Consider the following 57,671-nt stretch of genomic DNA (forward strand, 5'->3'; position numbering starts at 1 on the left):
GTGCAATGTTAGGCAAAAAAATTAAAAATAAAATTTGGTTTAATCGTTTAAATAAAACCATGGCAATGATGCTAATCATCTCTGGCATATTTATGCTTTACGATTTCTTGAAAGGCATGAATCTAGTTTGAGACAAAGTCTATGTCAGTCTAAACAGGCTGACTTTTACATAACCTGTTTAGGAAGATAACTTATTGATCATCCGCCATCTGGCTGGAGTCAAGCCAAATGCTTTTAGAAAATGACGTGTCATGTGGCTTTGATCAAAAAATCCAGCAATTAATGAAGCTTGAGTTAATGATTCGCCATACATCAGGCACGACTTTACAACTTCCAGCCTACGCATGGTCATATACCGATGGGGACTTGTACCAAATAGCAGTCGAAAGTCGCGTGAAAGGCTCCAACGGTCTCGTCCAACATTTTTTTCAATATCATCTAAAGAGATATTTTCATACAAAGAGGCATGTATAAATTCTCTAGCGCGCTCCGCTGCAACATAGTCATACGAATGAGACGTTCTCTGTTTTTTATCAGAAATTTCATAAAGTGCAGTTGCTAAATCATATAAAGCATCTTGGTTTTCTAAAGCATCGATATGTTGGTCTATTCCTTGCAATAAAACATCTGTTGCCTTAAATAAGCGAGGGTCCTGACTCAAGCCATTTTCAAAAAATGGTAAAGGTTTGCCATTCATAATTTCTTGTAGTGTGGCAGGTTCTACGTACACCATCCGATATCTAAAACCATCTTGTGAACCTGCTTCTCCATCATGTTTCTCATCAGGATGTAAAACCATGGTCATTCCCGGCAAGCTATGTTTCATCTCTCCCCGATAATGAAAACTTTGAACACCGGTTAATGTTCGACCAATTGCAAATGTATCATGGCGATGCGATTCGTAAGCATGATCTGTAAAAAATGCTTCGATTCGTTCCAGACTATTAGAATCAGTGTTCCTGACAATCCAATCATTTGTATTGGGCAGTTCAATCACATATTCACCAAAATTTTATACTTTTTAAGCAAAATTGAGTATACAAGTTATATTGCCAAATTGGCTCATCTGCAACACATTCGGTTAATCACAAGACATATAGGTCAATAATATTTTTCTTATTTTTAATATCAGGTCCTGATTTATCGACATAATATTAACTAACCGCTCTATTATTATCTTTTACCCTTATCTCATTTTCATAATACTTAATAAGATTAATTAATAATATCTAATAAAAATAAATATGGCTTATTGATTAAAAAATTATATATAAATAGATAATCCTTATTTTTGCTTATATTTAAAACGGCGTAAATTGAACAATAACAATCTGAATCAAAGATAAGGATATTTTCAATGAATGCTAAATTAAATACAGAAGCCCCTCAAAGCTTTATCTCAGATGGTTCAAATACATCCTTTTCAACTAAAGATATTCTTTCTAAAGCACAGCAATATGCACAAGCGCATGAACTTAATTTTAGTGGAAGTTTATCACCCAACGACGCATGGCAGCTCGTTCAAAATGGTCAAGCTGTTTTAGTTGATGTACGCACCAATGAAGAACGCAAATTTGTAGGATATATTCCTGAAAGTATTCATGTTGCATGGGCAACAGGCACCTCTTTCAATCGTAATCCACGCTTTTTAAAAGAACTCGAATCGAAAGTTGGAAAAGATAAAACCATTCTTTTGTTATGTCGTAGTGGTAACCGTTCAGCACTCGCAGCCGAAGCCGCATTTAATGCCGGTTTTGAGCACATTTATAACGTTCTTGAAGGCTTTGAAGGTGACCTAGACGATCAGCAGCAGCGTAATCAAAAGAATGGCTGGCGTATTCATCAACTCCCTTGGCAACAAGACTAAAACTTCAACACATTTTCAGTGAATCAAGGAAAGCTTGTGACTCAATGGAACATTAATGCTGTTGTACAGGGTTTACAACAAGCAAGGCATGACTGGCGTCAGCAACAGCACAGAATCAAAGAATTCGGTGGCCGTGAACTTCCATCTAAAGAAGCTTTAAAAGCCATTTTAGATGATCTCTGCGGCATTTTATTTCCAATGCGTTTAGGTCCTGCTGACTTACGCCAAGAAACTGAAGACTCTTATATTGCCTATACCTTAAATCGGGTACTGACTGCATTACATGCTCAAGTACAACTGGCTTTAAATTATGAGGCAAAGCGTCATTTGGGTCATTTAAGTGCAACCCAACAGCCACAAGAGCTTGCTCAAAATATTGTTCAAGATTTTGCTAATACTTTGCCTTCCATACGACGACTTTTAGATGGAGATGTACGTGCGGCCTACGAAGGTGATCCAGCGGCACATAGCGTAGACGAAGTATTACTCTGCTATCCGGGCATATTTGCGATTATTCATCACCGAATTGCACATCAGCTCTATGCCCAAGTGCCACTATTGTCTCGCATTATTTCTGAGTTAGCACACTCTGCAACGGGAATTGATATCCACCCAGGTGCGCAAATTGGAAAGGGCTTTTTTATAGACCATGGTACTGGTGTAGTAATTGGGGAAACTAGTGTGATTGGGGAGCGTGTCCGTATTTATCAAGCTGTAACACTTGGGGCAAAACGCTTTGAAACTACTGATGATGGTGCTTTGAAAAAAGATTATACGCGCCATCCAATTGTTGAAGATGAAGTCGTGATCTATGCAGGTGCCACTATTTTAGGCCGTATTACGATTGGTCGAGGGTCCATTATTGGGGGAAATGTCTGGCTGACACATAGTATTGCCGCAGGTAGCCAGATTTTACAGTCACCAAATGAGTCTTATCAAAAAAATCATATTGCCGGTTAAAAACTATAGATGTGAAATAAATAGATAAGGAGACAAATAAATATTAAGAGCTAACTTAAATTAATTTAATGCTTATTTCTCATTTAAATATATTTTTATTTTAAATATAGATTTTTAATTAATAAGCCACTATTCAAAGTTTATAAAACCTTTTTATTTTTAAAACCAGAACTAATTCTAGTTTATAGCAACACTAGAGTTTTTAATTTTTTGATTTAACCAAGCCACTGTAATAAGGAAAAATGATTCATGGCGAAAAATACTGATAAAGCACAACTTGCGCTGGGGGACCATGCAGCTCGCCAACTGGCCAATGCAACCAAGACAGCTCCTCAACTTTCTACAATTACTCCCAGATGGCTAACTCACTTACTTCAATGGCTTCCTGTTGAAGCAGGTATTTATCGTCTAAACCGTGTGAATAATACCGATGACATTCAAGTGGCTTGCACACAACGTGATGAAGCGACTTTACCTCAAACTTTTGTTGATTATGACCCACAGCCACGCGAATACTTTTTAAATGGTGTATCGACTGTTCTGGATGTACATACACGTGTTGCTGACCTTTACAGCAGCCCACACGATCAAATTAAAGAACAGCTTCGTTTAACGATTGAAACCATTAAAGAACGTCAAGAAAGTGAGCTTATCAATAACCCTGAATACGGTTTACTGGCAAGTGTGACAGATGACCAACGTATTTCGACTTTAAATGGCCCACCGACCCCAGATGATTTAGATGATTTATTACGTAAAGTCTGGAAAGAACCCGGCTTTTTTCTTGCCCATCCAGATGCGATTTCAGCTTTTGGCCGCGAATGTACACGCCGTGGCGTACCGCCTCCAACAGTGAGTTTATTCGGTTCACAATTTATTACATGGCGCGGGATTCCCCTTATTCCATCTAATAAAATTCCGGTAGAAGATGGCAAAACTAAAATCTTACTGCTTCGTGTCGGTGAAAAACGTCAAGGTATTGTCGGCTTATTCCAACCGGGGCTTGCAGGTGAACAGTCACCGGGGCTTTCAGTGCGTTTTATGGGCATTAACCGTAACGCGATTGCATCTTATCTCATCTCTTTATATTGCTCGCTTGCAGTATTGACTGATGATGCTTTGGCAGTATTAGATGATGTGGAGGTGGACAAATATCATGACTACCCAGTTAACTACAAGTAATCTGCAAGGTAGTCCAACAGGGTCGGAATTGGCTGGTGCTCACCCACCATCCAACTTCCCCGATGAATCTACCATTGCCCGTCTTGCCAATGAGTTTTTTTCAGCATTGCCAAGTTCAGGCAGTTCGGCTTCTTCATCGGGACTCAATCTGGACTTACCTGTGGGTACACCACCACATCCACCACAACCGGGTGAACCATTTTCGGCACTCAGTGGTCGCGCACCTAATATCGCCTTTCAGAAAAGTCTTAATCCGGAATATCCTGAGCATATTCCAAATTTGCCAGACTATCCTGAACGTCGGATTGTCGCTTCTGCACCTGTGGTTGGTGGTGCAAATTTACCTCGTCCTCCATTTGAGCCACATTTGCCACAAGCTGTTCATAGTGAGCCGAATGTGCCACGTATTGAACCAAACTTACCGACGGGTGCTGGTGAATCACCTTATTATTTTTTAAATGATTTTTCTGTTCCAAATGCAGCAGAACCTTCTGTTACTGGTGTTGAAGATAACTATTCAATTGCGCAGTCTTTTCAGTTGCCGCATGGCAACCAGCTAAAGTCTTTACTCATTGAAGATCGTTTTGCAGCTGACACACCAGCAAAAACCCCACCAAGCTCTGGATTTTACTTTTTAGACTTACCACAAAGCGGGCAAAGTTATAGTCACTATCAACCATCTCAACCTACCTTTGTAGCAAGTAGTGCTCAGCCCTTAGATGTGCATGCCATTCGTCGTGATTTCCCAATTTTGCAGGAACGCGTCAATGGTCGCCCACTGGTCTGGTTTGACAATGCTGCAACTACACAAAAACCGCAGCGTGTGATTGATCGAATTGCTTATTTTTATCAGCATGAAAACTCGAACATTCACCGTGCTGCACATGAGTTGGCTGCTCGTGCAACCGACGCCTATGAACATGCACGAAATGTAGTTGCCCGTTTTATTGGTGCACCCTCTTCCAAAGAAATTATCTTTGTTCGAGGAACCACTGAAGGCATTAACCTGATTGCAAAAACATGGGGTGAACAAAATATTGGTGAAGGTGATGAAATTATTGTTTCTCACTTAGAACACCATGCCAATATTGTGCCTTGGTATCAACTCACTAAAAAAACTGGAGCAAAATTACGAGTCATTCCTGTTGATGACACGGGTCAAATTATTTTAGAAGAGCTGCCAAAACTGATTAATGAACGCACTAAACTGCTGTCTATTACTCAAGTGTCTAATGCTTTGGGAACAGTTACCCCTGTTGCTGAAGTCATTAAAATTGCCCATGCCAAAGGTGTACGGGTTTTAGTGGACGGCGCTCAATCTGTTTCGCATATACCCACTGATGTTCAGGCCCTTGATGCAGACTTTTTTGTGTTCTCTGGGCATAAAGTGTTTGGTCCAACAGGTATTGGTGCAGTCTATGCGAAACCAGAACTGTTAGAAACCATGCCAGTTTGGGAAGGTGGCGGCAACATGATTCAGGACGTCACCTTTGAACAGGTGGTTTACCAACCTGCACCAAACAAGTTTGAAGCTGGAACTGGAAACATTGCTGATGCAGTCGGTTTAGGGGCAGCACTTGAATATGTAGAAAGTTTAGGTATTCATAACATTGCAAGCTATGAACATGATTTGCTTGAATATGGTCAAAATGCGCTTAGCAGTGTGTCTGGTTTACGCCTCATCGGAACTGCTCACAATAAAGCCAGTGTCATGTCGTTTACGTTACAAGGTTATTCAACTGAACAGGTTGGTAAGGCTTTAAACCAACATGGTATTGCTGTACGTTCAGGTCATCACTGTGCACAGCCAATTTTACGTCGTTTTGGTGTGGAACAAACCGTGCGCCCGTCTTTAGCTTTTTATAATACAACTGAAGAAATTGATTTATTGGTGTCTGTTTTACACCAGTTAACACGTAATAAGCGTACTGTTTAAATCTATTTTTGAAAAAAGACTGCTTTTGAGCAGTCTTTTTTATGGGTTATTTACTAAAATTTCTCGAGCAAAAGGTCATCAGCAATAAGAATGAATCAAAGTGATTGTCGTAGCGGAGTCTTATTATTTTAAATTCGATTTCTGATTAGCCTTCGGCTCGTGCTAAGAGTCATCTACAGCCTACCCATAATTTATAAAAATAATGTTTTCGCAACATTTCCTGATAGATGAAAACAGTTAACAGGTTCTGTAAATGACAAAGTTTTTTGGTTACTTTTTCCAAAAAAAGTAACAGAATTAGCTACTTTCTATTGGTGTATAAACGATAAGACTCCGCCTTGAACACTATAAGCAATCTAAAATCGTACTTCTGCAACCCCACTAAATACTCTCGGCAATTAAACAAACAATCCCCAAATCAATCTCAATGCAATCCCAATTAACAACAGCCCCATCACCCTCTCAAAATAAACACCAAACTCCAAAAATCGTTTACGTACTATTGGATGAGCAAACATTACACTCACCACCATAAACCAGATCGCATTAACCAGACACATCCATACACCATAAAAGATCTGAACTTTCATGGGGGTTGTTACACTCACAATCGTAGTGAAAATCGCCAGAAAAAAGATCGTGGCTTTTGGATTCAATGCATTGGTGAGAAAACCCATCGTAAAGGCTTTAAATAAACTCGGAGTATCTGTATCTGCTTGATCATTAATCTCAATATTGCTATTCGGCTGACTACGCAAACATTGCCATCCTAAATACAGCAAATAAGCCGCTCCCGCTGTTCTGATAAGAGACATGAGCCATTCGCTTTGTTGAATCAAAAAACCAATGCCAACAAGCGTATAAAACACATGAACCGAAATTCCAACACCAATACCAATCGCAGTCAGACATCCAATTAAGTAGCCATAACGTACACTTTGTCTTACCGTAACCACAAAATCTGGTCCCGGTAAAATCACTGCCAAAAAGTGAATGAGTGCCAGTGTTAAAAACTCATGCCCATACAACTGCCACATTTATTCAGTCTCCTTGGCAACGCCATAGCTAACACTGAGCTTTCCTTTCTTAATCTGATAGGACTGAATTTCTATAAAACCAATATCCCCCAATGCTGCAACATGAGTCCCGCCACATGGAAATGCAGAAAACTCACCAAAACCGATTTCACGAAAACCATCTGCATGTTGCTGAAGATTGGCTGGTAAATTAGCCTGAATATATTGTAAACAATGCTGTTCAAGCATTTGAGCATCTAACTGCTGAGCTGTATCCAAAGCAATGAACTGAACTCGTGCATCATGTGGCCAGTGTTGTGCTTTTACAGCTTGCCAGCCAAATAGATGCATTACATGTCCAAGCAAATGCCCTGCTGAATGTAAGCGGCTATGATAATGACGTACTGCTTCATCCACTTGTGCAAAAGCCACTCCCAACTCAACAGGTTGTGTGCAGTAATGAATAATTTCCCCTTGTTCAATCGCTACATGCACTACATCAACTTCTGCGATTTTGCCCGTATCACTCGGTTGACCGCCACCTTGAGGATGAAATGGGGTTGCCGATAAATGCACGGCAAAACGCCCATCTTCACAAGAATTACACGCTAGAACTTCAACCTCAGCGGCAAGAGCACCTGTTAAATACAATGCTTGCGTCATACTTTTCTACATACACGTTAAGATGAAAAAGATTGTATTGCGATTTCTTAAACGCGATAATCCACTCTAAATCCAAATAACTTTTGCCTCATGAGCACAAATCAAAGTTTAGTTCTTTTAAATGAAATGGCGACTTTCGTTAAAGTGGTCGAGTCAGGGAGTTTTTCTGAAACGGCTCGACAACTCGGTACTACACCATCTGCGATAAGCCGTGCGATTGCTCGCTTAGAACGTGCTTTAGGAACCCGCTTACTTTATCGAACCACACGAAAGCTTCGTTTGAGTGAAAGTGGTCAACAGGTCTATCAACGTTGTTTAGATATGGTCAATGCGGCACAGGCAGTGATGGAAAGTTCGGGCCAATTTCATGTTGAACCGCAAGGAATCATTCGTCTGAGTGTTCCAAAAGCCGTTGGACATTTTATGATTCATCCACATTTACCTGAGTTTTTAGAACGTTATCCAAAAATTGATATTCAAATGCTTTTAGAAGACCGTTACGTTGACTTAATTGATGATGAAGTTGATTTAGCGCTTCGAATTACAGAGCAACCCTCTGGCGGCCTAATGGGACGAAAACTCATTGATATCTATCACTTGATTTGTGCTACTCCTGAATATTTAGAAAAACATGGCATACCAACCCATCCTCATGACTTAAAACAGCATGAATGTATCTATTTGGGTGAACAAATCAGTGATTCAAAATGGAAATTTCAACAAGGGAATAAGTCGATTAGTGTTGCCGTGCGGGGCCGCTATGCTGCAAATCATACTGGTGTTCGTTTAAGCGCAGCCCTACAGCATTTAGGAGTAGCCAGCTTACCCTACTTTGTTGCGCGCCATGCTTTACAACAACAGACTTTGGTTCAAGTTTTACCCGACTGGGATTTTAAGACCTATTACAGCGGTGGGCTGTGGTTACTCTATCCGCCAACACGCCACGTACCGCCTAAATTAAGTGTATTTATTCAATATTTGGCAGATAAATTGGCAGCAGAGCCGACTTTATTTAAGTTCAAATAATATAGAATCGAGGAATTAACAACGATAGAATCCTACCTTTCTATCTCTAAAGCAATCAGCTAATTCTGTTACTTTTTTGGAAAAAGTAACCAAAAAACTTCTTCATCTACAGAACCTGACCACTGTTTCCATCTATAAAAAATATTGCAAACACATTATCTTTATAAATTATGGGCAGGCTGTAGATGAATACTAGCTCGAGCAAATCCTATCTAGAGTCCTCTTTATTAGAATTATTCAACCAATAAATCTTTTGGATTAATCGTATCGCCATAGACTGGTTTTAAAGTTTTTTGATAGGCCTGATGAATCACGCCTTCTTTTGCCAGTTTCTCTAAATCTTGATTCAACCAGTCCAATAACTCTTTGTCACCTTTTTTCACTGCCGGTGCGATTAAGTCCTGCTCACCTAAATTGGTAATACCGACGGTGTAATTTGGATTTTCTTTAGCCCAAGCTAAAACCAGCAAGTTGTCATGTGCTAAAGCAGCACCACGGCCATCTTTTAAAGCATCAAAGGTTTCAGTGTTTTGCTCATACTTTTGCAGTTTAATTTCAGGATGAGTCTTGGTGAAGAATGAATCAGCCGTAGTACCTTTATTCACCAACAAAGTTTTATCTTTGAGTTGAGCAATATCTGTAATTGGATGAGTTTTAGGAGACACCACACCCAAAGCAACTTTTAAATAAGGTTTAGCAAAATCGACTACTTCTTTACGTTCTGGTGTAACCGTAAAGTTTGCAAAAATAATATCCACTTTATTGGCTTTTAAATATTCGACACGATTTGCAGCTTCAGTTAAAACAAACTCTACCTTGTTTTCATCACCCAATAAGTCTTTAGCAACATGCTTGGCAATCTCTACATCGAAGCCCTGATTTTTACCTTGAGCATCTAAATATCCAAACGGCGGTTTATCGCTAAATACACCAATACGCACGACACCATTCTTTTTAATCTGCTCAATACTCGACACAGTTTGAGTGCTGTCAGCTGTTTTTTCATTAGATTGCGTGCCTTTATCACATGCAACCAAACCTAAACTCAGCAAAGATGCAGCGAGGACATGCTTTATATTTTGTAAAGTTAGTGTTGTCATTATTTCACCCTATCGTTCTTGTAAAAGTCTTATTTAAAATCACAGTGCCTACTTTTAGACACTGCTCCAGCGATATCGAAAATTATTGGCCTACATCTAAAAACACATTAGGATTAACCGATTCACCATAAATTGGTTTTAAGGTTTCATCATAAATTTTCTTAATTTCACCGCTTGTTCTTAGCTGCTTAATTTCAGTATTGAGCCAATTCAATAATTGGGTATTACCCTTTTTAACTGCTGGGGCAATAAACTCTTGATCACCAATAGACTGGATACCCGCCACATAACTTGGGTTCTTCGCAGCCCATGCCAAAGCGTATGTACTATCTTGTGAAATTGCGTCACCACGACCATCAGTCAAGGCTTTGAACGCATCCGAGTTTCTTTCAAACTTCAGTAAATTCACTTTCGGATAGTGCTTCGTAAAATAGGTATCTGAACTGGTGCCTTTATTTACAATTAACGTTTTACCTTCCAATTGAGCAATGTTAGTAATTGGTTTGGCTTTAGGCGAGACAATCCCGAAAGCACCTTTTAAATAAGGCTCGGCAAAATCTACAACCTCCTTACGTTCAGGCGTTACTGTAAATGTCGCAAACACAACATCGGCACGATTGGATTTTAAAAACTCCACCCGATTTGAAGCTTCCGTCACAATAAACTCAACTTTCTTTTCATCACCGAGCAGATCTTTAGTGACTCGTTTTGCTAAGGCCACATCAAAGCCCTGATTATTGCCAGCACTATCTACATAACCAAACGGCGGATCATCAGCAAAAACGGCAACTCGCAACACCCCATTTTTTTTGACTTGCTCTAAAGACTGGTCTTCTTGAGTATTACTTGCTTGCTCAGTTGATGGCGTTTTACTACATGCCGTTAATAACACCCCAGCAACAGCAATACTGCTTAATATTTTTATTGAATTACGTTTAAACATTCACTTCCTCATGATTCAAATAATAAAAAACTTAATACGACAAGATATTTAAAAAGGTTTTAGCTCGTTCTGTTTTCGGCTGTTCAAAAAACTCTTCAGGTGGTGCTTGTTCAATAATTTTGCCCTTATCCATAAAAATAATGCGGTCGGCAACCTTACGGGCAAAGGACATTTCATGAGTCACAATCAACATGGTCATCCCCTCATTGGCTAGTTTCAAAACTACATCGAGCACTTCTCTGACCATTTCTGGGTCAAGTGCGGCTGTAATTTCATCAAGCAAAATGACTTTAGGTTGCATGACCAGTGAACGGACAATGGCGATACGCTGCTTTTGTCCACCAGAAAGTTGTCGCGGATAATCGAGTTTTCGTTCAAAGAGTCCTACTCGCTTTAACAACTCATCTGCAACTTGTTCAGCTTCATCACGGCGGCGTTTTTGCACTTTGAGTGGTCCAAGCAAAATGTTGTCAATGACATTCATATGTCCAAATAACTCATAGTTCTGAAAAACCATGCCAATTTTTTGACGAGCATTAGTCCAGTCCACATCTTTACCGAGCACACCTGAACCAGTTAAACGGATTTCACCACCTTGAATCGGTTCTAGTCCATTAATGCAGCGCAGTAAGGTGCTTTTACCACAGCCCGATGGCCCTAAAATAACAACCACCTCTCCTTGTTCTACATCTAGATCAATGCCCTGTAAAATATGACTTTGTGCAAATGATTTCTGTAATTGTTGTATCGATAACAAAGGCATAATTACTCCCAGACCTTTTCTAAATGTGCCGCCAAACGAGATAAGGGATAGCAAATCAGAAAATACAAAATAAAAATAAAGCCATAAATCCAAAGCGAGGCGCTCGGCACAGTCAGTAGCGAATTTTCAATAATTTGCTGGCCCACCTTAATGACCTCAACCACCCCAATCAGAACTGCCAAAGAGCTGGTTTTCACCATTCGGGTAAATAAATTAATTGCGCCTGGTGTTACACGTTTTAGACTTTGCGGAAAAATAACGTAGACCAATGCTTGAACATGAGTCAGTCCGAGCGCATAGGCCGAATCGCGTTGATGCTGATCAATTGAGGTAATTGCCGCACGAACCAAATCACCCATTTCAGCCGTCCCCCACAAAACAAATACAACAACGCATACCCACATCGCAGAAAACTGCCAGTTAAACCATGTCGCAAAGCCGAAATAAAAGACAAACAGCAAAACTAAAATTGGAATGATTCGAATGGCTTCTAAATACAGGCGGCACAGCGATTTAACCGCTATATTTTTAGAGGTCATAATGACGCCGAAAACTGTGCCAAAAATTGCAGAGAAAAACACTGAAATAAATGCAATTTTTGCGGTTGCCCAGAGTCCCCACATTAAACGTTCGAGGTGACTCGCCTGAAATAAATAATCAAGTTCCATGGCTCACCTTCCGACTTCTGTGCTCCAGATAGCTGGTTAAAATAGACACAGGCAATAAAATAATCAGATAAGCCATGATGAGTAAAAACAAAGCTTCCGTAGTTTTATAATCCATGCCAATTAAGTCTTTGGTGACAAAAAGCAGCTCAACGACAGCAATCGCACTCACCACAGAACTTTCTTTAATTAAAAATAGACAATTTGCTCCAATTGCTGGAATTGAAATAGCAAGGGCTTGAGGAAAAATCACATATCTAAAAATTTGACTTGGCTGCAAACCGATACTTTTAGCGGAGTCAATCTGCCCAATGGCAATAGATTGCAAACCTGCCCGAAAAGCTTCCGCCATATAGCTTCCGCCTAAAAATGTAAGGCCGATTACACCACAAGCGAAACCATCAATTTTGATGCCAAGTTTTGGCAAACCGTAATACAAAAAGAACAGTTGAATTAATAAAGGGGTATTTCGAGATAACTCAATATAGAACTGGGCAATTCTATTTAGCACCCGCACGCGATATGTGATTAAAATGCTGCAAATCAGCCCTACAATAATGGCCAAAATAATACTGATAATTGAAATTTTCAGCGTGGTCAAAGTTGCAGAGAAAAATTGCGGCAACACACTATGGATATACTGCCAGTTCAAGGAAAATTCCAAATAATATTAAAACGTTATAAATATCTAACTTTAGTCAGCAATCGAATATTTGTGTACCGAGTTTATTTTTTTCCCAACTGGTCTAAAACTATTTTTATTAGATAAGCTTTTCTATAATTTTAATAAATTCGATCTGCCAATAGAAAACATTGAAACCAGCTGTATGCAACCGCTTAAAACATATTCACTACGGCGATAATATTCAAAAAAACCAATAAAAAAATCGGACACAAATGCCCGACTTTCATTCAATAATCTTCAGTCTACGAGTTATTTTCTAAGAACATCGCTAATGCTTGGGTCTTTATCAAATACTGATTTTGCATATGGGCAAAGTGGAATCACCTTCACCTCTTTTTCACGAACAAAAGCCACTAAAGCATCAAGTAATTGTCTACCTACACCTTGCCCCCGATAATTTTCATTCACATCTGTGGCATCAATAATCAACATATTTTCGCCCGCCCATGTATAAGTCATTTCGCCTGCAACGGTCTCGCCATCAAGTAAGCTAAAGCTGCCATGTTTTGCATCATCTTTTTGTTGAACATTCACAATGAATTCCTCGTATTACGACTCATATTTATTTAAAAATGACTTTATATATCTTTCACTATAAGAACAAATTTACGTGTAAAAAAATAGTCTGTTTTTAGCAGTGAGTCTGTATGCTTTTTAAATACAACTCATGCATAAAACTCATAATTCTATTCGTAATTCTGTGCCTAATCCTCTCAAACCATTGCTGCTAAGCTCTCTGACCAGATTTATTCATTTTATTTATGAACATTCAATGGCTTTGAAATTGGAACTTTTATGTCTTCTTTTGGTCAAATTGAGCAAGATACACATGAAAATATAACACCTTCTTGGGGTGCCGTATTTGTAATGTCGCTCTGCTGTGCGGTATTAATTGCATCTGAGTTCATGCCCGTAAGTTTACTCACGCCCATTTCTTCAGACTTAAATATGAGTGAAGGCCAAGTCGGTCAAGCAATCGCAATTTCAGGTATTTTTGCTGTTATTAGCAGTCTGTCGATTAGTCGTATATTTAAGACATGGGACCGACGTCATATCATTTTGCTACTGACTCTACTCATGATTGCCTCTGGCATTGTTGTTACATTTGCGCATTCTGCTATTTTGTTTATGATCGGTCGTGCGATTTTAGGCGTAGTCATTGGTGGTTTTTGGGCGATGTCGACCTCAATTGTCATGCGGCTTGTCCCACCTCTGTCAGTGCCAAAAGCACTTGGCCTGCTAAATGGTGGAAATGCGCTAGCCACTACAATTGCAGCGCCTTTAGGGAGTTTTTTAGGTTCAATTATTGGCTGGCGTGGCGCTTTTTTCTGTATCGTTCCTATCGCGATCATTGCATTTATTTGGCAATTTAAAAGTATGCCTGCCCTTCCAGCAATCGTGTCAGCCAAGAAATCTAAAAACCCATTTGGTCTACTAAAACGCCCAATTGTATTTTACGGTATGACAGGAATTTTATTGCTCTTTATGGGGCAATTTGCGCTATTTACCTATTTGCGCCCATTTCTAGAAACTATTACTCATGTCGATGCAGCAATGCTATCCATTTTACTATTGATACTGGGTTTAGCAGGTTTAATCGGTACATTTGTGATTAGTTTAATCCTTCATCGGCATGTTTATCGTTATCTCATTCTCATTCCATTCATCATGGCAATAATTGCGGGAGGTTTTGTGCTGGGTGGTGAGCATTTGTGGTTTGTTGCCATATTAATGGGCTTATGGGGTTTCATTGGTACTTCGGCACCAGTCGCATGGAACACATGGCTTGCACAAACCCTACATCAAGATACTGAGGTTGGTGGTGGTTTGATGGTTGCGATTATCCAGTTTGCAATTACTTTAGGAGCAACTGTCGGTGGCTTGTTATATGACTCACATGGCTATAGTGCTACGTTTTATATGAGCGCCATTGTGTTGATATTCGGTGCTATTACTGCTTTTATTACTTGGCGAAGTGCTACTCACGCAACACATCAATAACCAACCTTAATGCAGGCGAAAGCTGTCTGCGATGTGGATAGTACAGGTGGTATCCGGGAAACTGGATACTGTACTCCTCCAATACTTGCACAAGTTTGCCTTGATCGAGATCTTGTTGGATCAGCTCTTGCGGAATGTAAGCCAATCCAAATCCAGCTCTAACTGCCTCGACAATATCGTAGCTTTCATTAAATATCCATTGTCCTTGGATTTTGATTTTTGTTTCTTGACCATCCTTCACAAATTCCCATGCATACACACTGCCTTGGGTCGTCAAACGAAAGCCAATACATTGATGATTGACCAGTTCTTTAGGGGTTGTGGGAATTCCATATTGTTCAAAATATGCGGGCGTTGCTATCACTGCCATTTTGACATCTGCGCTAATACGTACCGCAATCATGCCATCAGCCACGCGGCTCCCGAAACGAACGCCTGCATCAAATCGCTCTGCAACAATATCCACCATACCGCTATTGGCAGCTAGCTCAACTTGCACATCAGGATAGTGGCCTGCAATCTTTTCAAGTTTTGGAATAAGCACTTCCCGTATTGCATGGCTACTGGCATTAATCCGAACTGTGCCGGCAGGCTGATCCCGAAATGATGTTAAAAGCGATAATTCATTATCAATCTGATCGAAGCTGGCACTAATGGTTTGTTTTAATCTTTCGCCTGCTGCCGTTGGTGAAACACTACGTGTGGTTCGAGTCAAAAGCAACATCCCCAAACGCTCTTCTAAACCACGAATGGTATGGCTTAGCGCAGACTGTGATATTCCCATTTTTCCTGCAGCCTTCGTAAAACTACCCTCTCGCGCCACCATTAAAAAAGCATAGAGATCATTATAGTTTTCTTTGTTTATCATCTGCTTTTATCTCTTTTCAAAGTTCAATCTCATTATAGATGATAAAACTATTCATGAATATTACTCATAAGTCCATGTTTATTTTTTAGACTAATTATTAAAAAGAAGATTAGCTACAATCTCTATCAAGCAGTGATTATTAAGATATAGACCAGCTTAAGCATAAAAGATGCATGATTTTATTATGACAAGAGATTAATAAATTCTACTCATAACTTTAGGCTAACTATTCATAACTTTTCTGTATTTTTTTGCTTTCTCTTAAAGAAGTGAGGCTATTCAATAATGGTTAATCACAAATTTTTTCGAGGTTTGCTTAGTATATTTTTATTGTTATCAGTCACATCGATTTGTTATGCGACAAAACCGAGTGGCAAAAATCAACAAAGGTTATCGATGATGAAAATCCGTATTGATATTGAGGGATCAAAGCAACCGCTATTTGCAACATTAGCCATGACACCCACCGTTCAAGATTTTGCCAAGCAGCTTCCGTTGACATTAATCCTTAAAGATTATGACTCTACTGAAAAAATAGCCGATCTACCCCACAAGCTATCTACCCAGAATGCGCCTCAGGGCTATGCGGGCAAAGCTGGTGACCTTACCTACTATGCGCCATGGGGTAATCTGGCTTTTTTCTATAAAGACTCCACTGTTGGCTACGCTAATGGTCTCATTTTTCTTGGGAAACTTGATGCTATTCCCCAAGCATTCAAGCAAAAGCAACCCGTCAAAATTTCAATTTCCCAAATCAAATAAGCATCTATCTATGCATCCATTTACATTGTTTAAATTGAGGTATTTATGACTACATCTCCCCTGTTTAAAAAGCTCAAAAACCACACGGCAGCAGCAATTTGTGCTGCAACGATTGGTTTATTTTCTTCAACCTCAGGTATGGCGGCAGATATGTCTAACGGCGCAAATAATTTCTATCAAAGTCAGCAAGTCACTATTCAAAAAGTGACTTTTAAAAATCAGTACAATATGGACATTGTTGGGAACTTGGTCATCCCTAAAAATTTAAATAAAAAAGTTAAAGCCCCTGCAATTGTTATTGGCCATCCCATGGGTGCAGTGAAAGAACAAAGTTCTATGCTTTATGCACAGAAATTAGCTGAACAAGGTTTTGTAACGTTGGCGATTGATCAATCATTTTGGGGTGAAAGCGCAGGCCAACCTAGAGATGTAGTTGCTCCAGATATTTATGCAGAAGCCTTTAGTGCAGCTGTAGATTATTTAGGAACGCAATCTTTTATTAACCGTGATCGTATTGGTGTACTTGGTATTTGCGGAAGTGGAAGCTTTGTCATTAGTGCCGCAAAAATTGACCCGCGAATGCAAGCAATTGCAACAGTTAGTATGTATGACATGGGAGCTGCTAACCGTAATGGCCTGCGCCATGGCCAAACATTAGAGCAAAGAAAGCAAATGATTGCTGAGGCTGCTGCGCAACGTTATGTCGAGTTCAAAGGCGGTGAAACAAAATATACTAGCGGGACTACGCATGAGTTAACCGCAGATACCCACCCTATTCAACGTGAGTTTTACGACTTCTATCGTACACCTCGCGGTGAATATACACCAAAAAGTTCATCACCTCTGTTAACAACACACCCGACGTTAACCAGTAATGTAAAATTTATGAACTTCTACCCATTTAATGACATCGAGACGATCTCACCACGTCCAATGCTTTTTATTACGGGTGATCAGGCTCATTCAAAAGAGTTTAGTGAAGAAGCTTATAAACTCGCAGGCCAACCGAAAGAGCTTTACTATGTTAAAGGTGCTGGGCATGTAGATCTATATGACCGAGTTGATTTAATTCCTTTTGATAAATTAACTTCATTCTTTACTCAAAATTTAAAATAATTGAGTAACTATAGGGGTTTTACGGAACCCCTATAGGTTTAATGGAATTCTTGCACCAGACTATTAATATGCGCCACGGCTGCAGTTCGGTTTTCTACACTAAGCTTTTCAAAAACATGTTCTAAATGCTTGTTTATCGTCCGTGGACTCAATTCTAATATTTCCGCAATATCTTTATTGGTTTTCCCTAACAATAACCAGTGCATGACTTCTGCTTCACGTTGAGTCAACTGTGGGCAATATTTTAAAATGTCAGTGACGTCTAATGCAGGCGTAGAAGTCTTGATCTGTATAAGATAATTTTTCGCCACACTTGTGCCAGATTGCCACGGCGTTAATAGTAAAAGCTGTAATTGCTGTGAAGGAGTTGAATAAAAACAGCTTTTTAACTTTTTGGGATCTTTTTCTTGCTGCAAGTCTGCAAACCATGTTTTTAGGCCTAATTCAAAACCCGTTATTTCCGTTAAATGATCATTTAGCAAATCATTGGCTTTTTGTGTCTTCCAGACAATTTCCCCATGAACGTCAACCGCAATAATGGCTGTTTCAGTTGCGTCAATGACCTGTTTTTGTTGTTGTAACAGTTTGGCATGTGCCAGATGCGTTTTGACTCTTGCAAGTACTTCCTCAATATTTAGAGGCTTGGTCACATAGTCCACTCCTCCCACCTGAAAGCCACGTACAATATGTTCTGTTTCAGATAAACCGGTCATAAAAATGACGGGAATAAACTGAGTAATTGGACTTGCTTTAAGCTGTATACAACTTTCAAAACCATCCATGTGTGGCATATTGCCATCGAGTAAAATCATGTCTGGTAAGCATCGGTGTGCTATTTCAATTGCACTTAACCCATCTGTGGTTACGAGTACACGATAGCCCGCCTGATCTAAACTTTCATGCAATAAGCCTAAATTTTCTGGAACATCATCAACAATTAGAATTACGGCCTGTTCAGCCGATGAAGAATAAGGAAAAGAAACTGGTTGCGTACTCATCGTTTATCCTGAATCAATCGTTGTGCTTGTTTTAAATCAAATTTACGAATTAATTGAGAAATCTGCTCCCACAATTCAGCCTGTTCTGGAAAATCATATAAATATTGCTTTAATGCCTGTTGAATTCCACGAATATAACCTTGTCCAATCAACTCATCTAAATGCTGTAAAGCTTGTGGCAGGTTCTGAGCATGATTTATTGTTTTATTATTTAGCTCACGCATCTCGGACTCTGGCTGTGCTGCCAATATTGGTGAAATAGTGGTTAAAACAAATGAGTCGGTCGGTTGTTGTGCTAATGGGGGTAACTCTTTTGCATCATCAATCCAGCTCAATCCAAGCTTATCGCCAATTTTGCTTAGCAATAAATTCAAATCAATTGGCTTTAACATAAAGTCTTCACTTAACACCGCCTCTTGCGGATTGACCTCGCGCTCACCCGCATTGGCCGAAATAATTAAAATCGGCACATTGGTAATATTGTTCTGCCGTAATAGTTGAGCGGTTTCTCGTCCTCCCATGAACGGCATATTTAGGTCCATTAAAATCAGATTGGGCTGAAATAGAGGAACCTGTCTTAAACAATCAATACCAGATTCGGCTTCTTCTGTAATAAATCCTAAAGGCTTTAAAAAGTTGACCACCAGCCCTCGATCTACGGCCTCATTATCAACCACTAAAATTCTTTTGGGTTCGCCTTGATAACCAATAATCTGATTAGAATGTACATTTGATATTGGATGAACCAGTTCTTTCGAGGGCAAATAAAACTTAATTTTAAATTGTGACCCGTGATTAAGTTGGCTACTCACAGATAACTGCCCACCGAGCAAATCAACCAATAATTTTACAATAGGCAAACCTAGACCTGTTCCGGTGAAGCCACCTTGAACCACATTACTGCCTCGTTCAAACGGATTAAAAATCCGCTCCAGATCAGCCTCGGCAATGCCACAGCCTGTATCTACAATTTCAAAATAAGCTGTTTGAAAACGATAATCGACTTTTAAGGTAATGGTGCCTGTATTGGTAAATTTTAAGGCATTGCCCAATAAGTTAATGAGTATCTGTTCAAGACGTTTTTTATCGGTACGTACATAGTGCGGAAGCTTATCACTAATCTGGTGTATGAAATGTAAGTGCTTCTGCTCAAACTGCGGTTGAAACATCTGAATTAATTGTTCTATAAAATTTGGAAAATGGATATCCACCATATTTAAAGAAATTTTACCCGTTTCAATTCGTGCCAAATCGAGTAAACCATCAATGAGCGATGTCAAATGCTGTCCACTTCTGCTAATGACCCCTAATGCCATTTTGCCCTGTTCAGATAGCTGTTCTTGCTTTTGAATTAATTGGCTATAACCCAAAATACTATTTAATGGTGTTCGAAGTTCATGACTAATTCCAATCACATAGCGGCTTTTTGCCTCGTTCGCCCGTTCAGCGACAATTCTTGCATCTTGCAAATTTTGAGATGTAACTTCATGAGCAGCAATTTCATCAATCAATAATGCTGTTTGTTGATGGGTCTCGATTTCAGCTTTACGGCGGCTTTCATCGTTTAACACTAACCACCATGCAGCCACACTGAGCAATAGAAATAAAATGGTGTAAATTTTTACAAACAGTGTAAATAGTTGAGGAACTGCCGCTGCATTAATGGTTTCCAGATATGCTTTTTCTTGAATATAAACCAGACTCAAGCTCACAGCCAAAACAATAGAAAGCCCTAAAGTCAGTAATAAATATAAACTGACCCGACTATTTAATCGGCTAGCCCATCGTGCTGGTAAATAACGCCAAATCGCATTTTTTAGTTGTACCGACCAACGGGCTTCGGGTTTACACAAATCGTGACAACGTGCTTCTAGCGAACAACATAAAGAGCAAATTGTACCGTTATAGGCTGGACAACCTGCCATATCAGCCAGTTCATAGTCCCGTTCACACACCACACAGTTAGCAACTGAAGTCGCTTGAATTTTTTCAGGCTGGCGTGCAATGTAATATTTGCCTTTGGTTAAGTAGGCAATAATAGGAACACATAACACAGCGCTTCCTAAGGCAATAAAACTTGCTAATCCTTTCGCCATTAATCCCAAAAAGCCCAAATAGCTAAGCATCGATAAAACTGAAGCAATCAGTAAGGCACCCACACCTACGGGGTTAATGTCATATAAATAAGCACGGCGAAATTCAATTCCCTTCGGACTTAAACCCAAAGGTTTACAAATAATTAAATCGGCAACAACAGCGCCAATCCATGCCAAAGCGACATTGCTATATAGCCCCAAAATGCGCTCGACCGCATGGCTAATCCCCATTTCCATCAAAACAATGGCAATAAAAACGTTAAAAAGAAGCCAAACAATTCGCCCCGGATGGCTATGAGTCAAACGGGCAAAAAAGTTTGACCATGCCAATGAGCCAGCATAGGCATTGGTCATATTAATTTTAATCTGTGCCAAGCAAACTAGTGCCAACGTGAGAATTAAAGCAAGCTGAGGATTTGGAATAAATTGTTGGTAGGCAACCCAATACAGATAAGTCGGATTGTCTAGTTCAGAAACAGGAATCAACAGCTGAAAGGCTAAAACCATCAGCAGCATGCCCATCAAAACTTTGAGAAAACCAAAAATAATCCAAGATGGACCACCTAAAAAAACAGCAAAACGCCACGCAGTTCTATTTTTTTCTTGTTGCGGTAAAAAGCGTAAATAGTCAGCTTGCTCACCAATTTGGATCACAAATGAAAAAATAAGGGTGCACGCCGCACCAAAGTAATACAAATTAAAATCGGTCGAGTTTGAAACCGCACCAACAAAATGCAGGCTACTATTTAAAATTTGTGGCTGTTTCCAAAGTACAAAAAACCATGGTAACAACAGCAATAACAACCAGATTGGCTGCGTAATTGCCTGAACTTTATTAATAAAACCAATACCTTTAACCACTAAAGGCAAAATCACTAATGCAGAAATTAAGTAACCAACAACTTGTGGAATGCCAAGGGCAAGCTCAAGTGCCATCGCCATAATTGCGGCTTCAAACGCAAGCAAAATAAAGGTAAAGCTGGCATAAATCAGAGAGGTAATGGTCGAGCCAATGTAGCCAAAACCTGCACCACGGGTAAGCAAATCGACATCTACATTATATTTTGCTGCGTAGTAACTAATCGGCCAACTGGTTAAGAATATGATGGTACATACGACAATTGCTGCCCACAGCGCGTTGCTAAAGCCATACTGCCAAAGCATGGTCGCCCCGATGGCTTCCATAGCCAAGAAGCTAACTGTCGAAATTGCGGTATTAGTAACGGTCCAAGGCGACCATTTACGTACTGATGTGGGCGCATAACGGAGCGCATAATCTTCGATACTTTCATCTGCCACCCAAATATTATATTCACGGCGCGTTTTGATCACACGTTGTGGCGCTTGTTGGGGTCGTGAAGAATCTGGCATAACACTCATGTTTGGCATGTGGCTGCATTAAACCCAGCAATCCTTATGCCAAAAGTCATTTATCATGGCGATTTTCTCGAATACGCACATATACGCAAAATAACGTATTTCCAATTTTCATCAAAAATCACACACTCAAATTCATCAAAAAACAATGATCAATATTTGTGTTGATTGACCGAAAACGATTGGGAGATTGATGTTATGAGTGTATCTGAACATCCAAATCTGGACACTGTGCAAGGTACAGATTCACAAAAAGCAGTGAATGAAACCTTAGAAGATTATACTTTACGTTATGCTCCACATAGCTTTCGGCGCTGGAGCCCCAAAGTTGTTGCTATTACTGCACTTGGTGGTATTGCCTATCTTGCTGACTTTTCTATTGGCGCCAGTATTGGTATGTCTTATGGAACAACCAATGCGGTTTTCTCCATTTTATTTGCAGCAATTATTATCTTCTTAACTGGTATTCCTCTTGCCTACTACGCGGCACGTTATAACATCGACCTCGACTTGATTACCCGTGGCGCAGGTTTCGGTTATATCGGATCAGTCCTCACCAGTATCATTTTCGCCAGTTTCACATTTATTTTCTTTGCCCTTGAAGGTTCAATCATGGCGCAAGGGTTATTACTCGGTTTAGGTATTCCGCTTTGGGCAGGCTACCTCATCTCGACCGTCATGGTGATTCCGTTGGTGATTTACGGCATGAAAGCCTTGAGTAAATTACAAGTATGGACAACTCCCCTTTGGCTCATTCTCATGATTGGTCCTGTGGCCTATCTGATTTACCAAGAACCCACCTTAGTCAGCCAGTTTGCTACTTTTACAGGTAAAGAGGGTTTTGCGACTGTAGATATGGCCGCGATCATGTTAGGTGCTGGCATATGTTTATCTTTGATTATGCAAATCGGTGAGCAAATTGATTACTTACGTTTCATGCCTGCTAAAACAAAAGAAAATAGCAAAGCATGGTGGGCTGCTGTGATTTCAGCAGGTCCAGGTTGGGTAATTTTAGGGGCAATCAAACAAATTATTGGGGCATTTTTAGGTTTCTACTTATTAACAAAATTACCGGGTGTAAACAGTACTGAACCTGTTCAACAATTTAATGCAGCCTTTCATGACATGCTTCCGGGCTGGGCTGCTCTAACACTTGCGGTTATTTTGGTGGTCATTTCTCAAATTAAAATTAACGTGACCAATGCTTACTCTGGTTCTCTTGCTTGGACAAGTGCCTACACTCGTATTAGCAAACATTATCCGGGTCGTATTGTCTTTGTGATGGTGAACTTGGCAATTGCCCTTGCCTTAATGGAAGGCAACATGTTTGCAGTACTCGGTAAAATCTTAGGGTTCTATTCAAACTTTGCGATTGCGTGGGTTGTGGTTGTTGCAACAGACATTTCAATCAACAAATATGTTTTAAAGCTTTCACCAAAAGAACCGGAATACCGCCGCGACATGCTCTACAACGTAAACCCTGTGGGTATGGTGGCGTTCCTTGTGTCAGCAGGACTATCAATCGCAGCATTCTTCGGATTACTTGGTAGTTTCTTGGCTCCATACTCACCGCTTATCGCACTTGTACTTGCCTTTGTATTAACACCAATCATGGGCTTATTAACCAAAGGAAAATACTACATCAAGTCACATGATGACGGCATTAAAGAACCACGTTTTGATGCTGAAGGTACACCTGTTGCAACTGTTTACCACTGCCGTGTATGTGAAGAAGGTTACGAGCGTCCAGATATTATGTTCTCTCATAAACATAACGGCACCATCTGCTCTTTGTGTAAAACACTAGATACCTAAATATCCTTAAGACTAAAAAAGAAGCTTTTTAAAGCTTCTTTTTTTTACCCCTAAAGATTTTAGCCAATCGGAAATAAACGTTCAGGCACAACATCTTTCATCACAATGGTTGAGATGAGTCGTTGCACACTTGGAATAGCCGATAACTTTTCATCATATAGCCGTTGGAAAGCGGGTAAATCTTTAGCCACCACATGCAGCAAATAGTCTGGCTCACCAAATAAGCGCTGGGCCTGAATGATTTGCGGAATATCAATCACGGCATTTTCAAACTTCTCAACTGCCTGCTTATCACCTTCTTTAAGCGTAATAAAAACAATCGCTGAAAACTCAAATCCCACTAAGTTTGGGTCGAGTTCCGCCCTGTAGCCTTTGATGGCTCCTGACTCCTCTAAAGCCTTCACTCGTCGATGACATGGTGAAATGCTTAAGCCTACTTTTTCTGCCAATTCAGTAATAGATAATCGGCCATTTAACTGCAATTCAGCAAGAATCTTTTTATCTGTGCGATCCATTTAGAAAAATTTACCCCAAATGAGTGTGATATGAGCAAACATTTAAAAGCACATTCTAAATACATGAGCATATTATTTTCAACAAGTTCGAATGAATAGGAATTTTTTCTAAACCACGAGCGAAACCTTTGGAAAATAGTTTGCCGAGATAAGCATATGGCTTTTAACATTTTTATTGCATTTTGGAGTGTCTCCATTCTTTTTATTATTACTCCAGGGGCAGACTGGGCCTATGCCATTTCGGCAGGAATTAAAGGTAAAGTCGTAGTGCCAGCTGTTGCGGGTATGTTATTTGGGCACTTTATTACGATTTTATTGGTAGCCGCAGGTGTCGGCCTGATTGTAGCCAATAGCCCGACTACTCTCATGGCTCTTACCATTGCAGGTTCCGCCTATTTATTGTGGATGGGAATAAATTTATTAATTAGCCCTCCTACTCCAAATCAATCGGATTCTGAAAAAGCGCAATCATGGTTGAGCTGGGCAACAAAAGGCGTTTATGTGAGTGGCTTAAACCCGAAAGTTTTTCTACTCTTTTTAGCCTTGCTTCCTCAATTTATTGACACTACTGCTTCATGGTCGGTGACTACACAAATTGTTGCGTTCGGCGTCGTACATATGATTAGCTGCGCGATTATTTACTTAATGGTAGGTTATGGTTCACAAGCAATTCTTAAAACCAGACCACAAGCAGCACATTTAGTAGGACGGTTTTCAGGAGGCCTAATGGTCGTCATTGCAACTTGCTTATTGATTGGCCAAATTTAAAAAATATCTCAACTCAACGTTACTGACCTCCAATTCAGGTCAGTAACTCAAGTCATAGAATATAAAAATAAATTTATCTCATTCGTTTCAGGTTATAAGTTACCACTCCCCAAATAACCAGTTCTTGCCCTTCTTCAATATAAATATTTTGATAATCGGAATTTTCAGCTTTCAGCCAAATTTTAGACGGCTGATAATTGTTATCAATCATTAAGCGCTTAACGGTAAAGTCATTGTCAATAAGCGCAATTACAATATCACCAGACTTTGCGGGAAGACTACGATCAACAATAAGCGGATCATCAATATCAATTCCAGCATCTAACATCGACAAAGAATTAGCTTTTACAATAAAGGTGGCATTTTCATTTCTAATGAGATATTCGTTTAAATCAAGTGCTTGTTCAATATCGTCTTGGGCTGGCGAAGGAAAACCCGCAGCAACACGTTCAGTGGCTAAAGGAATATGATAAATTTTATCGTTGTTGGCATGGACCTGTTGAACTTTTAATTTTGAGCTAAAATCTGTCTGATTATCGGTTTTGACATTATTTAGTAACCAATTTTTGATAAAGTTCACTTGAGATTCTGGCACACGAATCACTTTGGTGGGTTCATTGAACTGTGCTTTACGGCCGGCATTTTCTCGGGCACCGCCATGTTCAAACTCTTTTTTCTTTGACATATCGCCTCCATTTCACCGTTCAAATCCTACACAGACAATGTAACTTGAAAAAGTTACATTTTCAAGTTGACGAAATATTTTTTTTGCATAACAATAAATTCATGATCAGATTTTAATCCATTTTACTTTTAACAGGGATGTTAAAATTAAGGTGGTGGTTTGAAGAAAATCAAAACCTATTTCGAAATAGTCTTTATCGCTGACTGTTTCTTGATTTTTATCAAATGAGCTTCTGAACACTTAACATTTTGGTTAAATTCAGTTTTTGGTATGGAGACATGCGAAATGAAAAATCAACGCGATGCGGTTTTAGGCTATGCAAATGAACAACATGCTTACTATATTCGTCTCATTGAAAACGACGCGGTATTAGGTGAAAGCTATGGAATATTTTGTGAAAACCCAGATAGCGAAGCAGCAGAAAGCATTATGACAACGCTATTCTTAAAAAAATCTTTTTGGATAAATGGTTCTGAATATATCGATATCGTAAAAGGGCTACAGCCTCTCCCCCAGTAAATAATTTAAAGATAAAAATAAAGGAGGCAATGAGCCTCCTTTATTTTTTAAAACCTGATGCTTAAGACGTAAAACGTCCATATGCATCGCGTTTTTGGTTGCGGGAGTTTTGTCCGCGACCATCGTAATCGTCGTCGTCATCACGGCTGCGACCTCGGCCTCGACCACCTGAGCGGCCACGATCGTCATCATCGTCGTCACGGCTACGACCACGTCCTCGACCACCTGAGCGGCCACGATCGTCATCATCATCGTCATCACGGCTACGACCTCGGCCTCGACCACCTGAACGGCCGCGATCGTCATCATCATCGTCATCACGGCTGCGGCCACGTCCTCGACCACCTGAACGGCCACGATCGTCATCATCATCGTCATCACGGCTGCGACCACGTCCTCGACCACCTGAACGGCCACGATCGTCATCATCATCGTCATCATAACGGCTGCGGCCTCGGCCTCGACCACCTGAACGGCCACGATCGTCATCATCATCGTCATCACGGCTGCGACCTCGGCCTTGACCACTTGAACGGCCACGATCGTCATCATCATCGTCATCACGGCTGCGACCACGTCCTCGACCACCTGAACGGCCACGATCGTCATCATCATCGTCATCATAACGGCTGCGGCCTCGGCCTCGACCACCTGAACGGCCACGATCATCATCGTCGTCATCATCACGGCTGCGGCCACGGCCTCGACCACCTGAGCGGCCACGATCGTTATCATCATCGTCATCACGGCTGCGACCACGTCCTCGACCACTTGAACGGCCACGATCGTCATCATCATCGTCATCACGGCTGCGACCTCGGCCTCGACCACCTGAACGGCCACGATCATCATCATCGTCGTCACGGCTGCGACCACGACCTCGACCACCTGAACGGCCGCGATCGTCATCATCATCGTCGTCATCACGACTGCGACCACGTCCTCGGCTACCTGAACGGCCGCGATCGTCATCATCATCGTCATCATAACGGCTACGACCTCGACCACCTGAGCGGCCACGATCATCATCGTCATCATCACGGCCACGACCGTTACGACTATCGTTCTTATGGCTTAATGCACCAGCTTCACGAGCTTCTTCAGACGTAAATTCGTGAGCATTACCACTCGCGTGTGCTGCTCGACCAGCTTCACGAGCTTCTTCAGATGTAAATTCATGCGCGTTACCACTTGCATGTGCAGCTCGCCCACCTTTACTGGCTATTTCTCTAACTCTTTCAGGATCCATACTCGCAAATCCACGATTTGAAGTACCCGAACTATTATTATCTTGATCTTCATATCTAGTATTAGCCATAGTTATATCTTCCTATATTTAAATTATAGTCACTACCGCTTTTCGTTAACGGATAAAATAAAGATAAAAGATATAAAATATTTTCCTACCCAAGCTATGTATCAACCTTTTTAAATGTATATTAATAAATCTATAAGTTGTTTAAATAAGTTTTTTATTTATAAAAGAATTATACCCGCACCAATATATTATAAATTTTTATTTTTTTACTTTATAAATATTCAAACCAATTATTATTACTTAATTCAACAATATAATAATGTTTTACAATTTTATTAAAAACAGCTCTCTTAATAACAAAAAGTTTCAAAACATACAAATCGATTAAAAACAGGAACAGCAAAAAAACCAAAAAAGACAAACCAAAAACAAATAAATTAATTTCAAAACAACAACATATAGCATTACATTTAAAAAAATAATTTACTTGAATAGTACTAAATAATATTCAAAAATTTTAATTAATATTTTAAGAGTAGATCTGTCATGCAATTAAAAGTTAACAAACCACCTGTGCAATACATTCACATTGCTATACCTGAAATTTTATTAGGTCATATTAATATCAAGAATAAATGGCAAAATTACGACAAAGAGTGGAGTTACAGACTTGACCCTCCTCATGCAACTCATCCATTCCAAAGAGACTTATATATTATTCAATCCAACAATATTACTTCAGAAGATATAAAAACTCTTCTCGATAATATTATTATAAAAAGCAACCAGATTAATAGTGATGAAATTAACACTAATATTGAAGAAGCAAAAAAAGTTATAAAAAAAGTACTAGACTTGTCAAATAAAATACCTATTGAAAATTGGTTAAATGATACGGGTAATAGATCAATTATTGAAAGTATGATTGATAAAAATAAAATTAAGTTATTAACAGTTATTTAATAATTTAATTTAGATATATTTTTTTACATTCGTATAAATAAGATAACAAAGGCAACTTTTCGAAGCAGACATTTTACTCATATTCACGCTGAGTTCAGCAAAAATAGATTAACCCAATATTTAATAGAGGAGTTTCAACATGGAAAACTCAACAAAGCAATATCCTTCTTCAGTGCCAGCTCAAGTTCAATCTCACCAACCCGGTGATCAAGAAAAAATGCATCCGGAACCAGAAATTATTAAAGCTTCACACAAAGGTAGCGAAAAACTACAAGGTAAAATTGCCGTAATTAGCGGTGGTGATAGTGGTATTGGTCGATCTGTGGCTGTACTTTTTGCCCGTGAAGGTGCTGATGTTGCTATCCTCTATCTTGAAGAGCAGCAAGATGCTGAAATTACCAAGCAATTGGTTGAAAATGAAGGACGAAAATGTCTTCTATTTAAAGGTGATATTTCTGATCCTGAAGTTGCCAAACAGGCAATTGATGAAATTTTGGCTCACTATGGCAAAGTCAATATATTAGTGAATAATGCTGGTGTTCAATATCAGCAAAAAGATATCGTTAATATTAGTAATGAGCAATTAGAAAAAACATTTAAAACAAATATTTTCGCTATGTTCTATCTTACTAAACAAGTAATTTCTCACATGCAAGAGGGAGATAGCATCATCAATACAACCAGTATTACCAGCTATCAAGGCCATGATGAGTTAATAGACTACGCAAGTACCAAAGGTGCAATCACTTCTTTTACACGTAGTCTTTCAAATAATTTAATGAAACAGAAAAAAGGAATTCGGGTAAATGGTGTTGCACCCGGCCCAATCTGGACACCTTTAATTCCAAGTAGTTTTGATGCAGAGACTGTTGAAAAATTTGGTAAAGATACGCCAATGGGAAGAATGGGCCAACCGAGTGAAGTTGCACCTGCCTATTTATTCCTTGCCTCAGATGACGCGAGTTACATTACAGGTCAGGTTATTCATGTAAATGGCGGTCAAATTGTAAATGGTTAAAATATAGATTTTTTTATATAAAAAAGCCCTGAAAGTTAAAAAGCTTTCAGGGCTTTTTCTTTAAGCTGGAACGTGTTGAGCTATTTGCTCGCGCGACCACACTCGGTGTGCTTTAAGTAAGTTTTTAAGCTTCTCTGAAACATGTTTGAAGTCATCTTCAATTAAGGTGCCTTCATCTGCTACCAAGCCTAATGGCTCAAGTAAATCAGATTTATTTCCTAAAAAGACAATTGGTTTTAAATGTTTATAGGCTTCTAGTACATAGTGACGTGTTACGCCATCTTGCATCACCGCATTTAAATTATCGCCATCCGGAAGTATTACCGCATCATATGCAATTGAAGGTTCTGACATTTGCATGCCATCTGCCATAATTACATTATCTTTGTGGTCTTTAACTGGTGCTAGGCTGGGTGCTAATAAATGAATAATAGCCCCTTCCTTAATTGCCCAGTTTTTAATGGTTTCTAGTGCCTCAGACTCAACCAAATTATGAATAAGTACGGCAATTTTACGGCCTTGAATGTCTGCTGGTGGAAAAGCCAACATGGATAACTTAGCAGATTTTTCAATCGCCTGAGGTTTGAAATCAAGGCTTAGATCAGGGACTTCGATACCTAAATTTGCACCCACTTGGCGTGCTAAATCGAGATCAATATTTGCTAAAATTTGTTGAACTTGGCGCTCTCGAATATGTTTTCTTTTCACCTTACTGAGCTCAAAGGTATAAGCATCAACTACATGTTTTTGCTCATGAGGCGCAAGGCTCTTGTAGTAAAGACGAGGCTGAGAGAAATGATCGGAAAAAGACTCACTTCTTTCACGAATCTTTTGACCACTCACTTTTTCATAATAACTTTCAAACCCACCATTTTGTGCAGCTGGAGGTGTCTCAACTGGCCAGTTTTGATCAATCGAGTTCGGTTGATAAGAAGCTTGCCCTTTATGAATCGTATGTTGATGCATTGCATCACGCTGATTATTATGGAATGGACATACAGGTTTATTAATTGGTATTTGATGGAAATTTGGTCCACCTAAACGGCTGAGCTGTGTATCGGTATATGAAAATAGACGTGCTTGTAAGAGTGGATCATTTGTAAAATCGATACCCGGGACAATATGGCCGGGGCAAAAAGCAACCTGCTCGGTTTCAGCAAAGAAATTATCGACATTTCGATTTAAAATAAAACGGCCAATAGGTGTTACTGGCACTAACTCTTCAGGAATAATTTTGGTTGGGTCAAGCAAGTCGAAATCAAATTTCATTTCATCTTGTTCTTCGACAATTTGAACTCCTAATTCCCACTCAGGATATACTCCTTGCTCAATAGCTTCATAAAGATCTCGACGGTGAAAATCAGGATCTTTACCTGCGAGCTTTTGTGCTTCATCCCAAACCAAAGCACTCAAACCTTGTTTAGGTGTCCAGTGGAATTTAACGAAATGAGCTTTACCTTCAGCATTAATTAAACGGAAAGTATGCACACCAAACCCTTGAATTGAGCGAAAGTTACGTGGAATTGCGCGGTCTGACATCGCCCAAATCACGGCATGCGCAGACTCTGGCACTAAAGAAACAAAATCCCAGAATGTATCATGAGCAGTCGCGCCAGTAGGCATTTCTGTATCTGGTTCGGGTTTTACAGCATGTACAAAATCGGGGAATTTAATACCATCTTGAACGAAGAAAACTGGGGCATTATTTCCCACTAAATCAAAGTTACCTTCTTGTGTATAAAATTTAATCGCAAATCCACGAATATCACGAACTGTGTCGGCAGATCCACGTGGTCCTTGCACCGTCGAGAAACGTACAAAAATCGGAGTTTGAATGGTTGGATCAGTCAAAAATCCAGCTTTTGTTAAACGCTCATTACATTCATAGGCCTGAAAATAACCATGAGCACCTACCCCACGCGCATGCACAATACGCTCGGGAATACGTTCATGGTCAAAATGAGTAATCTTTTCTCGTAAGATAAAATCTTCTAATAACGTTGACCCACGAGTTCCCGCTTTTAAACTATTTTGGTTATCAGCAATTTTAACCCCCTGATTTGTGGTTAAAGCCTGATTTGTCGCATCTTCTCTTACTGTGTCTAACTGTTCAGTTTTTTGAGTGGTATTGGCTTTATTTGCAGCATCAGCTCCAGCCATATCACTTGTTTTATTCGTTAATTTACTATTATCAGTCATGTTCATTACCTATGTTTTAAAGTTAAACCTGGGGTGAAATTGAAAGCTTAAAAATTAGTTTTTGTTAAAAGAGCTTAAGTATGGGAAAAGAAGTTCGACATATTTTCGTGTGCTCCAAAGTCCAATGCTCTTATGATGTGAATCGGGTGCCAAAAATGCGGTTAGTTTGCATATTTTTATAGCGAGATCAGGTGTTTGACGGATACGTTCTTGCAGGGCATCAAGCTCCCCATCAGAGATATAGCTAAATAAATAGTCTTGAATACGTCGACTATTATTAAGTGCCCTACTATATTTTAAGAAATTAGAAGAATGGTCATCTCCAGCAATCCAATCATGAATGATCTGACGCTCTACAGGAGTAAACACTCCAAACATTTTTCCATTCTCATCATTAATTAATCTCCAAAAAATACTTTGTTCAGGATTGGCATTAAACTTAATCCATTTATTTTCAATTAAATGCGATACCAGTCCTTGAACGTCGTCTGGGTTAGATAGCCATTGATTAATTGTTTTACATCCGAACTGTCTGGTCTCGTTATGAATTAACTGCCCTACGAGCGCCTTTCTCTTTAAAATTTTTAGAACAAAATCTTCAAGATTTAAATTTTTTATAATTTTCGAAGAACCCACGCCATGATTGTTTAGCGCAAAGCCACGTTTTAATTTAGTAAGAAAAAGTTCTTTATCCCGATATTTATCAAAAATATTTTTTATAACTTTAATTGCTTTATCAGCATGACCATTATCAATATTGTCAATGGTAATGTGCAGATTGAAGTATTTCGAGTCAATGCCAAGTTCAGCAAGCTCATAATTGGTAATTAATAGATGAAGGGGTAGCTGTTCATAACCCAAGTTAAAACCAACTATTTCTGGAATGAATTCAGGTGGAGCATAACCAAGTGCCAATTGGACTACAGCATGATAATAATATTCATCTTCTAAAAGCAGATCGAAACTATCGAGGCCCAAATTACGCATTAAGTCATCATAAATACAGACATGGTTTGCCTTCGGCTCACCTAACCCTAGCTCTTCCAGATAGGTAATAATCAGGTCATGGAAAACCGGATCATTCCAATAGTGAACTGAACTATATAGCCATGCACCGTCTACTTTTTTGGTTGGAGAAACTTTAATTAAAAATTCGAACGCCTGACCAACATTTTTAAAGTATTCTCTCTCACCTCCAGCTTGCCGGCGGTTTAAATAATCCTGAAATACCTCACAATTTTCTTTATTATTTTTTTCACACCATCCTTTAATCATATTTATATCAGAAGGAAAATCAATTTCTGTCTGATCTATCTTATCTATCTCTTTAAAAAGAAAATCTCGTGCTTTCTTCTCTTTCTCAAAACTTGAAATATCAGGATCAAGGAAAAAAACAAATAATTCGTAATAGTTCTGTTGATTATCTTGTAATAAGTCTAATAATCTTTTTTTCACTACAACAGGCATTTCTATTCTCCTTTTGTGAGATATAAAATACCATACTTTACTCATCCTATAATCCCAGCTCCTCTTTGTTATATTACGTTATTAAAAACAGTTGTTTTCATACAAATCATTTAAATTCAAAAACATAACTTCTCACATAAAATTACATTCTCATCTTTAGAATAATTTAAATGCCTGCTTTTATAAAAAATATGTAAATTTTAAACCTTTATTACATTATAGTTACCTTTAAAATTATAAAGATTAAAAAATTAACAAAAAATTTAAAAAAATAATTTTATAACTAATTTAAAAACAAATGAAAGGAGAAAGCAAATGTTTAACTCATGCTATAAATTATTAGCACAAGAAAAAATTAAAATCGCTTTTTTCGAAAGTGCTTCTGCTGGCTATTTAGCTTACCGCTTTTCTTTAAGCCCCTACTCTGGCGATATTCTTATTGGAAGCTTAGTGAGCTATGACTTACGAGTTAAAGAAAATACACTTCATATTTCTTCTGAACTCGTTGAAAAATATACAGCAGAATCAATGCCTGTCACTGTAGAGATGATCAAAAAAGGAAAAGAACTTCTACATGCCGATCTTTATGTCGCTTGTACTGGTCTATTAAAAAAAGGTGGTTCAGAAACTAAAGAAAAACCGGTGGGCACCTTCTTTTATTCTATTTATTATAAAAATCAATTTTACAATTTTAGACGAGTATTTAGAGGATTACCATGTCTCAAACTTAGACAACTTCTCTACTATATTAATCAGGATATAGAATATATAATCTTAGATAATAAAAAATAGAAGTTTTTAATAAAAGATAACATATACACATTTAGAAATGACCATAGTATTTCTTTAACGCCATTTTACTCAAATGTAATTTTATCTATTTTCATATTAATTATGTTTATTGATAAAAATTACATTTTATAAAAATCAAGGTTTTATTATTTTTTTAAAGTTACAGTTAAATATAGGGTAACACCCCTATGCTACACATTAAAAAATTTCATGTTTTAATAAACCTATCTGAAGCTCTCAGATAAAACACACATCATAAATGATATGAGGTAATTAAAGATGAGCACTACTAATAATCAAAGCAATCAACGCAATAATCAACAGCAACAACAGCAGCAAAATGACAACCGTAATAACCAACAGCAGCCAAACGGCAACCAACAGCAAAACGATCAACAGCAACAAAACAATCAGCAACAACAGCAAAATGACAACCGCCGCCAACAACAAGGCTCTAATCAAAAAGATTCAGGCCAACAAAACTCAAATAACAACAATCAGCAACGTTAATCCGTTGTTGATTTAAATGTCATTTGATGCGGTCATTCATTTTATTTAGGAAGGTGAATTCACCTTCCTAAATTTAACATAAGCATAAAATTAAATAATAGATGAGGAAAAACTGATGACAGATCAAAATAGCGATCACGCACGACTGCCAGCTGGCGACCATAATTATTCTGACACTTATTGGCGCGAAAGTTACCTTACTCGTCCTTATTATCAAGAAGCTCAGCTTACTACTCCAGATTTAGATTACGATCGAGATTTTTCAGCAGCCTATGAGTTAGGTCATCGCGCCCGTACTGAAGCTGAGGAAGGTGCTCAGTTTGAAGATATGGAAGGCAGCCTCCAACAAAAATGGGAAGAGCTTAAAGCCGAATCTCGTTTAAAATGGGAACATGCTAAACAAGCAATTAAAGATGCCTGGAACGATAGATAGTATTTAACACAACATCTTCTTTTGCTTTAAAAATATGAGCTTATTTCTGATTGGCCCTCGGAAATAAGCTCTTTTTATGTCTATAAAAAAATCTATTAAGATCATGAAATTCATAATATTTTAGAAAAAAGGCGGCATATTAAAATTATTGTGGAGGTATTGATTTGCTAATTTTGGATCATCAAACACTTCTTTTTTGAACTGAACGCTAGAAACATTAGATAGCGTATGGGTAGGCTTAATAGTGACTTCTACAACATATTTATTCTGCTCATGTTTTGCTTTTACGCCATAAATTTCAGAGTCGTTAATACAGGTTCCATCCGTAAAATATACAAACATGTTTAACCACCTTTAAATATTAAATTGAAAACCAACTGAGCTGAACTTCTATCTTATTATTTAATACCCGACATGATTTTACTCATGTCAGGCATTTAGAAAATTTACGATTTAACTTTCTTTTTTATTAAAATACTCAATAATTTCTTCTCCATTATTTACAGGATTTGCTGAAGAAGTATAAGTTTCGTCGTAAGCATAGGTAGGTAAAACAACCTTAGTTCGAATTGTCGGCAACTTTTCTTGCCCGCCCGTTGTAATCCGCTCAATAAAACCTGCAAGCCATAGTACAAATTCTTGAGTATTCTTGCTCTTTGGAATAATACTTAAATCCAATTTAATTTTAGATTCTTGCAAAGGTTTAATAAGTAATTCAGCAAAATCAATATAATTATATAAAAGCTTAAGCTTTGTCCCCTTAAGCTCATGTCTGAGTTCAATCATCAAATTATTAAGATCTTCCATAGGCTCATCTGTAAAGCCTTTTTTTTCTTTAACATTTTGATATATTTTCTCAGCTATTCTTAAGTACTGGGGCATATCCTTACCTTTATAAAACTGTCATCACTAAAATGAATTTTGGATGAATATAAGTAATTTGTTGTGTTTATTTTATTAATTTTTTGAAACTATAAATTAACCTAGAAACAATTCAGTAACAATAAATTCATAGAAAGACAATAACCCACTAATTTATTGATTAATTTTATATTTTCATATAATTATCTTTTTTATTATGTTACATATTTTATAGAAAATAACGATAAGAAAACTTACTTCAAAGTGAGTTTTCTTAAAAAAAATACTTATGAATTTTTATCCATTTGTTGAGGAGTTGTGGGGTCATTCGCGCCATGAGTTCCTTCATCTCTTGAATCTCGATCTTGGCATGCACTCATACCCATAGCAATTGCAACAACCATACTAACTGCACAAAGAATTCTTAACATTGAGGTCACCCTTATAAGTTTTAAGATGTAGGCTTATGAATAACATGATCTTCTGTTGGCCTACCGCTGTGGTTCTCTTAACTTTTGTAGATTATGCAAGCTTTTGTAAAAATCAAAATTAAATAAATGATTAAAAAATACCATTCTTGCAATTGATATTTTAATTAAATTTTGGCATTGGCTAATTATTTAAGATTGTTATATTCATGAAAGTAAAATTGCTCATCCTTTCCGAGTTTGTGTCTTATTAAGTCAATGATTGCAAACAATATATAATTTAACAATTAATAAATATTTGATATATAAACATTTAAAATCAATTATTAAGATTAGGTATAATAAATAATCTGTCGTTTAAATTTTAAATAATTGCTTATTTTATTAATCACAATTTAAAAATATTATTATTTGTTTATATAAACCAATCTTTTATTTTTGCAATTGACCCGCTTTAATGCTCAGCTTATCATGCTCCGGCTGACCTATTTTGTCAGTCGGTTTTAGCAGATCGTCTACCTAAGTGCACTAAAAACACGTTTTTTGGTGTGAAGCCCCTCGTGCCTTTGACGGAGGAACGGGAGTGGGACACCTTCGGGTGTGCTGGTTTCTTAGGTATCAGTCTGCTAACCCTCTTTCGTTTCACCACCATAATTAATAGCAGTGATTGGGCGCAACTTCTTTTATCAAGGAGTCTCTAATGACTATTATTTTATATCATTTTATTTTTCTTAAACTTCATTATCTTAACGTTCAGCTTAAAACACTTTTAAAGAATTCCTCTCATCTTTTTACTTATCCACACTTTCATCTTTACACGGAAAAAATCTCAAGATTTAACCCTAGCTAAAGATTAGTCCCCTCTATAAGCATAACTTAACGATAACAACAACCAACGAAGAGCAATAGTGATGTTTTTTTCATATCGTATTGTTTTAGTGTGCACCCTATTAATAAGTTCTATAAGTTTATTAGGTTGCAGACCTATTAGTAAAAACGAATTCAATACCCATTGTATGTGGTCAGGCCGTGCGCTCTCACAATGCAATTGTATTTATAACGCTTTAGAAGAACATTATTCGCCACAATTTGTAGAAAACCTACCAAAAGTAAGCTTACAAAATATTGATGCGGATATGAACTTTGTGGAAACCATGAATGAAACAATTCACCAATGTCAGTTAAGTGCAAGAAAAAGCCAACCTAACTGATATTTGCATGCTCTACCAAGAAATCTAAAAAGACCCTTACACGTTTAGGAACATATTTATCATGGCCGATCCAGACAGCATGAAATTCTTCAGAAGCATTAATATTCCAGTCTTCAAGAATTTTAATTAACTGCTTTTGTTCTAGCGCTTTTCGAACTTGGAATTCATTTAGCTGTGCAATACCAACACTGGCAAGTGCTAACTGCAAAATCGCCTCTCCATGATTTACTCTTAAAACCTGAGTAGGTATGAGCGTGATTTCTTGATCCGCTTTTTTAAACAGCCATGTCTTATTTTGGCGCTGATAACTTACGTCTAAAAGCTGATGTTCAGATAGTTCATCTGGATGCTGTGGACAGCCATATTGTTCAATGTATCTGGATGAACATACATAATGTTTATGAGTACTCCCCAATGAGCGAGCCACCAAATTGGAGCTTTTTAAAGGTCCGGTGCGAATTGCAACATCAATTCTTTGCTCAACTAAATTAATGACTTCATCACTTAAATGAGCCTCTATTTCGATTTGTGGATAGCGCTGATTAAATAAAGAAATACACGGCAACAAAAAATGGGTCCAATATGAAAGGCTGGTATGTATTCTTATTCGCCCTTGAGGCGTGTGATTTGCCGTAACAGATTGTTCGAGCTCGTCTAGCTCACTGAGTATTTGAAGACCCTGCTCATAAAACTGGCACCCTTCACTTGTGAGCTGAAACTGACGTGTTGAACGATTCAGTAATCTTATGCCAAGTCTTTTTTCGAGCCGAGCAATTAATTTACTGACAGCAGACGGCGTCATGTCGCATGCTCTTGCTACAGCAGAAAAGCTTCCTAACTCGACCACGCGAATAAAAATTGCCAGCTCGCCAGATCGATTAATATCAAAATTAGCCATAACAAAATTTATCTATGAATTATATTCACAAATCTTATTCCGCTTAGACCGCTATAACAAGCCACTCATTTGTTTCAAGATGACTCTAATTCGTTTTAAAGGATTCACGAGATGAAACTTTATAAATCCGCTTTATTGTCTTTAGCCTTATTTTCTACCGTAGCACAAGCAGAGGTACAAACGAGTCAATGGGTCACCAGTTGGTCTGCTAGCCCACAAATAGTTTGGGATAAGAACTTTATTTTCCCTACTCATATTCCTGAGCAATTATCTAACCAAACAATCCGACAAATCAGCCAAATTAGTTTAGGTGGTCAATCAATTCGATTGGTATTTACCAATCAATATGGAAACGAACCGCTTCATATTAAAAAAACAACGGTCGGGCTAATGAATGGGAAAAATATTCAAGCAAAAAAACTTTATCCTGTTCATTTTTCTGGACAAGCCACAGCCGAAATTTTGCCAGGTAAACAGCTTTTGAGTGACCCAATTGCCCTGCCTGTTCCTAACCATAGTAAATTGTTAGTAAATACATTTATTGAAAAGCCCACCCATTTTAAAACTTTCCATTGGGATGCTAAACAAACGAGCTGGCTCATTGCGGGAAACCAGACAGATAATGTCGTTACGCCCCTCAATGCTCAAACAACAACAGCAAGGTTGTTACTGTCGGCAATAGAGGTGAAGCCCAAACACAAAGCTCATGTGGTTGCAGTCATTGGAGACTCAATTACCGATGGTGCTACTGCAACTTTAGATGCCAATAGTAGATGGACTGATTTTTTAGCCAAGCGTTTATCACCTCATCAAGTGGCCGTGATTAATAGTGGAATTTCAGGAAACCGACTACTCACAGATGGTATGGGCGACAGTGCTTTAAAACGTTTAAAAAATGAGATATCCCAATATTCGGGCATCAAAACGTTAATTGTTCTGGTGGGTATTAATGATATTTCATGGCCGGGTACAGCTTTTGCTCCTAAACAAGAAATACCGTCTTTTGAAGCATTAACTCAAGGCTATAAACAACTTGTGAGTGAAGCACATCGTCAGGGTATTCAGGTGATTGGGGCAACCCTACCACCTTTTGCAGGTGCGCTACCTAACACCCCTTTAGACAATTATTATCAACTTGATAAAGATCAATTACGTAAAAAAATTAATGATTGGATAAGAACCAGTCAGACATTTGACGGCGTACTTGATCTTGATCAAGGTCTGAAAGATCCGAAACATCCTGATCGATTAAGCCCGATTTATGACTCAGGTGATCATTTGCATCCCAATGATCGCGGTAATCAACAAATGGCAAATCTGGTTCATTTAAACTTATTACTTAAGAAATAAAATGTAGGTACAGGTAGGTATTTTCCCACCTGTACCAGTTTTTATTAACCGCCCTCTAGTTCAGCAGTAATTTTTGGTGCAATGGTTGGTCTCTCAATAGCATGTCGTCTCAACATCATGACTGCTAAAAAAGCAAGAATTGCAGGAATTGCGATCATCACAAAATTCATCGTATGTGGCAATTCCAATCCTAATAACATTCCCGTTAAGATTGGCCCAACAATTGCCCCAATTCGGCCAACACCGGAAGCACAGCCAATTCCAGTAGAACGCACACTTAATGGATAATATTGAGCAACGTAGCTATAAAGAAGAATTGAGGTACCAATGGTTGCAGCTCCTGCAACAGTCACCAAACCATATAAAACATAGGCTGGTGAGTTAAAGCCTAAACCGATTAATGCCACAACACCCGCTAGCAGCATTACCATAATTACAGGTTTTAAATGGAATTTATCAGAAAGAATACCACCAGCGATCGAACCGATCATTGCACCGACATTTAGGGCAAATAGGAATAAAATACTCTTTCCGAGTGAATACCCTGCGGCAAGCATGAGTTTTGGTAACCAGCTACTTAAGGCATATACCATGAGTAAGCACATAAAGAAAACTAACCAAAACATGAGTGTATTGAATGCGCGGCCTTGTTGAAATAATCCTTTTACAGAACTACCTGCTGGAACATTATCTTCATTAAGCACTAACTGCGTATTGATCGTCATGGTTTGTTCAGGTGAAATTTTTTGAATAATGCGCTGTGCTTGTTCCGTTTTACCAGTTTTAACCAAAAAGGTTAAAGACTCAGGTAAAAACTTCCATATAACAGGCAGCAAAAATAAAGGGATGCCTGCAATCAAAAACATAATTTGCCATCCCTGACTTTCAACCAAATAACTGCCAATCAATGCTGAAAGAATCCCCCCAATGGCATAGCCACTAAACATGGTCCCCACTAAGGTACTGCGTATACGTTTGGGTGCATATTCTGATGTGAGTGCAACTAAATTTGGCATGACTCCACCAATGCCTAGTCCCGCTAAGAATCGAAGCACCCCAAACTCAAGTGGGCTTGATGCAAAAGCACCTAAAAAGGTAAAGCCACTAAAAAGAGCGACACAAATTAAAATCACATTTTTACGGCCTATTTTGTCTGCCAAAGTTCCAAAGAACATTGCTCCAAACATCATTCCGCATAGAGCCGTACTCGCTAACATCCCTGCTTGTACAGCCGTCAATGACCACTCTTGCATCAGCAAAGGTAGCACGACACCATAAATAACCAGATCATAACCATCAAAAATAATAATTAATAAACACCAAAGCAAAATACTCCAGTGATAAGATCTAAATTTGGCCTGATCAATAATTTCATTTACATTTAATTTAGATGTTGGCATTTACTCACCTCCTGTGAGATAAATTCATATTCAATTTTTTAAAACGACATACTGCACCCTAAAGAAAAACAGATTATTCAAGGTTTTATTGAATTAATTAAAAATCGTAACTCGCCATCATGTTAAAGCGGTTATCAGTCCCGTTACGGCCATCAAAAGTTTCGCGTTCGCCATAAACATATTCGACACCCAAAGTAATTGGTTTGTAAGGGTTATAAAGTGCATTCACCCAGCCCTGCCAAAGTTCTTTGTTTTGAGTCGTGCTAGTGCGTTGTAATTCGGCAAAACGGTTATCATCTTTGGCTTTCATATAGCCATAACCTAAGGTTGAACGAATTTGTGGCGTAAACTGATGAGTTATGCCCAATGAAACAGTGTCAAATTCATTGTTATGTATATTGTTTTGATCATCTATTGCATAGCCACTGTTACTCCATAGTAGGAAACGTCCATCTCCTTTGACATGGTAGTAATCCGCTTTCAGCAAAGTATCTGGCGTAATCTGATATTTCCCCCCTAGGCCTACACCCCAAGCCACTTCTTCATCATTATTGGTTCTCTTTTCAGCCATAAAACTACGACCTGATAGCATTGAACCATTGGTAAATTTATGATTTAAGCGCCCTACCAAAGCAGGTAAACGCATTTTATTATCAGGGTCTGATGTAGCGGTATATTTCGGATCTTCAACCGATATTGCAAAGCTTGTATTCGCACTTAAGTTGTCGCTATAGCGAACCAGCGGTGATCTTAATAATGCTCCACCTACAAATGTGCCTGCATCAATCGTTTCTGGATAATATTCTGGTGCAATAAATGTCGACCACGTTTGACCGATAAGCCATTTATCAAAAGTTAAATAAGCATGGCGTATACGGAACTGATCACGAGTGGCTGCCCCAAAGAAGTCCATTTCTAACTTTCCACCCACATCACCCACGGCTGTTGGAGTTTTAAAATTCAACCCAAAGCGTGTCACATTAACTGTGCTGTGCAACTGGTCTTTTTGAGCAGATTCTTCAGGAGTATTTTCGAGTGGAACCCCGCTAATGTTGTTATACATCGTAGATGCGCCCTTCATTTGATAAGAAGCATCTGCCCGTATATATCCATAGAGGTTAAATTCTGCACCAGACTTAGTTAACCCTTGCTGTATTGGCTGCGCAGCTTGAGGAGTTGCAGAAGTTGCTAGTTCAACTCGTCCTTGCGATAAAGATTTTTGAGCTTGTATATTTGCTTGTAGCATAGCTCGTAGTTCTTTCACTTCTTGTCGAAGTTGTTCTATTTCAGGATCTGTTTGAGCTGCAAAGGCAGAAGACACAAACAGGGTCACAGAAACCGCCAATAGGCTTTTTTGAACCGTTGTATTTAAAGCATTTATCATAAAACTTTCCTTTTTTGATCTTTAAATTGACTCAAAGATCTCGACATCCTTTTTGTTATGTAACTATTTAGATAGGTCCTTGAAAATTTGACTTTCTTTCTCAAGAAAGACCTTCCATCATATTTTTTAGACAAAACCTCCCTAAAGCGGCATTAGGACCACTTTTTAATTTGTTTTAAGTAAAGCGAGTTCTTCTATTTTTTTCAGTTTTCATATTCTCTTCCTCATTGAGAATATTTAGGTGTTAAGACAACATTCCTATGTCTCTACTGGCATTATTTTTTTGCAATAAAACCCTGATAAGTCAGAACCTGTGCATAAGACTGCACGCTTTCAAAGCCAGTCTTTTGCAAAAGTTTTATATAACCTTCTGTGGTTAGGCTAAAAAAGTCTTGAGCCATACGCTCTAACATTTTCTGGCATTGTTCCTCAGTTAAGCCTTGTGCCAAGCATAAATAACGTAAAGCTTGAAGCTGCTGAGGGTTTATACACGTCATTAAATCGTAGGTGAGCAAAACAGCATTTTCTTTTAAGCGATCATAAATATCTTTAAAGAACGCAGGTTTTATATCATCAGCAATAAAATGCGCCACAAGAATAGACAGTGCAGCATCAAAGCAATTTTCAAGAGGCAAAGCTGAAGTTTCCCCATGTACAAAAGTCACTTGTGAAGATTTACCTAAAAGTTCAACCTGTTCTTGGGCTTTTTGAAGCATCATTAAAGATGGATCAACTGCTGTAAATTTCCAGTTCGGATGTCTTTTAAGTAAATATTCGAGTTCATAACCTGTGCCACATCCCACAATTAATATGTGAGAGTTCGGTTTCAACACTGATTGCAAAATGGCATCCACCTGTTGATGGATCACTTCATAACCCGGAATTAATTTACGGATATGCTCATCATATCCTTCGACTACTTTTGGGCTATTAAAGTCTTTTGCCATTTTGTTTTATCCTCTATTTAAACTGCCTTTCAATTTATAGTTTGCTGCATTTTGACTGGGCTTTTGGCTTGTTTAGTCAAAGACATTTCCTGTCAAATTAAGTTCAGCACGCATAATTTCTTGTAACTTAAACTTTTGGGCTTTGCCTGAAGCAGTCATTGGAAATTCATTAAAGAATCGGACATAGCGCGGCACTTTATTATGGGAAATATGCTCTTTACAGAATTGACGAATACTATTTTCATCAATTTGATGATGTTCATGCAAAATAATACAAGCACAGAGTTCTTCGCCATATCTCGCATCTGGCAAGCCTATTACCTGCACATCGCTCACATCGGGATGGGTATATAAAAAGTCTTCAATTTCTTTAGGAAAGAGATTTTCCCCACCACGAATCACGACGTCTTTAATACGACCTTTAATTTTAATAAAGCCGTCTTGGTCCATTTCTGCAATATCACCCGTATGCATCCAGCCAGCTGAATCAATGACCTCTTTTGTCTTTTCTTCTTCGCCCCAATAGCCAGCCATCACTGAATAACCACGAACACATAGCTCGCCCAAAGTTCCTTGCTGAACAATCTGTCCTTCTAAATCGACAATTTTAATTTCAACATGCGGATGAACATGCCCAACTGTACTTACTCGTTTATCAATTGAATCATTTACCGAGCTTTGTACACTGACTGGCGAGGTTTCAGTCATGCCATAACAAATCGTGATTTCAGACATATGCATTCGGTCTATGACCCGCTGCATAATTTCACGTGGACACGGGCTGCCTGCCATGATGCCCGTTCTTAAACTCGATAGATCAAACTCATTAAACTGTTCGTGTTCTAAGGTTGCAATAAACATGGTTGGTACGCCATATGCTGCCGTACAACGTTCTTGATGAATCGCTTTTAACGTTTCTAAAGGATTAAATACCGCCGATGGATAGACCATGGTTGCCCCATGTGTAACGCAGGCCAAATTTCCCATGACCATGCCAAAACAATGGAACAATGGCACAGAAATACAGACTTTATCTTGAGGGGTTAAACGAATCCCTTCGCCAACAAAGTAACCATTATTTAAAATATTATGATGGGTCAACATGGTCCCTTTGGGGTTACCCGTTGTACCTGAGGTAAATTGAATATTAATGGTTTCATCGAACTGGTGTTGCTTCGCTAATTGTTTTAATTGTTCAAGCTGCTCGGAGTTTGGTGTTGTAACTAAATCGCTAAAACGATGAATACCGATATGTTGCTGGTCATCAATTTTAATGACAAATTTTAAATGTGGCAGTCGTTCTGAACTGAGCACTTTATCAGAACTGTTGGTTAACTCAGGGGCAATTTTTGTGAGTAATTCTTGGTAATCGGTGGTTTTGAATTGAGAAGCAATAATCAATCCTTTACATGAGACTTTATTCAACACATATTCAAGTTCATGACTTTTATAAGCTGTATTAAGATTGACTAAAATAATGCCTGCTTTAAAAGCTGCAAATTGGGTAACTGTCCATTCCACACAGTTAGGCGACCAGATGGCTAACCGATCTCCTTTTCTTAATCCCAATTTCAACAAGCTACAAGCAAAGGCATTTACTTCATCCTGTAAAGCTTTATAGGTTAACCGTCTGTTTTGATGAAAACTGACAATTGCTTCCTTTTCTGCATATTGCTGACAGGCCTGATCAAATTGTTCACCAATGGTCATACCCAATAAGGGCTGTGTGCTTGGTCCCGAGGCGTAGCTTAACCGTTCTTGTTGCATTGAATCATTCTCCTTGATTCTTTGTAATTCTCTTCGTACCTGATCTAATTGTTGTTACTGCAACTACTTTTCCAAACCGCCTACTTTGTAATGTTTATCCTTTATATGCCCTATTTCTTCTGCACAGCATCCACACAAAAGTCAGCAATCTGTTTTGAAAAATAGTCTTTGTGCGCATGATCAAACTTTGTATTTTGAGCAGGATCAAGGGGTTCAACGACCACGTAGGTCATTGCACCAACAACACAAAGTGCTGCTGTATTTAAATCATCCAAGATAAACTCACCACTTGCATTTCCATCTGCAAGTATTTTTTTAATACTTTGTTTAATCAACTGCTTCACACGAAAACGCTCATGTTCAACCGATGAATCTACAGGTTCAAACATGAGTGCATATGCAAGCTGAGGACTATTGAGTGCCCGTTTTACAAAAGTTGCCACAGCCTTATGTAATTTCTGTTTTGCCGATAAGTCAGTTTCGGTAATCGAATCAATCACCAATAGTTCTGTGTTAATGGCCTCAGACAAAACCTCAATGAGCACTTGGCTTTTATTATCGAAGTAGCGATAAACCAGACCACTTGATACACCCGCTTGCTCTGCAATTGTTTGTATTTGTGCGTCTTTAAACCCTCCCTCTGAAATTAATTTTCTGGCTGAACTCAAAATCGACTTACGATTTTGCTCCATCCGCTCTTGCATTAAAGATGATCGTTTATAGCTCATAATTTATTCTCTAACAAATAAAATGAATTGTAAATCATTTTATGAATCTGTATTCACTTTTTTAAAAAATCATTGTATGGTACATATCAAATACCCACAAAATATTTTATGGACAACAAATATAACCAATAGGATGAAAATATCATGAACCTCCGCAGCTTGAATTTCGGTCTAGATGAAACTTTAATTGCGCTTCAAGATTCAGTAGCCGCATTTTGTGCAAAGGAAATTGCACCAATTGCCCAACAAGTTGATCAAGACAACAAATTCCCTGCACATCTCTGGAAAAAATTCGGAGATATGGGCCTTTTAGGTATGACGGTTTCTGAAGAATATGGCGGTGCCAATATGGGTTACTTAGCTCATATTATTGCCTTACAAGAAATTTCTCGTGCTTCGGCAGCCATTGGCCTCTCTTACGGTGCTCATTCTAATTTATGTGTAAACCAAATTAATCGAAACGGTAACGAGCAACAAAAACAGAAATATTTACCAAAACTGATTTCTGGCGAATATGTAGGTGCCCTTGCTATGTCTGAACCCAATGCTGGTTCTGATGTGGTTAGCATGAAATTACGTGCTGAGCAAAAAGGTGATCATTTCGTTTTGAATGGTTCAAAAATGTGGATCACAAACGGCGGTGATGCAGATGTACTTGTAGTTTATGCAAAAACTGACCCTAAAGCTGGTGCAAAAGGTATGACTGCTTTTCTAGTTGAAAAAGACATGAAAGGCTTCAGTCATGGTAACCATTTAGACAAACTTGGTATGCGTGGCTCTAACACTTACCCCCTGTTTTTTGACAATGTAGAAGTGCCTGCCGAAAACGTACTTGGTGGCGTGGGTAATGGTACAAAAGTACTCATGAGTGGTTTGGACTACGAACGTGCGGTTTTAAGTGCCGGACCTTTAGGAATTATGGATGCCTGTTTAGATGTGGTGATTCCTTACTTACATCAACGTGAACAATTTGGTCAGGCTTTAGGTGAATTCCAGCTCATGCAGGGCAAACTTGCCGATATGTATTCAACGTGGTTGGCATGTAAAGCATTAGTTTATGCGGTTGGTGCTGCTTGTGACAAAGCCGACCATGACCGCAGCCTACGTAAAGATGCTGCAAGTGCCATTTTATATTCTGCTGAAAAAGCCACATGGATGGCAGGCGAAGCAATCCAAACTTTGGGCGGTAACGGTTACATCAATGAATTCCCTGCTGGTCGTTTATGGCGCGATGCAAAACTTTATGAAATTGGTGCTGGGACCTCTGAAATTCGCCGCATGCTGATTGGCCGCGAACTATTTAATGAAACCAAATAATAATTATAAATAAGGACGCATCTTATGAACCAATTACAAAGCAAGATTAATGTTCGAAGTGAAGACTTCAAAACAAACCAGCAAGCCATGCAAACATTGGTCACAGATCTAAAACAAGTTGCCCAACGTATCGCTTTAGGTGGTGGTGAAAATGCCCGTCAAAAACATTTGGCTAGAGGGAAACTTTTACCTCGCGAACGTATTGATCAATTGATTGATGTCGGAACGGCATTTTTAGAAATTGGTCAATTGGCAGCGTACAATGTTTATGAAGATGATGTTCCTGCTGCGGGTGTGATTGCAGGTATTGGTCAAGTGAACGGCATAACTTGCATGATCGTTGCCAACGATGCAACGGTTAAAGGCGGAACGTATTACCCTCTTACAGTCAAAAAGCATTTACGTGCACAAGAAATTGCCGAACAAAATCACTTGCCTTGTATTTATTTGGTGGACTCGGGTGGTGCTTATTTACCAATGCAAGATGAAGTTTTCCCAGACCGCGATCACTTTGGGCGTATTTTTTATAATCAAGCACGTATGTCGAGCCTAGGTATTGCCCAAATTGCTGTCGTAATGGGAAGCTGTACCGCAGGTGGTGCTTATGTACCCGCCATGTCTGATGAAACGATTATTGTGCGTAATCAAGGCACCATTTTCTTAGGCGGCCCTCCTCTGGTAAAAGCTGCGACTGGCGAAGTGGTGAGCAGTGAAGACTTAGGTGGTGGTGATGTACACACACGTCTTTCAGGTGTGGCTGACCATTTAGCAGAAAATGATGAACATGCGATTGCGATTGCACGGAACATTGTCGCGAACTTAAATAAAAAGCCAAATGATTTAAACAAGCAAATTGATGAACCACTTTTTGACGCATCTGAACTCTATGGTGTGGTGCCAAGTGACGCACGTAAACCTTTTGATATTCGTGAAGTGATTGCACGCATTGTAGATGGCTCTCGTTTTGATGAGTTTAAAGCACGGTTTGGCTCAACACTGATTACTGGTTTCGCTTCACTCTATGGTATGCCAGTCGGCATTATTGCCAATAACGGAATTTTATTTTCCGAGTCTGCACAAAAAGGTGCGCACTTTATTGAACTGTGCACACAGCGCAATATTCCTTTGTTATTCCTTCAAAACATTACGGGCTTTATGGTAGGTCGCCAATACGAAAATGAAGGGATTGCCAAACATGGCGCTAAACTGGTGATGGCTGTTGCCACTGCAAATGTTCCTAAAATAACGCTTATTATTGGCGGTTCGTTTGGTGCGGGTAACTACGGCATGTGTGGACGCGCTTATTCACCACGCTTTTTATGGACTTGGCCGAACTCTCGTATTTCAGTGATGGGCGGCGAACAAGCAGCCAGCGTACTTTCAACCTTAAAACGCGATCAAATTGAGCAAAAAGGTGCCGAGTGGTCAGCTCAGCAAGAAGATGAGTTTAAACAACCAATCCGTGAGCAATACGAGCGCCAAGGCCATCCATATTATGCTTCTGCCCGTCTTTGGGATGACGGTGTAATTGACCCAGCTCAAACCCGTCAAGTACTTGGTTTAAGCCTTGCTGCTGCAATGAATGCTCCAATCCAGCCAACCAAATTTGGCGTGTTCCGCATGTAAGAGGTGTATATGAGCTATCAATTTTTACAACTCGAACAACAAGGTCAAGTTGCCTATGTTTGGCTAAATCGCCCTGAACTACACAATGCCTTCAATACCACAGTGATTGAAGAGCTACATGCCTGCTTTAATCAAATTAATACACGTGATGATATTCGTGTTCTGGTTTTAGCGGGTCGTGGCAAAAGTTTTTCGGCAGGTGCTGACCTGAATTGGATGAAACAGGCAGGTCAAGCATCTTCAGAAGAAAATGAAGCAGATGCTCTAAAACTCGCGCAAATGTTAGATGCACTTGCAACGCTTAAACAGCCAACTATTGCCCGTGTTCATGGCATTGCCTTTGGTGGCGGTATGGGCTTGGCATCGGCTTGTGACATTTGCATTGCCAGCACTGATGCCAAGTTTGCAACCTCTGAAGTGCGTTTAGGCCTTGCGCCATCTACCATTAGTCCCTATGTGATTCGTGCGATTGGTGCAAGACAAGCCTCTCGTTACTTCTTAACTGCTGAACGTATTTCGGCCCGTGACGCCAAACAAATTGGCTTGGCACATGAAGTCGCAGATGCGGAAGACTTAGACAGAAAAGTTCAAGAAATTATTGATGCTCTATTACTCGGTGGCCCGCACGCTCAAGCGGCATCAAAACAACTCATTCAAATGGTGAGTAACCAGACAATGAGCAATAACTTGCTGCAACAGACAGCACATCATATTGCTCAAGTCCGTCAAGGTAGCGAGGCAAAAGAAGGTCTGAGTGCCTTTTTAAATAAACAACAGCCTGCTTGGGTTTCTAACTCAAATAACAACAATTAAGGACAATCATCATGTTTGAAAAGATTTTAATTGCGAACCGTGGTGAAATTGCCTGCCGTGTGATTCGTACCGCAAAAAAACTGGGTATCGCAACAGTTGCTGTTTATTCAGATGCAGATGCAAATGCACAACATGTCAAACTTGCAGATGAAGCGATTTATATTGGTCAGTCGCCTGCTACTCAAAGTTATTTACAAGCTGACCGCATTATTCAAGCTGCCATTGACACAGGTAGCCAAGCGATCCATCCAGGCTACGGCTTTTTATCCGAAAATGATCAGTTTGCACTTGCTTGCCAGCAACACAACATTTGCTTTATTGGCCCACCAGTCGATGCCATTTTAGCAATGGGCTTAAAAGCGACCTCTAAAGCTTTAATGGAAAAAGCAGGCGTCCCTTTAACACCGGGTTATCACGGAACCAACCAAGATGCCGACTTTTTAAAACAACAAGCAGACCAAATTGGCTATCCAGTTTTAATTAAAGCCAGTGCTGGCGGTGGTGGCAAAGGCATGAGTTTGGTTGAGCGCAGTGAAGATTTTCTGCATGCCTTAGCCTCGTGTAAACGTGAAGCCAAATCAAGTTTTGGTAATGATGATGTCTTGATTGAACGCTATGTGATTCAACCGCGTCATATTGAAGTACAAGTGTTTGGTGACACACATGGCAACTATGTTCATTTATTTGAGCGCGACTGCTCTGTGCAACGTCGTCACCAAAAAGTGCTAGAAGAAGCCCCTGCTCCACAAATGCCGAGCGAAAAGCTTGATGCAATGCGTCAAGCTGCAATTGATGCTGCTCGTGCCGTAGATTATGTCGGTGCAGGTACGGTCGAGTTTATTGTGGAACAAGATGGTACGGCGTATTTCATGGAAATGAATACCCGTTTACAAGTCGAGCACCCAGTGACTGAAATGATTACCGGTGAAGACTTGGTTGAATGGCAACTTCGCGTAGCTTATGGCGAACCTTTACCAAAACTACAGAACGAATTGCAGATTCACGGGCATGCGCTCGAAGCACGAATCTATGCCGAAGAACCTGAAAAAGGCTTTTTACCTGCAATTGGTAAAATTGACTATTTGCACTACCCAACTCAAAACCAATATGTGCGTGTAGACAGCGGTATTGTTGAAGGCGACGAAATCACGACGTATTACGACCCTATGATTGCCAAACTCATTGTATGGGGTAAAAATCGTGAAGCTGCACTCATTCAAATGCAACATGCCTTAAGTCAATTCCATGTTGACGGTTTAGGGAACAACATTGCATTTCTTGAAAAGATTGTTCGCAGCGACTCATTCAAACAAGTCAAGCTTGATACCAACCTGATTCAACGCGAACAAAACTTCTTGTTTAGCCCTGAAGAGATCAAACCAGAACTTGTGGTGGCAGCAGCATTTATTGAGTTTTTAAGTAAACTTAACAACAACAGCTCAAGCCAAAAACAGCTTTGGCAGGCTCAACCGCTATGGCGTTTAAATATTACCTATCAGCACAGTATTAAACTGAACTATTTAAACCAAAATTTCCAAATCAAATTTGCCTCAAATGAGCACGGTTTTACCGCAGAATATAACGGACAAAGCTACCCTATTTCTGGTCAATTGATTGATTCACATACTGCCTCTGTTCAAATTGATGGTACTAAGCAAAAGCTATCTTTTAATCAAAGTCAGCAAGGCATTACGCTATTCCAAAATGGGCAAAGCTATAAGTTTGCTTATATTCGCCAAGACTTTAATCAGGCAGATAGCCAAGCCGATGAAGGCCACTTAAAAGCACCAATGCCGGGTGTAGTCACGCAAGTTCTGGTGAGTGCAAATCATAGCGTGAAAAAAGACGATATTTTAATGACGCTTGAAGCCATGAAAATGGAGTACACCATCCGAGCTCCTAAAGACGGCTTGATTGTAGACTCCTATTTCCAAGTTGGTGATCAGGTCAAAGCTGGCGATGAGCTTGTGGAATTTCAGCCTGCTCAGGAGGAAGTTGCATGAGTGAGTTTGTCAAAATTGTGGAGGTCGGCCCCAGAGACGGTCTCCAAAATGAAAAGCAGGCTTTAACAGTTGAACAACGCTTAAACTTTATTAATGACTTGATAAAAGCGGGCCTAAAATCAATTGAAGTAGGTTCATGCGTTTCGGCAAAATGGGTGCCGCAAATGGCTCAAAGTGATGAGCTATTTAAGCGGTTACCGCAGACCACAGATGTGCAATTTAGTCTGCTTACTCCAAATATCAAAGGTTTTGAGATGGCTCAAGCGGTAGGATGCAAAGAGGTTGCGGTTTTTACCGCAGCTTCTGAAAGCTTTACTCGTAAAAACATTAACTGCTCTATTGATGAAAGTTTTGAAAAATTTAGTGATGTCATGGCAGCAGCGAAAGCACATAACATACGTGTGCGCGGCTATGTCTCTTGTATTGTCGATTGCCCGTATGAAGGCGCGATTGCACCTAAGCAAGTGGTAAAAGTTGTTAAACGGCTCTATGACATGGGCTGCTATGAAGTATCTTTAGGTGAAACCGTTGGCACTGCAACGCCAGATCGAGTTCAAAAGGTTTGGCAAGCGTGCCTCTCTGAACTAGACAGCAAGGTTTTGGCAGGACATTTTCACAATACCTATGGCATGGCAATTGCCAATATTTATCAGTCCCTACAGCAAGGCATTCGCGTTTTTGATTCATCCCTTGCGGGACTTGGTGGTTGCCCTTATGCCAAAGGTGCCTCTGGCAATGTATCGACTGAAGATTTGTTCTATTTACTATCCCACATGGGGTTTGAAACTGGCATCGACTTAGAAAAACTGATGCAAGCCAGCCAAAATATTAGCAATGTATTAAACCGAAAAAGCTTGTCGAATTATGCAAATGCTTATTGGCAAACCAAGTGTGCGTAACAATAAATTCAATAATTAAAATAGCTCAGTATCTGGTATAAGGCTGAATATATTAGGCTAAGTACCAGATCATCGCGTCTACTTTCTATCTCATTCTATTCATGAATTGGGACTAAATTTCTTTATGCAATTTATTTAAAATTTTGAATTAATCTCTGTATTAAATGCCCCTCTCAACAGAAGCATTCTCTACCCTATTTTTATTCTAATCCGTCTTATTCTTCATCCTTTTCTAGCTTAGTCCTTAAAAAATTTATCTTATTATTTATAAAAATAAGATGCATCCATTTCAATTCTTGGCGAAATATATTCTTCCACCCAATCCAACCATGCACGTGTTTTTGCATCAATAAAATGGCGTGAAGGCAATAAGGTATAAACCCCAATATCGGGCGAACGCCACTCTGGCAAGATATGGCATAATCTTCCATTCTGAACTGCCTCTAAGGCCGAAAACATCGGTAATAAGGCCACACCCATGTCCTGTTGCACCACATCTAATAATAACTCTGGGTTATCTGCAATGAGTTGCCCGCCAATATCAATTTGATAAGACTCACCATTTGCATTTAACAAGTGCCAATCTGCTGTAATCGATGGGTTTACCAAGCGTAAACAGGCATGATTTTTTAAATCTTCTGGTGACTCAGGTTTTCCATGTTTCTCTAAGTACGCAGGTGAAGCACATAAAACAGAAAAAATAGTGCCTATTCTGCGAGCAACAAAGCGGGAATCTGTTAAAGATTCAGTGAGATAGAGACTTACATCCACCCCTTTCGCCAACAGATCTGGAACGTACTGCGATGTCGTATATTCAACCGTTAACTCTGGATAATTTTTGCAAAATTCGGCCATGACTGGAAAAACATAGTGATGCCCAAAGCTTCCCATGCTTAATACACGTAAACGTCCTTTAGGTTTTGAAGCGGTTCCAGCGACTTCTGATTCAGCCTCATCCACCATTGAAATAACTTGACGACAACGTTCCGCATAAGCCGCACCAATATCGGTCAGTGCCTGCTGGCGTGTCGATCGTTGTATGAGTTTTGTACCTAAGCGTGTTTCTAGCTCGCTGATAAGACGTGAAACCTGTGCTGTGGTCAGATCCATCTGCTCAGCTGCTGCCGTGAAACTCCCGCTATCAATCACTTTCAGGAATGCATGCATTGCATGCAATAGTCCACCATCGAGATTTTTGCGCATAACGTAAATATCTTTTCCTAAATTACGGATTGTTGCACCAGTTTAGATCAACCACAATGACTAAATGTACATACATTGGCACTAATTCTTTTTAAGAAGAGGAACCGATCTTTTTTTTATTTTGTATGTCACTTGCTCCAAATATTCAACTGGATGTTGAAAAAAGAAAGTAGTTCGAACTACTAAAAATTCTAAGGAGATATAAATGAACATCGCTACAAAAGTCACTCCAAATATTATTGCAACAAAGGATGTGTCACTTGAAGATAAATATATAAGTGATAACGGTACAGCATATATGACTGGCATTCAGGCGCTTGTTCGCTTGCCTCTTGCCCAGACTCGCCGTGATGCAATCAATGGCTATCATACTGCTGGTTTTATTTCTGGTTATCGCGGTTCCCCTGTTGGTAACTATGATAGTTTCCTTTGGCAAGTTGAAGGATTACTTAAATCCCATAATGTCGTATTTCAACCTGGTGTAAATGAAGACTTAGCTGCTACTGCAATTTGGGGCACCCAACAAGTTAACCTTTCAGGTCAAGGCAAATATGATGGAGTGTCTTCTTGGTGGTATGGCAAAGGCCCAGGTGTTGACCGTTCAGGCGATGTGCTCCGTCATGCTAACTTAGCTGGTACCTCTGAACGTGGTGGTGTGGTTGCCTTATTTGGTGATGACCACTCATGTAAATCTTCTACAATCCCTCACCAATCAGAACATGTCATGATTGGTTGCGGTATTCCAATTTTTTATCCAACATCCGTTCAACAGATTTTAGATTTTGGTGTTCATGCCATTGCAGTTTCACGTTTTTCTGGCCTATGGTCTTCAATGAAACTGGTCAGTGAAATTGTGGAAACTTCCGCTTCAGTTCATGTTGATCTAAACCGAGTCACCCCAGTTATACCAGAAGATGTCGATTTCCCTGCCGACGGCGTTAATATTCGTTGGCCAGACCATGGCATTCAACAAGAAGAACGTCTTTATAAATATCGCTTACCTGCTGTTTTGGCCTATGCCCGTGCTAATAAAATTAATACCGTAACATGGCCTTGTGAAAATGCCCGTATCGGTATTGCCGCAAGTGGTAAAGGTTATTTAGATACAATTGAAGCCTTACGTATTTTAGGTATTGAAGATGAAACTGCCCAACAGCTTGGGCTACGTGTTTACCAAGTTGGAATGATTTGGCCTTTAGAACCTCAAGGTGTTCGTGAGTTTGCAGAAGGCTTGCAAGAACTGATTGTCATTGAAGAAAAACGTCCAATTATTGAAACACAAATTAAAGATGAGCTTTACTCACTTCCTGATGGCAAACGCCCACATGTGATTGGTAAAGCAACTGATGGTAAAGGTGAATGGAGTACCTCTATTGAAGAAGCACCGCTCATTGGTCACTATGAGTTTCAACCTGAACCTATTGCAAAAATGCTGGCTACTCGCTTCTTAAAACTAGATATTCCAGAAAACTTAAAAGTACAAATTCAAAATAGAATCGACTTATTACTAAAAGCAGAGCAAGAATCAAAACGTGTTATTGATCTTGCCGAGCGTAAACCTTATTTCTGTAGTGGGTGCCCACATAACTCATCAACTGTAGTCCCTGAAGGTAGCCGAGCACTGGGTGGTATTGGTTGTCACTATATTGCTGTTTCGCTTGACCGTGGTACCGAAACCTTCTCTCAAATGGGCGGTGAAGGTGTAAGCTGGGTGGGTGCATCGCACTTTACTAATGAAAAACATATTTTCGCGAACCTTGGTGATGGAACCTATTTCCACTCGGGTTACTTAGCAATCCGTCAATCTATCGCTGCAAAAACTAATATTACCTACAAAATCCTCTACAACGATGCTGTCGCTATGACGGGTGGTCAACATGTAGATGGGCATTTGAGCGTTGCACAATTAACTCGCCAACTCGATGCCGAAGGTATTAAGAAACAAGTCATTGTGACTGATGAAGTTAAACTGTTAAACGAAGAAGATGGTATTGCACCAGGTGTAGAAATTCGCCACCGCAATGAACTCGATGCTGTTCAACGTGAATTGCGTGAAGTTTCGGGTGTTACCGCTTTAATTTATGTACAAACTTGTGCAAGTGAAAAACGCCGTCGCCGTAAACATGATGCCTACCCTGACCCAGCTGAGCGTTTATACATTAACAGTGATATTTGCGAAGGCTGTGGCGACTGTTCGAAAAAATCAAACTGTTTATCTATCGAACCTGTAGAAACAGCTTTAGGTACTAAACGTCAAATTAACCAAAGTAGTTGTAATAAAGACTTCACTTGTGCCGAAGGGTTCTGTCCAAGTTTTGTGACGGTTCATACACGTGATATGAAACGTCCAGCAAAATTTGAAGGAATTGGCGCAGGCTGGCCGACATCACCAATCATTCCTCAGTTATATGATGTTCCAAGTCGTATTATGGTCGGTGGTATTGGTGGTACAGGTGTTGTAACTATTGGTGCCCTCCTTGGTATGGCAGCTCACCTCGAAGGTAAAGCAACACGTGTTATGGACATGGCTGGACTTGCTCAAAAAGGCGGTACGGTTTATTCATATGTACAACTTGCAGCAAGTGATGATCAAATTTCCTCTACCAAAATTCCGGCAGGACAATGTGAATTACTCATTGGTGCCGATGCCGTAGTCGCGGGTGGTAGTGCAGCTCTTTCTCGCTTAAGAGATGATGCTTTAGTCATTGTTAATGAAGACAGCACGCCTACTTCTGAATTTATTAAATCTCGTGACTGGTTTGCACCGATTACCGATTTAATTGATCGTCTTCGTGGTCATGTTCATCAAGGTCAACTGGTTTCTCTACCAGCAGCTCGTATTGCAACACAACTAATGGGCGATGCAATCTATACCAACCAGTTATTACTAGGTATGGCATGGCAATCTGGCCGCATCCCGCTATTACGTGAAAGCATTGAAAAAGCAATTAAGTTAAATGGTACGGCAGTTGAAAAGAACCTTGAAGCTTTCCGTGTGGGTTGTCACCTTGCAAGTGATCCAACTTTAGCTGCACGTTTACTCGCAGCAATGCCAAAAACCAAAACACCGCAAACCTTGGCTGAACTTATTGAAGACCGCTCTGCTCGTCTGACAGAATATTGGAATGACGCTTACGCAACTAAATACCGTACCCTTGTAGAACTGGCTGCTAAAAAGTTACCAGAAGAATTAACCGGCACCATCGCAACTCAGTTATACAGAGTCATGGCGTATAAAGATGAATATGAAGTTGCACGTTTGTTAACAGGCAAAAGCTTCAAAGAATCGATTGAAACACAGTTCGGCAAAGGCTTACGTTTAACATACCATCTTGCTCCACCAGCGTTACTCGGTGGCCTGAAAAATGTGCGTAAACGTGCGTTTGGTTACTGGATGCGTTTCCCAATGATGATGCTTGCTCGCTTGCAATGGCTCCGTGAAACTTTCCTCGACCCATTTGCGCGCCAAGAAGAGCGTCAACACGAACAAGCATGGCGTGACCGTTACATCGCATTTGTTGAAGCACTTGTTGAAGCTCCAGAAAATCATAACTTGGCTGTTGCTGAAGAAATTGCAAAATTACCAGCAGAAGTACGTGGTTATGGACATATCAAAATGAAAGCAATGGACGCTGCAAAAGTACGTTGGGATGAACTTACACCAACACTGATTAAAGTTCGTAGCTAATAAATTGCTTAAAAATTAAAACTCGAAATAAAAAAGTCATCCTCAGGGATGACTTTTTTATGGATTCAAATATTTATTTGGTCATCTTACGTAAAGTCAAAATCTGCTCGCTTCTTCCAAATGGGCCATAGAGGTCATGTAAAACTGCACTTGTTAAGCCAATGCCATCCGATCCATATTGC

General features: G+C 39.3%; 54 protein-coding genes and 2 pseudogenes (2 of these 56 only partly in view). 27 read left to right on the forward strand and 29 right to left on the reverse strand.

What is annotated here, in order from left to right; all coding sequences use genetic code 11:
* A protein-coding gene (locus AC2117_RS11055) for a LysE family translocator (RefSeq protein WP_133974079.1) crosses the window boundary here: on the forward strand, positions 1–131 show its 3' end. Its footprint begins 472 nt before the window's first position; 131 of the gene's 603 nt are visible here — the last part of the coding sequence; its start codon lies beyond the left edge, outside the window; the stop codon is at positions 129–131.
* A gap of 47 nt (positions 132–178) precedes the next feature.
* Here AC2117_RS11055 and AC2117_RS11060 read toward each other — a convergent pair whose 3' ends face one another.
* Positions 179–997, reverse strand: coding sequence for an AraC family transcriptional regulator (locus AC2117_RS11060; RefSeq protein WP_133974081.1), 819 nt, complete (start codon positions 995–997; stop codon positions 179–181).
* 360 nt (positions 998–1,357) lie between these two features.
* Here AC2117_RS11060 and AC2117_RS11065 point away from each other — a divergent pair, with 360 nt between their 5' ends.
* The 4 genes from AC2117_RS11065 to AC2117_RS11080 all read left to right on the forward strand — a co-directional run bounded on the left by AC2117_RS11065 (position 1,358) and on the right by AC2117_RS11080 (position 5,945).
* On the forward strand, positions 1,358–1,867 hold the full coding sequence (locus tag AC2117_RS11065; RefSeq protein WP_133974083.1) for a rhodanese-like domain-containing protein: 510 nt from the start codon (positions 1,358–1,360) through the stop codon (positions 1,865–1,867).
* A gap of 18 nt (positions 1,868–1,885) precedes the next feature.
* Positions 1,886–2,827, forward strand: a complete 942-nt coding sequence (gene epsC / locus AC2117_RS11070) for a serine O-acetyltransferase EpsC (protein WP_133974086.1) — start codon at positions 1,886–1,888, stop codon at positions 2,825–2,827.
* A 249-nt stretch (positions 2,828–3,076) separates the two neighbouring features.
* Positions 3,077–4,009 (forward strand): family 2A encapsulin nanocompartment shell protein, encoded by a 933-nt coding sequence (locus tag AC2117_RS11075; RefSeq protein WP_133974088.1) that lies wholly within the window; start codon positions 3,077–3,079, stop codon positions 4,007–4,009.
* The gene (locus AC2117_RS11080) at positions 3,984–5,945 is read left to right on the forward strand and encodes a family 2A encapsulin nanocompartment cargo protein cysteine desulfurase (protein ID WP_133974090.1); all 1,962 of its coding nucleotides are present in this window, start codon (positions 3,984–3,986) and stop codon (positions 5,943–5,945) included. Before AC2117_RS11075 ends, AC2117_RS11080 begins: the two co-directional genes overlap by 26 nt.
* A 180-nt stretch (positions 5,946–6,125) precedes the next feature.
* On the opposite strand, the pseudogene AC2117_RS11085 reads toward AC2117_RS11080, so the two are convergent.
* From AC2117_RS11085 to AC2117_RS11095, 3 genes and pseudogenes are all read right to left on the reverse strand, one after another.
* Positions 6,126–6,228: pseudogene (locus AC2117_RS11085) on the reverse strand (hypothetical protein).
* Between the two features lie 115 nt (positions 6,229–6,343).
* Complete coding sequence (locus AC2117_RS11090) at positions 6,344–6,982, reverse strand: LysE family translocator (RefSeq protein ID WP_133974092.1); 639 nt, start codon at positions 6,980–6,982, stop codon at positions 6,344–6,346.
* Positions 6,983–7,624 carry an alanyl-tRNA editing protein gene (locus AC2117_RS11095; RefSeq protein ID WP_133974094.1) on the reverse strand — a complete coding sequence of 214 codons (642 nt, stop codon included), beginning with the start codon at positions 7,622–7,624 and terminating at the stop codon, positions 6,983–6,985.
* A gap of 90 nt (positions 7,625–7,714) precedes the next feature.
* Between AC2117_RS11095 and AC2117_RS11100 the strand changes: the two genes are divergently transcribed.
* Both AC2117_RS11100 and AC2117_RS11105 read left to right on the forward strand, forming a co-directional pair.
* Positions 7,715–8,650: a LysR family transcriptional regulator gene (locus AC2117_RS11100; RefSeq protein ID WP_133974096.1), complete on the forward strand. Its 936-nt coding sequence runs from the start codon at positions 7,715–7,717 to the stop codon at positions 8,648–8,650.
* Between the two features lie 76 nt (positions 8,651–8,726).
* A complete protein-coding gene (locus AC2117_RS11105) occupies positions 8,727–8,846 on the forward strand; it encodes a hypothetical protein (protein ID WP_133974098.1) in 120 nt (39 codons plus the stop codon).
* Positions 8,847–8,883: 37 nt separating this feature from the next.
* On the opposite strand, the gene AC2117_RS11110 is transcribed toward AC2117_RS11105, so the two are convergent.
* The 5 genes from AC2117_RS11110 to AC2117_RS11130 form a co-directional block, all read right to left on the reverse strand.
* Positions 8,884–9,750, reverse strand: coding sequence for a cysteine ABC transporter substrate-binding protein (locus AC2117_RS11110; protein WP_133974100.1), 867 nt, complete (start codon positions 9,748–9,750; stop codon positions 8,884–8,886).
* Between the two features lie 82 nt (positions 9,751–9,832).
* Positions 9,833–10,693, reverse strand: a complete 861-nt coding sequence (locus AC2117_RS11115) for a transporter substrate-binding domain-containing protein (RefSeq protein ID WP_133974102.1) — start codon at positions 10,691–10,693, stop codon at positions 9,833–9,835.
* Between the two features lie 31 nt (positions 10,694–10,724).
* On the reverse strand, positions 10,725–11,456 hold the full coding sequence (locus AC2117_RS11120; RefSeq protein WP_004642454.1) for an amino acid ABC transporter ATP-binding protein: 732 nt from the start codon (positions 11,454–11,456) through the stop codon (positions 10,725–10,727).
* Between the two features lie 2 nt (positions 11,457–11,458).
* On the reverse strand, positions 11,459–12,124 hold the full coding sequence (locus tag AC2117_RS11125; protein WP_133974104.1) for an amino acid ABC transporter permease: 666 nt from the start codon (positions 12,122–12,124) through the stop codon (positions 11,459–11,461).
* The gene (locus AC2117_RS11130; RefSeq protein ID WP_227549193.1) at positions 12,114–12,773 is read right to left on the reverse strand and encodes an amino acid ABC transporter permease; all 660 of its coding nucleotides are present in this window, start codon (positions 12,771–12,773) and stop codon (positions 12,114–12,116) included. Before AC2117_RS11130 ends, AC2117_RS11125 begins: the two co-directional genes overlap by 11 nt.
* Positions 12,774–12,834: 61 nt before the next feature.
* Between AC2117_RS11130 and AC2117_RS11135 the strand changes: the two are divergent.
* Positions 12,835–12,945, forward strand: a pseudogene (locus AC2117_RS11135) (hypothetical protein); the annotation flags it as partial.
* Positions 12,946–13,055: 110 nt separating this feature from the next.
* On the opposite strand, the gene AC2117_RS11140 reads toward AC2117_RS11135, so the two are convergent.
* Positions 13,056–13,340 (reverse strand): GNAT family N-acetyltransferase, encoded by a 285-nt coding sequence (locus AC2117_RS11140; RefSeq protein ID WP_133974108.1) that lies wholly within the window; start codon positions 13,338–13,340, stop codon positions 13,056–13,058.
* A 261-nt stretch (positions 13,341–13,601) separates the two neighbouring features.
* Between AC2117_RS11140 and AC2117_RS11145 the strand changes: the two genes are divergently transcribed.
* Positions 13,602–14,807: an MFS transporter gene (locus AC2117_RS11145; protein ID WP_133974110.1), complete on the forward strand. Its 1,206-nt coding sequence runs from the start codon at positions 13,602–13,604 to the stop codon at positions 14,805–14,807.
* Here AC2117_RS11145 and AC2117_RS11150 read toward each other — a convergent pair.
* Positions 14,785–15,675, reverse strand: coding sequence for a LysR family transcriptional regulator (locus AC2117_RS11150; RefSeq protein WP_133974112.1), 891 nt, complete (start codon positions 15,673–15,675; stop codon positions 14,785–14,787). The two genes, AC2117_RS11145 and AC2117_RS11150, sit on opposite strands and share 23 nt — an antisense overlap.
* A 285-nt stretch (positions 15,676–15,960) precedes the next feature.
* Here AC2117_RS11150 and AC2117_RS11155 point away from each other — a divergent pair, with 285 nt between their 5' ends.
* Together AC2117_RS11155 and AC2117_RS11160 are read left to right on the forward strand one after the other, a co-directional pair.
* Positions 15,961–16,437 carry a cyclophilin-like fold protein gene (locus AC2117_RS11155; RefSeq protein WP_133974114.1) on the forward strand — a complete coding sequence of 159 codons (477 nt, stop codon included), beginning with the start codon at positions 15,961–15,963 and terminating at the stop codon, positions 16,435–16,437.
* Between the two features lie 45 nt (positions 16,438–16,482).
* Positions 16,483–17,553: an alpha/beta hydrolase gene (locus AC2117_RS11160; RefSeq protein ID WP_133974116.1), complete on the forward strand. Its 1,071-nt coding sequence runs from the start codon at positions 16,483–16,485 to the stop codon at positions 17,551–17,553.
* 38 nt (positions 17,554–17,591) lie between these two features.
* Here AC2117_RS11160 and AC2117_RS11165 read toward each other — a convergent pair whose 3' ends face one another.
* Both AC2117_RS11165 and AC2117_RS11170 read right to left on the reverse strand, forming a co-directional pair.
* Complete coding sequence (locus AC2117_RS11165; protein ID WP_133974118.1) at positions 17,592–18,551, reverse strand: response regulator transcription factor; 960 nt, start codon at positions 18,549–18,551, stop codon at positions 17,592–17,594.
* A complete protein-coding gene (locus AC2117_RS11170) occupies positions 18,548–22,027 on the reverse strand; it encodes an ATP-binding protein (protein WP_133976332.1) in 3,480 nt (1,159 codons plus the stop codon). The genes AC2117_RS11165 and AC2117_RS11170 overlap by 4 nt, the downstream gene beginning before the upstream one ends.
* Positions 22,028–22,222: 195 nt before the next feature.
* Between AC2117_RS11170 and AC2117_RS11175 the strand changes: the two genes are divergently transcribed.
* Positions 22,223–23,839, forward strand: a complete 1,617-nt coding sequence (locus AC2117_RS11175) for a purine-cytosine permease family protein (RefSeq protein WP_004642440.1) — start codon at positions 22,223–22,225, stop codon at positions 23,837–23,839.
* 59 nt (positions 23,840–23,898) lie between these two features.
* Here AC2117_RS11175 and AC2117_RS11180 read toward each other — a convergent pair whose 3' ends face one another.
* Positions 23,899–24,354, reverse strand: a complete 456-nt coding sequence (locus AC2117_RS11180) for an Lrp/AsnC family transcriptional regulator (RefSeq protein ID WP_000376211.1) — start codon at positions 24,352–24,354, stop codon at positions 23,899–23,901.
* Between the two features lie 156 nt (positions 24,355–24,510).
* On the opposite strand from AC2117_RS11180, the gene AC2117_RS11185 reads away from it, so the two are divergent.
* The gene (locus tag AC2117_RS11185) at positions 24,511–25,122 is read left to right on the forward strand and encodes a LysE family translocator (protein ID WP_133974120.1); all 612 of its coding nucleotides are present in this window, start codon (positions 24,511–24,513) and stop codon (positions 25,120–25,122) included.
* Positions 25,123–25,195: 73 nt separating this feature from the next.
* Here AC2117_RS11185 and AC2117_RS11190 read toward each other — a convergent pair whose 3' ends face one another.
* Positions 25,196–25,807, reverse strand: coding sequence for a LexA family protein (locus AC2117_RS11190; protein WP_042896688.1), 612 nt, complete (start codon positions 25,805–25,807; stop codon positions 25,196–25,198).
* A gap of 285 nt (positions 25,808–26,092) precedes the next feature.
* On the opposite strand from AC2117_RS11190, the gene AC2117_RS11195 reads away from it, so the two are divergent.
* Positions 26,093–26,326: a hypothetical protein gene (locus tag AC2117_RS11195; RefSeq protein WP_133974122.1), complete on the forward strand. Its 234-nt coding sequence runs from the start codon at positions 26,093–26,095 to the stop codon at positions 26,324–26,326.
* A gap of 61 nt (positions 26,327–26,387) precedes the next feature.
* Here the strand turns inward: AC2117_RS11195 and AC2117_RS19150 are convergent, their stop codons facing one another.
* Entirely contained in the window at positions 26,388–27,644 is a 1,257-nt protein-coding gene (locus AC2117_RS19150; RefSeq protein ID WP_133974124.1) for a KGG domain-containing protein, read from the reverse strand.
* Between the two features lie 486 nt (positions 27,645–28,130).
* Between AC2117_RS19150 and AC2117_RS11205 the strand changes: the two genes are divergently transcribed.
* Both AC2117_RS11205 and AC2117_RS11210 read left to right on the forward strand, forming a co-directional pair.
* Positions 28,131–28,547, forward strand: a complete 417-nt coding sequence (locus AC2117_RS11205; protein ID WP_042896692.1) for a DUF6367 family protein — start codon at positions 28,131–28,133, stop codon at positions 28,545–28,547.
* A gap of 139 nt (positions 28,548–28,686) precedes the next feature.
* Positions 28,687–29,565 (forward strand): SDR family oxidoreductase, encoded by an 879-nt coding sequence (locus tag AC2117_RS11210; protein WP_133974127.1) that lies wholly within the window; start codon positions 28,687–28,689, stop codon positions 29,563–29,565.
* Positions 29,566–29,625: 60 nt separating this feature from the next.
* Here the strand turns inward: AC2117_RS11210 and katE are convergent, their stop codons facing one another.
* Positions 29,626–31,770, reverse strand: a complete 2,145-nt coding sequence (gene katE, locus AC2117_RS11215) for a catalase HPII (protein WP_133974129.1) — start codon at positions 31,768–31,770, stop codon at positions 29,626–29,628.
* A 48-nt stretch (positions 31,771–31,818) separates the two neighbouring features.
* Positions 31,819–33,231 carry an iron-containing redox enzyme family protein gene (locus AC2117_RS11220; protein WP_042896696.1) on the reverse strand — a complete coding sequence of 471 codons (1,413 nt, stop codon included), beginning with the start codon at positions 33,229–33,231 and terminating at the stop codon, positions 31,819–31,821.
* A 315-nt stretch (positions 33,232–33,546) separates the two neighbouring features.
* Between AC2117_RS11220 and AC2117_RS11225 the strand changes: the two genes are divergently transcribed.
* The 3 genes from AC2117_RS11225 (at position 33,547) to AC2117_RS11235 (ending at position 34,966) form a co-directional block, all read left to right on the forward strand.
* A complete protein-coding gene (locus AC2117_RS11225; protein ID WP_133974131.1) occupies positions 33,547–34,023 on the forward strand; it encodes a CinA family protein in 477 nt (158 codons plus the stop codon).
* Between the two features lie 279 nt (positions 34,024–34,302).
* Entirely contained in the window at positions 34,303–34,533 is a 231-nt protein-coding gene (locus AC2117_RS11230) for a hypothetical protein (RefSeq protein ID WP_133974133.1), read from the forward strand.
* 115 nt (positions 34,534–34,648) lie between these two features.
* Positions 34,649–34,966 (forward strand): hypothetical protein, encoded by a 318-nt coding sequence (locus tag AC2117_RS11235; protein WP_042896698.1) that lies wholly within the window; start codon positions 34,649–34,651, stop codon positions 34,964–34,966.
* A 120-nt stretch (positions 34,967–35,086) separates the two neighbouring features.
* Here the strand turns inward: AC2117_RS11235 and AC2117_RS11240 are convergent, their stop codons facing one another.
* The 3 genes from AC2117_RS11240 to AC2117_RS18870 form a co-directional block, all read right to left on the reverse strand.
* Entirely contained in the window at positions 35,087–35,308 is a 222-nt protein-coding gene (locus tag AC2117_RS11240; RefSeq protein WP_133974135.1) for a hypothetical protein, read from the reverse strand.
* Positions 35,309–35,419: 111 nt separating this feature from the next.
* Positions 35,420–35,848, reverse strand: a complete 429-nt coding sequence (locus AC2117_RS11245) for a hypothetical protein (RefSeq protein ID WP_133974137.1) — start codon at positions 35,846–35,848, stop codon at positions 35,420–35,422.
* A 266-nt stretch (positions 35,849–36,114) separates the two neighbouring features.
* Positions 36,115–36,258 (reverse strand): hypothetical protein, encoded by a 144-nt coding sequence (locus tag AC2117_RS18870; RefSeq protein WP_075431360.1) that lies wholly within the window; start codon positions 36,256–36,258, stop codon positions 36,115–36,117.
* Between the two features lie 905 nt (positions 36,259–37,163).
* On the opposite strand from AC2117_RS18870, the gene AC2117_RS19055 reads away from it, so the two are divergent.
* Positions 37,164–37,466 (forward strand): hypothetical protein, encoded by a 303-nt coding sequence (locus tag AC2117_RS19055; protein WP_171253674.1) that lies wholly within the window; start codon positions 37,164–37,166, stop codon positions 37,464–37,466.
* Here AC2117_RS19055 and AC2117_RS11255 read toward each other — a convergent pair.
* Positions 37,459–38,364 carry a LysR family transcriptional regulator gene (locus AC2117_RS11255; RefSeq protein WP_133974139.1) on the reverse strand — a complete coding sequence of 302 codons (906 nt, stop codon included), beginning with the start codon at positions 38,362–38,364 and terminating at the stop codon, positions 37,459–37,461. The genes AC2117_RS19055 and AC2117_RS11255 overlap by 8 nt on opposite strands.
* 111 nt (positions 38,365–38,475) lie before the next feature.
* Here AC2117_RS11255 and AC2117_RS11265 point away from each other — a divergent pair, with 111 nt between their 5' ends.
* Positions 38,476–39,714, forward strand: a complete 1,239-nt coding sequence (locus AC2117_RS11265; RefSeq protein ID WP_133974142.1) for an SGNH/GDSL hydrolase family protein — start codon at positions 38,476–38,478, stop codon at positions 39,712–39,714.
* A gap of 44 nt (positions 39,715–39,758) precedes the next feature.
* On the opposite strand, the gene AC2117_RS11270 is transcribed toward AC2117_RS11265, so the two are convergent.
* The 5 genes from AC2117_RS11270 to AC2117_RS11290 form a co-directional block, all read right to left on the reverse strand.
* A complete protein-coding gene (locus AC2117_RS11270) occupies positions 39,759–41,114 on the reverse strand; it encodes an MFS transporter (protein WP_133974144.1) in 1,356 nt (451 codons plus the stop codon).
* Between the two features lie 97 nt (positions 41,115–41,211).
* The gene (locus AC2117_RS11275; protein ID WP_133976333.1) at positions 41,212–42,495 is read right to left on the reverse strand and encodes a DcaP family trimeric outer membrane transporter; all 1,284 of its coding nucleotides are present in this window, start codon (positions 42,493–42,495) and stop codon (positions 41,212–41,214) included.
* A 278-nt stretch (positions 42,496–42,773) separates the two neighbouring features.
* Positions 42,774–43,445, reverse strand: a complete 672-nt coding sequence (locus tag AC2117_RS11280; protein ID WP_133974147.1) for a class I SAM-dependent methyltransferase — start codon at positions 43,443–43,445, stop codon at positions 42,774–42,776.
* Positions 43,446–43,517: 72 nt separating this feature from the next.
* On the reverse strand, positions 43,518–45,212 hold the full coding sequence (locus AC2117_RS11285; RefSeq protein ID WP_133974151.1) for an AMP-binding protein: 1,695 nt from the start codon (positions 45,210–45,212) through the stop codon (positions 43,518–43,520).
* Between the two features lie 110 nt (positions 45,213–45,322).
* Positions 45,323–45,940, reverse strand: coding sequence for a TetR/AcrR family transcriptional regulator (locus AC2117_RS11290; protein ID WP_227549194.1), 618 nt, complete (start codon positions 45,938–45,940; stop codon positions 45,323–45,325).
* A 144-nt stretch (positions 45,941–46,084) separates the two neighbouring features.
* Here AC2117_RS11290 and AC2117_RS11295 point away from each other — a divergent pair, with 144 nt between their 5' ends.
* The 5 genes from AC2117_RS11295 to AC2117_RS11315 are packed head-to-tail and all read left to right on the forward strand — an operon-like array spanning position 46,085 to position 52,598.
* Entirely contained in the window at positions 46,085–47,257 is a 1,173-nt protein-coding gene (locus tag AC2117_RS11295; RefSeq protein WP_133974153.1) for an isovaleryl-CoA dehydrogenase, read from the forward strand.
* 24 nt (positions 47,258–47,281) lie between these two features.
* Positions 47,282–48,883, forward strand: coding sequence for a carboxyl transferase domain-containing protein (locus AC2117_RS11300; RefSeq protein ID WP_133974155.1), 1,602 nt, complete (start codon positions 47,282–47,284; stop codon positions 48,881–48,883).
* A 9-nt stretch (positions 48,884–48,892) separates the two neighbouring features.
* Positions 48,893–49,696 (forward strand): enoyl-CoA hydratase/isomerase family protein, encoded by an 804-nt coding sequence (locus AC2117_RS11305; RefSeq protein WP_133974157.1) that lies wholly within the window; start codon positions 48,893–48,895, stop codon positions 49,694–49,696.
* An 11-nt stretch (positions 49,697–49,707) separates the two neighbouring features.
* The gene (locus AC2117_RS11310) at positions 49,708–51,699 is read left to right on the forward strand and encodes an acetyl/propionyl/methylcrotonyl-CoA carboxylase subunit alpha (protein WP_133974159.1); all 1,992 of its coding nucleotides are present in this window, start codon (positions 49,708–49,710) and stop codon (positions 51,697–51,699) included.
* Complete coding sequence (locus AC2117_RS11315; protein WP_133974161.1) at positions 51,696–52,598, forward strand: hydroxymethylglutaryl-CoA lyase; 903 nt, start codon at positions 51,696–51,698, stop codon at positions 52,596–52,598. The genes AC2117_RS11310 and AC2117_RS11315 overlap by 4 nt, the downstream gene beginning before the upstream one ends.
* A gap of 261 nt (positions 52,599–52,859) precedes the next feature.
* Here AC2117_RS11315 and AC2117_RS11320 read toward each other — a convergent pair whose 3' ends face one another.
* Positions 52,860–53,801 (reverse strand): LysR family transcriptional regulator, encoded by a 942-nt coding sequence (locus AC2117_RS11320; RefSeq protein ID WP_133974163.1) that lies wholly within the window; start codon positions 53,799–53,801, stop codon positions 52,860–52,862.
* 205 nt (positions 53,802–54,006) lie between these two features.
* Between AC2117_RS11320 and AC2117_RS11325 the strand changes: the two genes are divergently transcribed.
* Complete coding sequence (locus AC2117_RS11325) at positions 54,007–57,489, forward strand: indolepyruvate ferredoxin oxidoreductase family protein (protein ID WP_133974165.1); 3,483 nt, start codon at positions 54,007–54,009, stop codon at positions 57,487–57,489.
* A gap of 73 nt (positions 57,490–57,562) precedes the next feature.
* On the opposite strand, the gene AC2117_RS11330 is transcribed toward AC2117_RS11325, so the two are convergent.
* A protein-coding gene (locus AC2117_RS11330) for a thioesterase family protein (RefSeq protein ID WP_197730908.1) crosses the window boundary here: on the reverse strand, positions 57,563–57,671 show its final stretch. It continues 695 nt past the right edge of the window; only the last 109 of its 804 coding nucleotides appear in the window; its start codon lies off the right edge, out of view; the stop codon is at positions 57,563–57,565.

This window comes from Acinetobacter calcoaceticus (assembly GCF_900520355.1).
Lineage (GTDB): Bacteria > Pseudomonadota > Gammaproteobacteria > Pseudomonadales > Moraxellaceae > Acinetobacter > Acinetobacter calcoaceticus_C.

What these genes read in the sequence shown, in the direction of transcription:
- AC2117_RS11065 (WP_133974083.1), top strand. Translation starts at nt 1,358, where the DNA reads ATGAATGCTAAATTAAATACAGAAGCCCCTCAAAGCTTTATCTCAGAT.
- AC2117_RS11075 (WP_133974088.1), top strand. Translation starts at nt 3,077, where the DNA reads ATGGCGAAAAATACTGATAAAGCACAACTTGCGCTGGGGGACCATGCA.
- AC2117_RS11080 (WP_133974090.1), top strand. Translation starts at nt 3,984, where the DNA reads ATGACTACCCAGTTAACTACAAGTAATCTGCAAGGTAGTCCAACAGGG.
- AC2117_RS11090 (WP_133974092.1), bottom strand. Translation starts at nt 6,982, where the DNA reads ATGTGGCAGTTGTATGGGCATGAGTTTTTAACACTGGCACTCATTCAC.
- AC2117_RS11095 (WP_133974094.1), bottom strand. Translation starts at nt 7,624, where the DNA reads ATGACGCAAGCATTGTATTTAACAGGTGCTCTTGCCGCTGAGGTTGAA.
- AC2117_RS11100 (WP_133974096.1), top strand. Translation starts at nt 7,715, where the DNA reads ATGAGCACAAATCAAAGTTTAGTTCTTTTAAATGAAATGGCGACTTTC.
- AC2117_RS11110 (WP_133974100.1), bottom strand. Translation starts at nt 9,750, where the DNA reads ATGACAACACTAACTTTACAAAATATAAAGCATGTCCTCGCTGCATCT.
- AC2117_RS11115 (WP_133974102.1), bottom strand. Translation starts at nt 10,693, where the DNA reads ATGTTTAAACGTAATTCAATAAAAATATTAAGCAGTATTGCTGTTGCT.
- AC2117_RS11120 (WP_004642454.1), bottom strand. Translation starts at nt 11,456, where the DNA reads ATGCCTTTGTTATCGATACAACAATTACAGAAATCATTTGCACAAAGT.
- AC2117_RS11125 (WP_133974104.1), bottom strand. Translation starts at nt 12,124, where the DNA reads ATGGAACTTGATTATTTATTTCAGGCGAGTCACCTCGAACGTTTAATG.
- AC2117_RS11145 (WP_133974110.1), top strand. Translation starts at nt 13,602, where the DNA reads ATGTCTTCTTTTGGTCAAATTGAGCAAGATACACATGAAAATATAACA.
- AC2117_RS11150 (WP_133974112.1), bottom strand. Translation starts at nt 15,675, where the DNA reads ATGATAAACAAAGAAAACTATAATGATCTCTATGCTTTTTTAATGGTG.
- AC2117_RS11155 (WP_133974114.1), top strand. Translation starts at nt 15,961, where the DNA reads ATGGTTAATCACAAATTTTTTCGAGGTTTGCTTAGTATATTTTTATTG.
- AC2117_RS11160 (WP_133974116.1), top strand. Translation starts at nt 16,483, where the DNA reads ATGACTACATCTCCCCTGTTTAAAAAGCTCAAAAACCACACGGCAGCA.
- AC2117_RS11165 (WP_133974118.1), bottom strand. Translation starts at nt 18,551, where the DNA reads ATGAGTACGCAACCAGTTTCTTTTCCTTATTCTTCATCGGCTGAACAG.
- AC2117_RS11170 (WP_133976332.1), bottom strand. Translation starts at nt 22,027, where the DNA reads ATGAGTGTTATGCCAGATTCTTCACGACCCCAACAAGCGCCACAACGT.
- AC2117_RS11175 (WP_004642440.1), top strand. Translation starts at nt 22,223, where the DNA reads ATGAGTGTATCTGAACATCCAAATCTGGACACTGTGCAAGGTACAGAT.
- AC2117_RS11180 (WP_000376211.1), bottom strand. Translation starts at nt 24,354, where the DNA reads ATGGATCGCACAGATAAAAAGATTCTTGCTGAATTGCAGTTAAATGGC.
- AC2117_RS11185 (WP_133974120.1), top strand. Translation starts at nt 24,511, where the DNA reads ATGGCTTTTAACATTTTTATTGCATTTTGGAGTGTCTCCATTCTTTTT.
- AC2117_RS11190 (WP_042896688.1), bottom strand. Translation starts at nt 25,807, where the DNA reads ATGTCAAAGAAAAAAGAGTTTGAACATGGCGGTGCCCGAGAAAATGCC.
- AC2117_RS11195 (WP_133974122.1), top strand. Translation starts at nt 26,093, where the DNA reads ATGAAAAATCAACGCGATGCGGTTTTAGGCTATGCAAATGAACAACAT.
- AC2117_RS19150 (WP_133974124.1), bottom strand. Translation starts at nt 27,644, where the DNA reads ATGGCTAATACTAGATATGAAGATCAAGATAATAATAGTTCGGGTACT.
- AC2117_RS11205 (WP_042896692.1), top strand. Translation starts at nt 28,131, where the DNA reads ATGCAATTAAAAGTTAACAAACCACCTGTGCAATACATTCACATTGCT.
- AC2117_RS11210 (WP_133974127.1), top strand. Translation starts at nt 28,687, where the DNA reads ATGGAAAACTCAACAAAGCAATATCCTTCTTCAGTGCCAGCTCAAGTT.
- katE (WP_133974129.1), bottom strand. Translation starts at nt 31,770, where the DNA reads ATGAACATGACTGATAATAGTAAATTAACGAATAAAACAAGTGATATG.
- AC2117_RS11220 (WP_042896696.1), bottom strand. Translation starts at nt 33,231, where the DNA reads ATGCCTGTTGTAGTGAAAAAAAGATTATTAGACTTATTACAAGATAAT.
- AC2117_RS11225 (WP_133974131.1), top strand. Translation starts at nt 33,547, where the DNA reads ATGTTTAACTCATGCTATAAATTATTAGCACAAGAAAAAATTAAAATC.
- AC2117_RS11230 (WP_133974133.1), top strand. Translation starts at nt 34,303, where the DNA reads ATGAGCACTACTAATAATCAAAGCAATCAACGCAATAATCAACAGCAA.
- AC2117_RS11235 (WP_042896698.1), top strand. Translation starts at nt 34,649, where the DNA reads ATGACAGATCAAAATAGCGATCACGCACGACTGCCAGCTGGCGACCAT.
- AC2117_RS11240 (WP_133974135.1), bottom strand. Translation starts at nt 35,308, where the DNA reads ATGTTTGTATATTTTACGGATGGAACCTGTATTAACGACTCTGAAATT.
- AC2117_RS11245 (WP_133974137.1), bottom strand. Translation starts at nt 35,848, where the DNA reads ATGCCCCAGTACTTAAGAATAGCTGAGAAAATATATCAAAATGTTAAA.
- AC2117_RS18870 (WP_075431360.1), bottom strand. Translation starts at nt 36,258, where the DNA reads ATGTTAAGAATTCTTTGTGCAGTTAGTATGGTTGTTGCAATTGCTATG.
- AC2117_RS11255 (WP_133974139.1), bottom strand. Translation starts at nt 38,364, where the DNA reads ATGGCTAATTTTGATATTAATCGATCTGGCGAGCTGGCAATTTTTATT.
- AC2117_RS11265 (WP_133974142.1), top strand. Translation starts at nt 38,476, where the DNA reads ATGAAACTTTATAAATCCGCTTTATTGTCTTTAGCCTTATTTTCTACC.
- AC2117_RS11270 (WP_133974144.1), bottom strand. Translation starts at nt 41,114, where the DNA reads ATGCCAACATCTAAATTAAATGTAAATGAAATTATTGATCAGGCCAAA.
- AC2117_RS11280 (WP_133974147.1), bottom strand. Translation starts at nt 43,445, where the DNA reads ATGGCAAAAGACTTTAATAGCCCAAAAGTAGTCGAAGGATATGATGAG.
- AC2117_RS11285 (WP_133974151.1), bottom strand. Translation starts at nt 45,212, where the DNA reads ATGCAACAAGAACGGTTAAGCTACGCCTCGGGACCAAGCACACAGCCC.
- AC2117_RS11290 (WP_227549194.1), bottom strand. Translation starts at nt 45,940, where the DNA reads ATGAGCTATAAACGATCATCTTTAATGCAAGAGCGGATGGAGCAAAAT.
- AC2117_RS11295 (WP_133974153.1), top strand. Translation starts at nt 46,085, where the DNA reads ATGAACCTCCGCAGCTTGAATTTCGGTCTAGATGAAACTTTAATTGCG.
- AC2117_RS11300 (WP_133974155.1), top strand. Translation starts at nt 47,282, where the DNA reads ATGAACCAATTACAAAGCAAGATTAATGTTCGAAGTGAAGACTTCAAA.
- AC2117_RS11305 (WP_133974157.1), top strand. Translation starts at nt 48,893, where the DNA reads ATGAGCTATCAATTTTTACAACTCGAACAACAAGGTCAAGTTGCCTAT.
- AC2117_RS11310 (WP_133974159.1), top strand. Translation starts at nt 49,708, where the DNA reads ATGTTTGAAAAGATTTTAATTGCGAACCGTGGTGAAATTGCCTGCCGT.
- AC2117_RS11315 (WP_133974161.1), top strand. Translation starts at nt 51,696, where the DNA reads ATGAGTGAGTTTGTCAAAATTGTGGAGGTCGGCCCCAGAGACGGTCTC.
- AC2117_RS11320 (WP_133974163.1), bottom strand. Translation starts at nt 53,801, where the DNA reads ATGCGCAAAAATCTCGATGGTGGACTATTGCATGCAATGCATGCATTC.
- AC2117_RS11325 (WP_133974165.1), top strand. Translation starts at nt 54,007, where the DNA reads ATGAACATCGCTACAAAAGTCACTCCAAATATTATTGCAACAAAGGAT.